The organism is Nocardia sp. NPDC004168 (assembly GCF_040610355.1).
In the GTDB taxonomy this organism is placed as follows: Bacteria; Actinomycetota; Actinomycetes; order Mycobacteriales; family Mycobacteriaceae; genus Nocardia; species Nocardia sichangensis.
In genome coordinates, this window is the sequence record NZ_JBEXME010000008.1 from 118857 (window position 1) to 175213 (window position 56357).

The 56357-nt window shown below is 68.6% G+C and carries 52 protein-coding genes and 1 tRNA gene (1 of these 53 only partly in view); 19 read left to right on the forward strand and 34 right to left on the reverse strand.

The annotated features are described in order from the left end of the window. The first annotated feature begins 183 nt into the window (after positions 1-183). Positions 184-777 carry an ATP-dependent Clp protease proteolytic subunit gene (locus tag ABZW96_RS17625; RefSeq protein ID WP_355075775.1) on the forward strand — a complete coding sequence of 198 codons (594 nt, stop codon included), beginning with the start codon at positions 184-186 and terminating at the stop codon, positions 775-777. Here the strand turns inward: ABZW96_RS17625 and ABZW96_RS17630 are convergent, their stop codons facing one another. After that, positions 778-1164, reverse strand: a complete 387-nt coding sequence (locus ABZW96_RS17630; protein ID WP_355075777.1) for a helix-turn-helix transcriptional regulator — start codon at positions 1162-1164, stop codon at positions 778-780. A 129-nt stretch (positions 1165-1293) separates the two neighbouring features. Between ABZW96_RS17630 and ilvD the strand changes: the two genes are divergently transcribed. Then, complete coding sequence (gene ilvD, locus ABZW96_RS17635; protein WP_355075779.1) at positions 1294-3000, forward strand: dihydroxy-acid dehydratase; 1707 nt, start codon at positions 1294-1296, stop codon at positions 2998-3000. Between the two features lie 312 nt (positions 3001-3312). On the opposite strand, the gene ABZW96_RS17640 is transcribed toward ilvD, so the two are convergent. The 4 genes from ABZW96_RS17640 to ABZW96_RS17655 all read right to left on the reverse strand — a co-directional run bounded on the left by ABZW96_RS17640 (position 3313) and on the right by ABZW96_RS17655 (position 6917). Then, entirely contained in the window at positions 3313-4041 is a 729-nt protein-coding gene (locus ABZW96_RS17640; protein ID WP_355075781.1) for an alpha/beta hydrolase, read from the reverse strand. Between the two features lie 37 nt (positions 4042-4078). Then, positions 4079-5044 (reverse strand): alpha/beta hydrolase, encoded by a 966-nt coding sequence (locus tag ABZW96_RS17645; protein WP_355075783.1) that lies wholly within the window; start codon positions 5042-5044, stop codon positions 4079-4081. Between the two features lie 39 nt (positions 5045-5083). After that, positions 5084-5806, reverse strand: a complete 723-nt coding sequence (locus tag ABZW96_RS17650) for an alpha/beta hydrolase (RefSeq protein ID WP_355075785.1) — start codon at positions 5804-5806, stop codon at positions 5084-5086. Positions 5807-5909: 103 nt separating this feature from the next. Beyond that, positions 5910-6917: a DJ-1/PfpI family protein gene (locus ABZW96_RS17655; RefSeq protein WP_355075786.1), complete on the reverse strand. Its 1008-nt coding sequence runs from the start codon at positions 6915-6917 to the stop codon at positions 5910-5912. Between the two features lie 77 nt (positions 6918-6994). Between ABZW96_RS17655 and ABZW96_RS17660 the strand changes: the two genes are divergently transcribed. After that, a complete protein-coding gene (locus ABZW96_RS17660; protein WP_355075788.1) occupies positions 6995-7606 on the forward strand; it encodes a TetR/AcrR family transcriptional regulator in 612 nt (203 codons plus the stop codon). Positions 7607-7630: 24 nt separating this feature from the next. On the opposite strand, the gene ABZW96_RS17665 is transcribed toward ABZW96_RS17660, so the two are convergent. Next, complete coding sequence (locus ABZW96_RS17665; RefSeq protein ID WP_355075790.1) at positions 7631-8494, reverse strand: helix-turn-helix transcriptional regulator; 864 nt, start codon at positions 8492-8494, stop codon at positions 7631-7633. Between the two features lie 137 nt (positions 8495-8631). Between ABZW96_RS17665 and ABZW96_RS17670 the strand changes: the two genes are divergently transcribed. Next, positions 8632-9555 carry an SDR family NAD(P)-dependent oxidoreductase gene (locus ABZW96_RS17670; RefSeq protein ID WP_355075791.1) on the forward strand — a complete coding sequence of 308 codons (924 nt, stop codon included), beginning with the start codon at positions 8632-8634 and terminating at the stop codon, positions 9553-9555. Between the two features lie 125 nt (positions 9556-9680). Here ABZW96_RS17670 and ABZW96_RS17675 read toward each other — a convergent pair whose 3' ends face one another. After that, entirely contained in the window at positions 9681-10103 is a 423-nt protein-coding gene (locus ABZW96_RS17675) for a hypothetical protein (RefSeq protein WP_355075793.1), read from the reverse strand. A gap of 151 nt (positions 10104-10254) precedes the next feature. Here ABZW96_RS17675 and ABZW96_RS17680 point away from each other — a divergent pair, with 151 nt between their 5' ends. Then, on the forward strand, positions 10255-11193 hold the full coding sequence (locus ABZW96_RS17680) for a hypothetical protein (RefSeq protein ID WP_355075794.1): 939 nt from the start codon (positions 10255-10257) through the stop codon (positions 11191-11193). A gap of 9 nt (positions 11194-11202) precedes the next feature. Here ABZW96_RS17680 and ABZW96_RS17685 read toward each other — a convergent pair whose 3' ends face one another. Both ABZW96_RS17685 and ABZW96_RS17690 read right to left on the reverse strand, forming a co-directional pair. After that, positions 11203-12153, reverse strand: coding sequence for a serine/threonine-protein kinase (locus tag ABZW96_RS17685; RefSeq protein WP_355075796.1), 951 nt, complete (start codon positions 12151-12153; stop codon positions 11203-11205). A gap of 188 nt (positions 12154-12341) precedes the next feature. Beyond that, positions 12342-12758 (reverse strand): hypothetical protein, encoded by a 417-nt coding sequence (locus ABZW96_RS17690; RefSeq protein WP_355075798.1) that lies wholly within the window; start codon positions 12756-12758, stop codon positions 12342-12344. Positions 12759-12988: 230 nt separating this feature from the next. Here ABZW96_RS17690 and ABZW96_RS17695 point away from each other — a divergent pair, with 230 nt between their 5' ends. After that, a complete protein-coding gene (locus ABZW96_RS17695) occupies positions 12989-13144 on the forward strand; it encodes a DUF6011 domain-containing protein (protein ID WP_355075981.1) in 156 nt (51 codons plus the stop codon). A gap of 114 nt (positions 13145-13258) precedes the next feature. On the opposite strand, the gene ABZW96_RS17700 is transcribed toward ABZW96_RS17695, so the two are convergent. The 3 genes from ABZW96_RS17700 to ABZW96_RS17710 are packed head-to-tail and all read right to left on the reverse strand — an operon-like array spanning position 13259 to position 14608. Next, positions 13259-14110 carry a class I SAM-dependent methyltransferase gene (locus tag ABZW96_RS17700; protein WP_355075800.1) on the reverse strand — a complete coding sequence of 284 codons (852 nt, stop codon included), beginning with the start codon at positions 14108-14110 and terminating at the stop codon, positions 13259-13261. A 4-nt stretch (positions 14111-14114) separates the two neighbouring features. Beyond that, entirely contained in the window at positions 14115-14456 is a 342-nt protein-coding gene (locus tag ABZW96_RS17705) for a VOC family protein (RefSeq protein WP_355075801.1), read from the reverse strand. Further along, positions 14453-14608: a CopG family transcriptional regulator gene (locus ABZW96_RS17710; protein ID WP_355075803.1), complete on the reverse strand. Its 156-nt coding sequence runs from the start codon at positions 14606-14608 to the stop codon at positions 14453-14455. Before ABZW96_RS17710 ends, ABZW96_RS17705 begins: the two co-directional genes overlap by 4 nt. Before the next feature lie 148 nt (positions 14609-14756). Here ABZW96_RS17710 and ABZW96_RS17715 point away from each other — a divergent pair, with 148 nt between their 5' ends. The 4 genes from ABZW96_RS17715 to ABZW96_RS17730 all read left to right on the forward strand — a co-directional run bounded on the left by ABZW96_RS17715 (position 14757) and on the right by ABZW96_RS17730 (position 19914). Beyond that, positions 14757-15389, forward strand: coding sequence for a helix-turn-helix domain-containing protein (locus tag ABZW96_RS17715; protein ID WP_355075804.1), 633 nt, complete (start codon positions 14757-14759; stop codon positions 15387-15389). A 285-nt stretch (positions 15390-15674) separates the two neighbouring features. Next, on the forward strand, positions 15675-16916 hold the full coding sequence (locus ABZW96_RS17720; protein ID WP_355075806.1) for a helix-turn-helix domain-containing protein: 1242 nt from the start codon (positions 15675-15677) through the stop codon (positions 16914-16916). Positions 16917-17013: 97 nt separating this feature from the next. After that, positions 17014-18384, forward strand: coding sequence for an AarF/ABC1/UbiB kinase family protein (locus ABZW96_RS17725; RefSeq protein WP_355075808.1), 1371 nt, complete (start codon positions 17014-17016; stop codon positions 18382-18384). 384 nt (positions 18385-18768) lie between these two features. Then, a complete protein-coding gene (locus ABZW96_RS17730) occupies positions 18769-19914 on the forward strand; it encodes an alpha/beta fold hydrolase (protein ID WP_355075809.1) in 1146 nt (381 codons plus the stop codon). A gap of 219 nt (positions 19915-20133) precedes the next feature. Here the strand turns inward: ABZW96_RS17730 and ABZW96_RS17735 are convergent, their stop codons facing one another. After that, positions 20134-20763 (reverse strand): glyoxalase, encoded by a 630-nt coding sequence (locus ABZW96_RS17735; protein ID WP_355075811.1) that lies wholly within the window; start codon positions 20761-20763, stop codon positions 20134-20136. 296 nt (positions 20764-21059) lie between these two features. Between ABZW96_RS17735 and ABZW96_RS17740 the strand changes: the two genes are divergently transcribed. Next, positions 21060-22340, forward strand: coding sequence for a GNAT family N-acetyltransferase (locus tag ABZW96_RS17740; RefSeq protein WP_355075983.1), 1281 nt, complete (start codon positions 21060-21062; stop codon positions 22338-22340). Between the two features lie 88 nt (positions 22341-22428). Here the strand turns inward: ABZW96_RS17740 and ABZW96_RS17745 are convergent, their stop codons facing one another. The 3 genes from ABZW96_RS17745 to ABZW96_RS17755 all read right to left on the reverse strand — a co-directional run bounded on the left by ABZW96_RS17745 (position 22429) and on the right by ABZW96_RS17755 (position 25084). Then, on the reverse strand, positions 22429-23445 hold the full coding sequence (locus ABZW96_RS17745) for an LLM class flavin-dependent oxidoreductase (protein WP_355075813.1): 1017 nt from the start codon (positions 23443-23445) through the stop codon (positions 22429-22431). A gap of 267 nt (positions 23446-23712) precedes the next feature. Continuing rightward, entirely contained in the window at positions 23713-24009 is a 297-nt protein-coding gene (locus tag ABZW96_RS17750) for a putative quinol monooxygenase (RefSeq protein WP_355075815.1), read from the reverse strand. Positions 24010-24034: 25 nt separating this feature from the next. After that, on the reverse strand, positions 24035-25084 hold the full coding sequence (locus tag ABZW96_RS17755) for an aldo/keto reductase (RefSeq protein WP_355075816.1): 1050 nt from the start codon (positions 25082-25084) through the stop codon (positions 24035-24037). 141 nt (positions 25085-25225) lie between these two features. On the opposite strand from ABZW96_RS17755, the gene ABZW96_RS17760 reads away from it, so the two are divergent. Then, entirely contained in the window at positions 25226-26080 is an 855-nt protein-coding gene (locus tag ABZW96_RS17760) for a helix-turn-helix transcriptional regulator (RefSeq protein ID WP_355075818.1), read from the forward strand. Here the strand turns inward: ABZW96_RS17760 and ABZW96_RS17765 are convergent. The 7 genes from ABZW96_RS17765 to ABZW96_RS17795 all read right to left on the reverse strand — a co-directional run bounded on the left by ABZW96_RS17765 (position 26039) and on the right by ABZW96_RS17795 (position 33657). Further along, positions 26039-27286 carry an FAD-dependent monooxygenase gene (locus ABZW96_RS17765; RefSeq protein WP_355075819.1) on the reverse strand — a complete coding sequence of 416 codons (1248 nt, stop codon included), beginning with the start codon at positions 27284-27286 and terminating at the stop codon, positions 26039-26041. The genes ABZW96_RS17760 and ABZW96_RS17765 overlap by 42 nt on opposite strands. Before the next feature lie 591 nt (positions 27287-27877). After that, positions 27878-28960, reverse strand: a complete 1083-nt coding sequence (locus ABZW96_RS17770; protein WP_355075821.1) for an alcohol dehydrogenase catalytic domain-containing protein — start codon at positions 28958-28960, stop codon at positions 27878-27880. Between the two features lie 77 nt (positions 28961-29037). Next, positions 29038-30270: an MFS transporter gene (locus ABZW96_RS17775; RefSeq protein ID WP_355075823.1), complete on the reverse strand. Its 1233-nt coding sequence runs from the start codon at positions 30268-30270 to the stop codon at positions 29038-29040. Positions 30271-30411: 141 nt separating this feature from the next. Further along, entirely contained in the window at positions 30412-31299 is an 888-nt protein-coding gene (locus ABZW96_RS17780; RefSeq protein ID WP_355075824.1) for an intradiol ring-cleavage dioxygenase, read from the reverse strand. Beyond that, positions 31296-32366: a maleylacetate reductase gene (locus tag ABZW96_RS17785; protein ID WP_355075826.1), complete on the reverse strand. Its 1071-nt coding sequence runs from the start codon at positions 32364-32366 to the stop codon at positions 31296-31298. Before ABZW96_RS17785 ends, ABZW96_RS17780 begins: the two co-directional genes overlap by 4 nt. Then, entirely contained in the window at positions 32363-32770 is a 408-nt protein-coding gene (locus tag ABZW96_RS17790; protein ID WP_355075828.1) for a nuclear transport factor 2 family protein, read from the reverse strand. The genes ABZW96_RS17785 and ABZW96_RS17790 overlap by 4 nt, the downstream gene beginning before the upstream one ends. Continuing rightward, complete coding sequence (locus ABZW96_RS17795) at positions 32767-33657, reverse strand: NAD(P)-dependent oxidoreductase (RefSeq protein WP_355075830.1); 891 nt, start codon at positions 33655-33657, stop codon at positions 32767-32769. Before ABZW96_RS17795 ends, ABZW96_RS17790 begins: the two co-directional genes overlap by 4 nt. 469 nt (positions 33658-34126) lie before the next feature. Between ABZW96_RS17795 and ABZW96_RS17800 the strand changes: the two genes are divergently transcribed. Then, complete coding sequence (locus ABZW96_RS17800) at positions 34127-34876, forward strand: XRE family transcriptional regulator (protein WP_355075832.1); 750 nt, start codon at positions 34127-34129, stop codon at positions 34874-34876. Between the two features lie 424 nt (positions 34877-35300). Here ABZW96_RS17800 and ABZW96_RS17805 read toward each other — a convergent pair whose 3' ends face one another. Beyond that, complete coding sequence (locus ABZW96_RS17805) at positions 35301-35930, reverse strand: TetR/AcrR family transcriptional regulator (RefSeq protein ID WP_355075834.1); 630 nt, start codon at positions 35928-35930, stop codon at positions 35301-35303. Positions 35931-35989: 59 nt separating this feature from the next. Next, positions 35990-36874, reverse strand: coding sequence for a hypothetical protein (locus tag ABZW96_RS17810; RefSeq protein WP_355075836.1), 885 nt, complete (start codon positions 36872-36874; stop codon positions 35990-35992). A gap of 294 nt (positions 36875-37168) precedes the next feature. On the opposite strand from ABZW96_RS17810, the gene ABZW96_RS17815 reads away from it, so the two are divergent. Next, positions 37169-37960 (forward strand): hypothetical protein, encoded by a 792-nt coding sequence (locus ABZW96_RS17815; RefSeq protein WP_355075838.1) that lies wholly within the window; start codon positions 37169-37171, stop codon positions 37958-37960. A gap of 709 nt (positions 37961-38669) precedes the next feature. Here ABZW96_RS17815 and ABZW96_RS17820 read toward each other — a convergent pair. Then, positions 38670-38751, reverse strand: a tRNA-Leu gene (locus ABZW96_RS17820). A gap of 386 nt (positions 38752-39137) precedes the next feature. Between ABZW96_RS17820 and ABZW96_RS17825 the strand changes: the two genes are divergently transcribed. After that, complete coding sequence (locus tag ABZW96_RS17825; RefSeq protein WP_355075840.1) at positions 39138-48455, forward strand: fatty acid synthase subunit beta domain-containing protein; 9318 nt, start codon at positions 39138-39140, stop codon at positions 48453-48455. Positions 48456-48531: 76 nt separating this feature from the next. Next, entirely contained in the window at positions 48532-48969 is a 438-nt protein-coding gene (locus ABZW96_RS17830) for a holo-ACP synthase (protein WP_043721202.1), read from the forward strand. A gap of 38 nt (positions 48970-49007) precedes the next feature. Here the strand turns inward: ABZW96_RS17830 and ABZW96_RS17835 are convergent, their stop codons facing one another. After that, entirely contained in the window at positions 49008-49628 is a 621-nt protein-coding gene (locus ABZW96_RS17835; RefSeq protein WP_355075985.1) for a TetR/AcrR family transcriptional regulator, read from the reverse strand. A gap of 298 nt (positions 49629-49926) precedes the next feature. Between ABZW96_RS17835 and ABZW96_RS17840 the strand changes: the two genes are divergently transcribed. Then, positions 49927-51153, forward strand: coding sequence for a hypothetical protein (locus ABZW96_RS17840; protein ID WP_355075842.1), 1227 nt, complete (start codon positions 49927-49929; stop codon positions 51151-51153). Between the two features lie 59 nt (positions 51154-51212). On the opposite strand, the gene bcp is transcribed toward ABZW96_RS17840, so the two are convergent. Then, positions 51213-51686 (reverse strand): thioredoxin-dependent thiol peroxidase, encoded by a 474-nt coding sequence (gene bcp, locus ABZW96_RS17845; protein ID WP_355075844.1) that lies wholly within the window; start codon positions 51684-51686, stop codon positions 51213-51215. 166 nt (positions 51687-51852) lie between these two features. Here bcp and ABZW96_RS17850 point away from each other — a divergent pair, with 166 nt between their 5' ends. Beyond that, the gene (locus ABZW96_RS17850; RefSeq protein WP_067802691.1) at positions 51853-52074 is read left to right on the forward strand and encodes a DUF3618 domain-containing protein; all 222 of its coding nucleotides are present in this window, start codon (positions 51853-51855) and stop codon (positions 52072-52074) included. 63 nt (positions 52075-52137) lie between these two features. Here the strand turns inward: ABZW96_RS17850 and ABZW96_RS17855 are convergent, their stop codons facing one another. Then, positions 52138-52434 (reverse strand): excalibur calcium-binding domain-containing protein, encoded by a 297-nt coding sequence (locus ABZW96_RS17855; RefSeq protein ID WP_355075846.1) that lies wholly within the window; start codon positions 52432-52434, stop codon positions 52138-52140. A gap of 139 nt (positions 52435-52573) precedes the next feature. Next, a complete protein-coding gene (locus ABZW96_RS17860; RefSeq protein ID WP_355075848.1) occupies positions 52574-53551 on the reverse strand; it encodes a pirin family protein in 978 nt (325 codons plus the stop codon). Between the two features lie 70 nt (positions 53552-53621). Here ABZW96_RS17860 and ABZW96_RS17865 point away from each other — a divergent pair, with 70 nt between their 5' ends. Next, positions 53622-54074, forward strand: coding sequence for a MarR family winged helix-turn-helix transcriptional regulator (locus tag ABZW96_RS17865; RefSeq protein ID WP_355075850.1), 453 nt, complete (start codon positions 53622-53624; stop codon positions 54072-54074). Between the two features lie 19 nt (positions 54075-54093). Here ABZW96_RS17865 and ABZW96_RS17870 read toward each other — a convergent pair whose 3' ends face one another. The 4 genes from ABZW96_RS17870 to ABZW96_RS17885 form a co-directional block, all read right to left on the reverse strand. Next, positions 54094-54630 (reverse strand): DUF1992 domain-containing protein, encoded by a 537-nt coding sequence (locus ABZW96_RS17870; RefSeq protein ID WP_355075851.1) that lies wholly within the window; start codon positions 54628-54630, stop codon positions 54094-54096. Between the two features lie 93 nt (positions 54631-54723). Continuing rightward, positions 54724-55038: a hypothetical protein gene (locus tag ABZW96_RS17875; RefSeq protein WP_355075853.1), complete on the reverse strand. Its 315-nt coding sequence runs from the start codon at positions 55036-55038 to the stop codon at positions 54724-54726. 137 nt (positions 55039-55175) lie between these two features. After that, on the reverse strand, positions 55176-55808 hold the full coding sequence (locus ABZW96_RS17880) for a transglycosylase SLT domain-containing protein (RefSeq protein ID WP_355075855.1): 633 nt from the start codon (positions 55806-55808) through the stop codon (positions 55176-55178). 518 nt (positions 55809-56326) lie between these two features. Then, on the reverse strand, positions 56327-56357 hold the end of the coding sequence (locus ABZW96_RS17885; RefSeq protein WP_355075856.1) for a hypothetical protein. The gene runs 170 nt beyond the window's last position; 31 of the gene's 201 nt are visible here — the last part of the coding sequence; the start codon falls outside the window, past its right edge; the stop codon is at positions 56327-56329.

Below are 56357 nucleotides of genomic sequence, written 5' to 3' on the forward strand. Positions count from 1 at the left end.
ACGGGGGCCCGATCATGCCGGAAGCGGGCACAGCATGATCGGTCAGCCCCGGAGGCGGCAGCGCGGCGTGACCACGGAGGGGCCCGATCATGCCGGAAGCGGGCACAGCATGATCGGTCAGCCCCGGAGGCGGCAGCGCGGCGTGACCACGGAGGGGCCCGATCATGCCGGAAAGGACACAGCATGAGCACCTACACCATCCCGAATGTGATCGCGCAGCATCCGCGTGGCGGGGAGCGGATCACCGACATCTACTCCCATCTGCTCGCCGAGCGCATCGTCTACCTCGGCACGCCGATCGACTCCGGGGTCGCCAACGCGCTCATCGCGCAGCTGCTGCACCTGGAATCGGAGAGCCCGGAGCAGGAGATCAACCTCTACATCAACTGCGAGGGCGGCGATCTGTCCTCCATGCTCGCCGTGTACGACACCATGCAGCACATTCGTTCGCCCATACAGACCACCTGCGTCGGCCAGGCGATCGCGGTCGGCGCGGTGCTGCTTGCGGGCGGCGAGCCGGGCCGTCGCGCCATGCTCCCGCACGCCAGGGTGGTGCTGCACCAACCCGCCGCACGTGGACAGGGCGCGATTCCCGACCTGATCCTGCAGGCCGACGAGCTGGTGCGGTTGCGGGCGGAGATCGAGTCGATCCTGTCCCGGCACACCGGGCAGTCGGTGGAGCGACTTCGGCACGACACCGACCGCGACCGGGTCTTCACCGCGTCGGCCGCGATCGAGTACGGCCTGGTCGACCAGGTTCTGGGACGGCGCGACTGATCAGGCCGCCAGCGCCATCAGCGTGGGCCCGGTGCCGGAACGCGGCGCCGACCGCGGCAGGAGGGCGATCCTGCGGCGCGCGCGGAGTTCGTCCGCCACCTGGCCGGTGAGCTCACCCAGCGTGGTGGCGAGCGATCCGGCCAGGGCGGCGATCATCTCGCTCGACGGCTCCTTGCGTCCCCGCTCGACCTCCGACAGATACTGCGGGGAGATACCCGCCCGCCGGGCCGTCTCGACCAGCGTCTCGCCGCGGTCCTGCCGCAGGGTGCGCAACTGTTCGCCGAGCACCTCGCGCCACAAGGGTTCCGGCGGCGTTCGCGAGTCCGGTTGAGGGGTGCGGTCATCGCGTCCACCGGGAATCGAGTGCAGTCTCGGGTGCTCGCTCATGAGCAGAGCGTACGGTTCCGGGCCGCCGGAGTGCCCGGCATTACGCTCAGGGCGGACGAGCGGCGGGTCTTCGCGAATTCGGCGTGGTCGTCGCGGTAATCGGCGCGGAGGCGAGCATGATGGGAAACCGTGCCCGAGAACTCGAAAGTCCCCGATCTGAAACCGCGCAGCCGTGACGTCACCGACGGGCTGGAGAAGACCGCCGCTCGCGGGATGTTGCGCGCGGTCGGCATGGGCGACGACGACTGGGAGAAGCCGCAGATCGGCGTGGCCTCCTCGTGGAACGAGATCACGCCCTGCAATCTGTCTCTGGAGCGACTCGCCCGGGGCTGCAAGGACGGCGTCTTCTCCGGCGGCGGCTTCCCCATGCAGTTCGGCACCATCTCGGTGTCCGACGGCATCTCCATGGGACACGAGGGGATGCACTTCTCCCTGGTCTCACGTGAGGTGATCGCCGACTCCGTCGAGACGGTGATGCAGGCCGAGCGGCTCGACGGTTCGGTGCTGCTGGCCGGCTGTGACAAATCGCTGCCCGGGATGCTGATGGCCGCGGCCCGGCTGAACCTGGCGAGCGTGTTCCTGTACGCGGGGTCGATCCTGCCCGGCATCGCGAAGCTCTCCGACGGCAGCGAGCGCGAAGTGACGATCATCGACGCCTTCGAAGCGGTCGGCGCCTGCGCCCGAGGGTTGATGAGCCGTGACGACGTCGCCGCGATCGAGCGGGCGATCTGTCCCGGCGAAGGCGCATGCGGCGGCATGTACACCGCCAACACCATGGCCAGCGCGGCCGAGGCGCTGGGCATGTCGCTGCCCGGCAGCGCGGCGCCGCCCGCGACCGACCGGCGCCGCGACGGTTACGCCCGCCGCAGCGGCGAGGCCGTGGTCGAGTTGATCCGCCAGGGCATCACCCCGTCGGACATTCTCACCAAACCCGCTTTCGAGAACGCGATCGCGGTCGTCATGGCGTTCGGCGGCTCCACCAATGCCGTGCTGCACCTATTGGCCATCGCGCACGAGGCGAATGTCGACCTGTCGCTGGACGACTTCGCGCGCATCGGTCGCCGTGTGCCGCACCTGGCGGACGTCAAGCCCTTCGGCAACCACGTGATGACCGATGTGGACCGGATCGGCGGCGTGCCGGTCATGATGAAAGCCTTGCTCGATGCCGGGTTGCTGCACGGCGACTGCCTGACCGTGACGGGTCGGACGGTGGCGGAGAACCTGGCCGACATCACCCCGCCGGACCCCGACGGCAAGGTGATCCGCGCGATGGCCGCGCCGATCCATCCGACCGGTGGCATCACCATCCTCTCCGGTTCTCTCGCGCCGGATGGCGCCGTGGTCAAGTCGGCGGGTTTCGACTCCGACGTGTTCACCGGCACGGCACGGGTTTTCGATCGGGAACGGGCCGCGATGGACGCCCTCGAAGACGGCACGATCGCGGCCGGCGACGTGGTCGTCATCCGGTACGAGGGGCCGAAGGGCGGTCCCGGGATGCGCGAGATGCTGGCCATCACCGCGGCCATCAAAGGCGCGGGCCTGGGCAAGGACGTGTTGCTGCTCACCGACGGGCGGTTCTCCGGCGGCACCACGGGCCTGTGCGTCGGGCACGTCGCGCCGGAAGCCGTCGACGGCGGCCCGATCGCCTTCGTGCGTGACGGCGACCCCATTCGGCTCGATGTCGCCGAGGGCACGCTCGACCTGCTGGTCGATGCCGACGAACTCGCCCGCCGCCGCGCCGGCTGGGAACCGTTGCCGCCCCGCTACACCCGCGGCGTCCTGGCCAAGTACACGAAGCTGGTGGGCTCGGCTTCGATCGGTGCCGTCTGCGGCTGACGGATGCTCGATGCCGCGCACGACAGGGCCGAGTATCGAGGCCGCGCAGGCTGAGAACCGTTGCCGCCGATTGCATCGCAATGTCGTATCGAAGTACGCGGAGCTGGTGGCCCGGGCTCGATCAGGGCTGTGCGGCTGAGGAATTCGGTGCAGCGCAAGGCATCCGGTCTAGTACTGCGACCGCGCCTAGCTCTGTGAACTGGTTGTACGGCTCGACGGCTCGCCGCCAGTCGAGCTACGGAGGAGGGGATGGGTCGGGCCCGCGCGGGGGAATCTTACCGCGCGGGCCGCTTTGCGTGACCGCGCTGATCCCTAACCGGCGGCGGCTCGGGCGATCAGCTCACCGACTGCGTCGGGAGCGGACACCGAGACCGCGTGCGAGGCCGAGACCTCGACGATTTCGGCGCTCGCGCGTTCGGCCATGAACCGCTGCGCCTCCACCGGAATGTTCTTGTCCTCGCCGGTGACCAGCGCGAACGACCGGATGTCCTGCCAAGCGGTGGCCGTCGCGGGCTGTTGCAACGCGTCGAGGGCGACCGGTCGCTGGGTCGCGGCCATCAGCTCGGCCGTGGCGGCGGGCACGTCGGCGGCGAACTGCCGGTGGAATTCCGCCTGCCGGATGTAGAGCTCGGTACCGGTGCCCCCGTCGGGAAGCGGATAGGACGCGGCCCGGGTAGTGGGCCCGAGCGTCGATCCGGGGAACTTGTCGGTCAATTGCAGTGCGCTCTCGCCTACATCCGGAATGAACGCGGCGATATAGACGAGCGCTTCGACGTCGCTCCGTCCGGCGGCGGCCACCGTGATGACGCTTCCGCCGTAGGAATGGCCGACCAGAACGCTCGGCCCTTCCACGGAATCGAGTACCGACGCGACATAGGCCGCGTCACTGTCCAGACCGCGCAGTGGATTAGCGGCCGCGATCACGGGATGTCCCTGTGCGCGCAGCCGTTCGATGACCCCGTTCCAGCTGGACGAGTCGGCGAACGCGCCGTGGACCAGCACGATGGTCGGCGTGGAAGGACTGACGGGCTCGGTGCTCACAAGTGTGGTTCCTTCGAATCGGGTGGTCGGGGACCGGTCAGTCGGTGTACAGCGCGGACCGCAACGTCGCGACGGCCTGCGCCACCGCGGCTTTGGCGGCATGGGTGTCGTGCAGCGAGTTGACCATCACGAAGTCGTGGACGATCCCGCCGTAGCGCACCTGGGTGACCGGCACGCCCGCGGCGCGCAACTTGCCCGCGAAAGCCTCGCCCTCGTCGCGCAGCACGTCGGCTTCGGCGGTGATGACCAGCGCGGGCGGCAGCCCGGCCAGTTGCTCGGTGGTCGCCCGCAGCGGTGAGACGGTGATCTGCGCGCGCTCGTCGGCGCTGGTGGTGTACTGATCCCAGAACCACTTCATGCCCTCGCGGGTGAGGAAGTAGCCCTCGGCGAACTGCTGGTAGGAGCCGGTGTCGAAGTTGGCGTCGGTGACCGGGTAGAACAGCACCTGCTGAACGAAGGAGACGTCGCCGCGCTCCTTGGCCATCAGGGTCAGCGCGATGGCCATGTTGCCACCGACCGAGTCACCCGCGATCGCGATCCGGGACGAGTCGAGGCCCTTCGTCGCGCCCTCCGCGGTAACCCACTGCGCCACCCGGTAGGACTGCTCGTTGGCCACGGGATACCGCACATCGGGCGACCGGTCGTATTCGGGGAAGACCACGGCGGCGTGCGTGCCGACGGCCAGGTCGCGAACCAGGCGGTCGTGGGTGTGCGCGTCGCCGAAAACCCATCCCGCGCCGTGGGTGTAGATGATCACCGGCAGCGTTTCGGTGACGCCCTGCGGCTTGACGATCCGAACCCGCACCGAGCCCGTCGGGCCGCCCTCGACCGTGATCCACTCCTCGTCGACCTCGGGCTTGAAGATCGGCGCGTCCTGCACGGAGTCCACCGCCTTGCGCCCCTCCTCGGGCGGGAGCTGGTAGAGGAACGGCGGCTGCGAGGTCGCGTCGACGAACTCCTGCGCCGCCGGTTCGAGCGAGATGCCCAGCGGGTTACCTGACATGATCGTGCCTCTCGTAGAAGTGGTGGAAACTGCGGTTATTCAGGCGGATTGATCGATCGCGCCGGTGATGACGGCCACGACTTCGTCAGGGTGGGTCTGCATCACCAGGTGTGGTCCGTCGATCTCGACCACCGCGCGCATTCCGGCTCGCTGGTAGCCGAAGCGTTCGACGTCGGGGTTGATGGTGCGGTCGGCGCCGGACACGATGCCCCAGGCCGGTTTCGTCTTCCACGCGGCCGCCGAGGCGGGCTCGGTGAACGCGAACGCCGACAGCGGCCGCTGCGAGACCGCGAGGACCGCGGCCTTCGCCGGGTCCAGGCCCGCGGCGAAGACATCGGGGAAGGCGTCGATGGCGACCGAGACGTCCGTGCCGGGCTCGTCACCCTCGATCGGGTACGGCGCGTAGACGAGGTTGGCCGCCAGATCGGAATCCGGGAATCCGCCCTGTAATTGCCCGAGGCTCTCGCCTTCTTCCAGGGCGTAACCGGACACGTAGACCAAGCCCACCACGTTGTCGGCGACGCCTGCCACGGTGATGACGGCGCCGCCGTAGGAGTGGCCGGCCAGCAGGACGGGGCCGTCGATCCGTTCCACGAACGACTTGATGTAGGCCGCGTCCGCCGACAGGCTGCGGTTGAACACCGGGGGAACCACGACGCGATGGCCCTGGTCGAGCAGCCGTGCGGTGACGGGGGACCAGCTCGAGGCGTCGGCGAAGGCGCCGTGCACCAGAACGATGGTCGGACTTGCCGGGGCGGACATCGGTTTCCTTTCTCCAGCGCTCGGTGAGCGGCGCTGTGGCCGACTCAGTCTCGGCCGTAGGCCCCGCCGCGCGCCCCTCCCCACGGGCCACAAAAGCCTCCGTTCAGGACACGGCCTGCTCCAGCGCCGGATCGATCCGGGCGGCCGACCGGAAACGCTGCTGGTACTTGCGCGGGGAAATGCCAACGCGTGCCACGAAGGCCCTGCGCAACGCCTCGCTGGTGCCGTACCCCGCGGCCATGGCGGTCTCCGTCACGCTGTATCCGGCGTGCAGCATGTCCCTGGCCGTGCCGAAGCGGATGAACGCGACGTATTCCGCGGGCGAGCGTTCCAGTTCCGCGCGGAACAGCCGGGTCAGATGCCGGACGCTGACCCGTGCGTGGGCGGCCAGCGTCTGCACCGTATGCGGATAAGCGGGGTCCGCGCAGATCAGATCCACCACCCCGCGCACCAGCGGGCTGCGCGGCGCCGGTCCGGTGAGCGACGCGGAGAACTGTGACTGACCGCCCGCGCGCTGCATGTAGACCACCAGCGCCTGCGCGACGCGCCGCGCGACGTCGGCGCCGTGGTCCTCTTCGACCAGCGCCAGCGCGAGATCGACGCCCGCGGCGACCCCGGCCGAGCTGTACAGATTGCCGTCCCGCACGAAGATCGCGTCCGGGTCCACCTCGATCGACGGATAGCGTCGCGCGAGCTCGGTCGCGAATTTCCAGTGCGTCGTCGCGCGGCGCCCGTCGAACAGGCCCAGATCGGCCAGGACGAACGCACCGCTGCAAATGGACGCCAGCCTGCGGGTGTTGCAGGAAAGATGCCGCGCGGCCGCCAAGACCTCCGGTGTCATGAACTTCCCTGGTGGCAGCTCGCTGCCTGGAATCACCACGGTGTCGAAACGACCCGCGTCGGCCGCCGCGCAGCTCACCTCCACCCGCGCGCCGATCGAGGTCTGCGCGTCCTTGCCGTCGGCCGAGACCAGCACCACCTCGTACCCCGCCACCGACTGATCGGCCTCGACGAACACCTCGGCGGGCCCGACGAAGTCGAGCATCTTCACGCCGTCGAAGACCAGGATGCCCACCCGTTTGCTGGGCGAGGCGGCGAATTTGTTGGACATGTCACCATTATTGTGGAGGCACGGCTCCAGAACAAGCGATGTGCCGCAGTTCGCACGCCGATTGGTACGGTGAGCACATGGGACGGCCGCGACGATTCGACGAGTCGAACCTGCTCGACGCCGCGACCGAGTTGTTCTGGTCGAAGGGTTTCGACAGCACTTCGGTGGAAGACGTCTCGCTCGCGACCGGCGTCGGGAACGGGAGCATCTACGCCGCCTACGGCAGCAAGCGCGGACTGTTCCTGGCCGCGTTCGAACGCTATTGCGAGGGCCGTGCGCGTCTGGTGCGCGATGCCATCGGTACGGCGGGCGGTTCGGCGCGCTCCGCGGTGCGCGCGCTGTATCAAGCGATCATCGAAGACTGCGCGGCGCAACCGGATCGGCGCGGTTGCCTGATGATCAACAGCATCGCGCAGCTCGGCACCCGGATCCCCGAAGTCGCCACCATCGGCAGCCGCACCACCACCGAGATGGAGCGGGGCGTCGCCGACCGGCTGCGGCCCGCGATGCACGACGCGGGAGACGACGACGAAGCCACGCTCTCGGCGGTCAGCGCCGCTGTCGTGGTGGTCGCCCAGGGCCTGATCCAGCTCAGCCGTCAGGGATTTCCCGCACAGCGGCTGCACGAGATCGCCGATGTGTCGAGCGCGGCCTTACCGCGGGAATGGGCCGATCAGCTCGTGCACTGACCCGGGACGTCGATGGCCGTGCGTTCAGGGCAGTGTGCCCGCCGCGCGCCCGTTGGTGACGCGCAGGAGGTCGAGCTTCCCCGCGTCCTCGCTGCCGCCTGCCGCCGTGTAGGTGACCATGCGGAGGTCGGCGCCCGGGACGACGAGGACGTCGCAGTCGAGGGTGATGTCGCCGAGCTCGGGATGCCGGACCGTCTTCCGGTCGCTGGTGTGCTGCGACGCTGTCGCCGTCGTCCACAGCTGGGCGAATGCGGCGGAGGTGTCGCGCAATTCCCGCACGAGACGATCGAGTCCCGCGTCGGCGGGATAGCGGGACACCGCGTCCCTGAGATCGGCCACGATCGACGCCGCGAAGGCGCCGTGCCCGCGGTCGGACCGGAACGGACGCATCGAGGCGCGGGCCGCGCCGGTGCCGAAAACCGCACGGGCGAGGTTGCGCTCGCCGACCGGGACCAGCGCGGGGTCACCATGCAGCCCGCTCCACATGCCGTTCCACCACAGCAGCGTCCAGTCGGCGCCGAACACCCCGATCGGGACGTCGCCGAGGCGGGCGGTGAGCCGTTGGATGCCCGGCGGGACATGCGTGCCGATCGTCCCGTCCCGCGGGGGCAGCAATCCGGCTGCGCGATACAGCTCGTCGCGCTCGGTCCTGGACAGTTGCAGGGCCCGCGCGAGGGCGCCGACCACCTGCGCGGAGGGGTTACGCGCGCGACCCTGCTCCAAGCGCAAGACGTAGTCGACCGAGAGTCCGGCCAGCTGCGCGAGCTCCTCACGGCGCAATCCCGGAGCACGACGGCCGCCGGTCACCGGGAACCCGGCGTCGGCGGGCGCGAGACGATCCCGCCAGGCGTGCAGGAGCGCGCCGAAAGCGGAGCGAGCGGAAGCCATGCGCTCATTCTCGCCGCCGCGCGCCGCATCAGCCTGGGTACTGTCAGTCCTGGTGACGGGCGCGGCACTGGCTGCCGAGGGCCGCGGCGGCGACCATCGAGGCGACCGACGGGCTGTCATCAAGTGAAGGAGCCGCTATGCCCTCGACCATCGTAATGACCGGGGCGAGTCGCGGGATCGGCCGCGTCGCCGCGGAGCGCATCGTGCACGCGGCGCCGCAGGCGCATCTCGTCGTCGCCGCACGCGGGTCCACCGGTGCGCGACTCGCGGCCGAACTCGGCGCGGGCGGGCACCGGGTCTCGCACGTCCCGGTGGACCTCGATTCGCTGGACAGCGTGCGATCGGCCGCGGACGAGATCCGCAGCAGGCTCGACCTGGGCGAGCTGCCGCCGCTGCACGGTTTCGTGGGCAATGCGGGAATCCAGTACACGAACGCGCTCACCGAAGGGCCGGACGGATTCGAGTCCACCTTCACCGTCAACGTGCTCGCCAACCACCTGTTCATCCGCCTGCTCGAGGATCGCTTCCGCACTCCGTCGCGCATCGTGATCACCGTGAGCGACACTCACTTCGGCGACTTCCGGCACAACTTGGGCATGGTGCCAGGCCCGGTCTGGCGGTCCGCGGACGTCCTCGCCCGCCCCGGCGCGTTCTCCGAGCCGGGCACCACCGCCGCCGGGCGCACCGCGTACTCGACGAGCAAACTCGCCGCCATCCACCTCCTGCACGAGTACGCCCGCCGCCTGCCGGACGGCATCGATGCCATCGGCTTCAACCCGGGCTTCGTCCCCGGCACCGACCTCGCTCGCAACGCGGGTCGGGTCTCCCGGTTCGCGATGCGCCGCGTCCTGCCGGTATTGACCCGCACGCCGTTCGCGACCAGCCGCGCTGCCGCCGGGCGCCATCTCGCGGACGTCGTCCTCGGCGCCACCGCCGCGCCGACCGGCTCCTACGTCGACCGCGACCGGGTCGCCCGCTCGTCGGAGGAGTCGTACGATCCGCCGCGCGAAGCCGAACTCTGGGACGCTGTCGAGCGGCTCATCGCGCCTTATGCGGCCTGAGCCGGCGCAACTGTCCCTCCTGATCGGCAGAACCGGCCGGGTGATCGGAGAGAACTCGACGCAGGTCTTCGGAGCCGGGTAGGTCGAACCGCTCCGGATCACCGAGCGTCTCTCCGCGAGTCACCTCACAGGTAGGGGAAGCAATCGATATCGCGGTGCGTCAGGCAGGGTTGCTCGACGGGCCGCAGCCAGCGGGCGGGGACTCGCAGCGGTTCGACCTCGGGCAGGCGCACGGGCCGATCCTCGCCGTCGAACAAGGTCCCGCGCACCCGGAACACACCCATCGGCAGTCCGAGCGCGTCGGCTTGCTCGCTGGTCAGCATCACCGCGATGCGGGAGTTCGCGGTGATCCGCAGCCCTTCGACGGTGGTCGGCTCGCTGGTGTGGTCGATGTCGGTGACGGTGAGCCGGAACCGGCCGCCGCGCAGCCACGACCACGCCCACGTGAGCGAACCCGGCTGGTCGCAGTCGGGGTAGCGACTGCGTGGCAAGCGCTGCGGGACCAACACCATATAGGTGCACCCGACCTCGATATCGCGGGTCCGCATACCTTTCAGGGTGGCCGCAGCACCGGCTCATCGCAAGGAAACCAGCAAATCAGCGCTACACCGGGGCGGACCCGAAGGCGTAGGCGCAACCGGCCGCCGAAACCGCGCCGGAGTCGGGTATGAAAGCCGCCGCACGGGGTAGGCGGCAGGTGTGCGACTGGGTGTGCTGGACATCGGTTCGAATTCCGCGCAGTTTCTGGTGGTGGACGCCTCTCGCGGGGCGCCTCCGTTGCCACTGCGCGCGCTGAAGGAGCCGGTGCTGCTCGGCGAAGACATCGACGCGGCCGGGGTGATCACCGCGGACGGGGCGCAGCGGGTCGCCGACGCCGTCGAACGGGTGCTGTCCGAGGCCACGCGCTACGACGTCGACAGCTTCTACGCGTTCGTCACCGCGGCGATCCGCGACGCGCCGAACCAGCAGGCGGTGCTGGACAAGATCGAGGCCGCCAGCGGCATCCGGCCCCAGTTCCTCAGCGGCGTGCAGGAGGCGCGACTGACGTATCTGGCCGTTCGCCACTGGTTCGGCTGGTGTGCTGGCACGCTGCTCATGCTCGACATCGGCGGCGGCTCCATGGAGATCGCACTCGGCCGCGACGCCGAGCCGAGCCTCGCGCTGTCGCTGCCGCTCGGCGCGGGCAGGCTCACACGGGCGTTCTTCGCCCAGGACCCACCGCGCCGGTCGGAGCTCGAGCTGATGCGCAGGCACATCCGCGACTGCCTCGGACAGGTGCGCGACCGCTTGCTGTGGGAAGGCACCCCACGACACGTGATCGGCAGCTCGAAGACGTTCAAACAGCATGGCAGCGTCCGCAAGCTGGCCGCCATGCCTGCCGAGAAGCGGGCGGCCCTGCGCGGGGTCTCACCGGCACGCGCGAGTCAGATCCTGGCCGGAGCGATGGTGGCGGACGCGACCATGGCGGCACTGGACATCGACTGCCTGGAAGTGAGCCCGTGGGCCTTGCGAGAAGGGGTCGTCCTGGAACACATCTCCACGCGCGTCGACAGTGACCGGACGCTGCCGTTGCACGCGCTCAAGCTGCCGCGGCACGGCCCGGAGTCCCCGGTCAGCGTGCTCCCGCGACGGGTGTGATCAGGGGGATCAGCGGTTGCCGAACACTTTGCCGCCGAATCGTCCGAATGCGGCATTCATCAGTGGCGAGCGGGTGACCGTCACTTTGAGGCGGTTCAGAATGGGGGCGATGGGGCGGGGGTCGACGTCGCGAAGCGCCTCGGTGAGCAGGCGGACGGGTTCGGCGCAGGAGTCGTAGCGGTCACCGGGGGCTTTCGCGAGTGCCCGGTGCAGGATCGCGTCGACCTCGGGCGGGATCCAGCGGTGCTGTGCGGAGAGCGCCGGGGGTGGCTCGCGCAGCTGCGCTTCGGCGGTGGCCATGAGGTTCACGCGAGAGAACGGCGTGTGGCCGGTGAGCAGCTCGACGGCGGAACAGGCCAACGCGTACTGGTCGGTGGCCGGTGACACCGTCTCCGCCCGCAGCAGTTCCGGCGCGGCATACGGCACCGATACGACGACGAACCCGTTGGTGGCCAAAGGCGGTTCCGGCCGATCCAGCCACCGCGCCGAATCGAAATCCGAGATCTTCACCGTCGACTCGTCCGTCCCGACCAGCACGTTCGCCGGTTTCACGTCGAGATGGACCACTCCGTTGGCGTGCGCGAAATCCAATCCCGCCGCGACGTGCGTCAGTACGTGGAGCACCCGCCGCAGGTCCGGGTACCGATGCGGTGAACGCACCAATGTCGAACCCGTCGCGCCCGCCACGTACTCGTGTGCCGACCACAGCCTGCCGTCGGTTTCCCCGTGCGTGTACATCCGCACGATGTCGGGGTGTCGCAACGCCGACAAGATGTCGAACTCGTGCACGAATCGGGCGCGCGCCTCGGGTGACCGACTGTCCTCGGGCCCCAAGATCTTCAAGGACACCGGGCGTGACCACTCCGGATCCTCGGCCAGGTACACGTGGCTGCTGCCACCGTGTCCCAGCGGGGCCCGCACGACGAAGCCCGCGAACTGGTCACCTGGTTCTAGCAGCACCGCCTCACCATAGTGCGACGCCCCCAGCCGCACGCCGGTGTTTGCCTTCGGTGTGCCCAACGGCACTGCGCCCGCGCGGTAAGCGGGATGATGCCCGCCGACGCGCAGCCTGCGGGACGCGAGACTGCTCCCGCCGGCCCGAAGGTCGTGGCACGACACTTCAGGCCGACGGGCAGCACGGCGGTGGGTCAGACGAGGGTGATCTTGAGGGTGTAACCGGCCGCCGAGCCGTCGGCGGAGGTGACGAGGATCTGGTAGTCGTTGCCGTCGGCGACGAGATCGGCGTGCGGTGCCTCGTTGGCGACCTGCGGCCCGATCAGCGGGGCCACCGAGACGCGGGCATTGCCCGCGACGTCGAAGCTCAGGCGCTGCCCCGGCGCGGTGGCGATGGAGTAGCTGTCGGCCTTGCCCTGCCCGACGTTGCCGCTGATCTCGGCGCTGTTCTGGCCGGGAGCGATCTGCAGGCGTTGCACGACGCCGGGAACCGAAGGAATACCGGGCGCGGCCTGGGCGGTCGCCGCCCCTCCGGCCGCGGTGAAGCTGACGACGGCGAGCACCGCGGGCACGGTACCCACCAACGAACGAATCAGTCGAGAAGCGGTCATGGGCACCATCTTTCCTCAGCGCGTGTGCGAGATCTCATGCGGCTGCGGTAAACCGATGGCTACGCCCGGGGATCGCGCGTGATCACCGCACAGACGAAGGCGCCCCAGTGACCGATCACGGATGGAAACACCGGCAATGAACGGGAGATGTCGGTGCCTCATGCCACACTGGCGGTGTAGTCACCTGGCCAGAGGAGAACGAATTGGCCGACATTGATGACCGCCCCGTGGTGCGACTGGTCGCGCATTGCCGTCGCTGTCACGGTTGGCTGCTGTCGCCACAATCGGTCGCACAAGGAATCGGCCCGACCTGTGCGATCCGTGAACGCGCGGAGCTGCGCGCCCAATCTACCCGAGAACTCACTCTTTTCGACGTCGCGGCGTAGCCGGGGTTCGGTGCGTTGTCCGGCCGACCCGAAGATGCTGACCGGGCCGTCCCGCGTCGAGTCCATAGCCGAGCTGTGGCATGGGGAGCGAGACGGCCCGGCGGGCCGATGCGTTCAGGTCGTCGCGATCAGAATCTGTTCCGATTCGGCCGGTCGCAGCCCGTCGGTCCGGTCGGCGAAGTAGCGGCCGGTCAGCTCCGCGGCGGGGACGTGCCGGGTGGCGGCGAATCCCGCGTCTTCGGCCAGCCGCACCATTTCCTCGGGACGGAAGAAACTGATGAACGGCGTGCCGGATCGGCGGGCGCCCTCCTCGGCGAATCCGCGCATGACCTGTTCGTCGGCGTCGACGAGTTCGAGCGGCAGCAGGAAGGTCGTGACCAGAGCGGAGCCCGGCGCGAGCGCCGAAAGTTGCCGCAGAGTAGCGATATTCGCCTCGCGGGTCAGGTACATCGATACACCGGTGGAGGCGACGAGCGCCGGACGGGCGGGGTCGAAACCGGCCTCGAGGAGCCGCTGCCACCACGCGTCCACTTCGAAATCGACCGGAACCAGCCGCAACCACGGCGGGATGTCGAAGCCGAGTTCGCTGAGGCGCTGCCGTTTCCATGCCTGCGGTCCGGGTTGATCGACCTCGAAGACGGTGAACCGCGCGGCCAGCTCCGGTCTGCGCTGGGCGAAGGTGTCCAGTCCCGCGCCGAGTACCACGTACTGATCCACGCCGCGCTCGGCCTGCTCGGCCAGCAGATCCTCTACGAAACGCGCCCGCGACACGATGCCCGCGCGCATCGGCGCGGTGGACCGCGGATCCATGTCCGGGCGGTCCCGCCAGCCGTCCTCGGGCGCGGCCAGGCGTAGGCCGACGCGGTCGTCGAACACGTGCGGTGCCTGGTCGTGCAGCGCGTGCACGGCTCGCCACAGCGCTACCCGGACCGCGGTGCTGTCCGGCGCGATCGTCTCGGGTGTCATCGGCTCACTCCTCTTCCGGGGCCTGCAGGCTCCATACCCGCCCGTCCGGGTCGTGGACGGTCATCTCCCTCGTCCCGTAATGGGTCGGCTCGAAGTCGGTGCGGATCTCGACACCGTCACCCGGACGTACCTCTGGGCTCGCCACCTTCAGCACCAACCGGGTGCTCGTCTGCTGTGTCGGCGGCACCTCGGCCACGAAGACGTATGCTCCCTCGCCGTTGCGGAACTGGCCGGAGTTGTGATCGGTCTCGAAGTCGACCGTGAAGCCCAGCCCTTGCAGGAATTTCGCCATCCGGCCCCAGTTGTGGGTCTCCAGGAACACGGCCTCGATGCCATCGGTGGTCATTGTCGATCCTCTCCTTCGTCGTCGAGGTAGGCGCGCAGCGCGGCGGTGACCAGCGCCGACAACGACATCTCCGACTCGATCGCCCGATACTTGACCTGCTTGATCAGCTCGATCGGCAGGTAGACGTTGAACTGCTTCACTTCCTCGGCCACGAGGCAATGCTAGCAAACTAGCATGCTAAGGGGCAGGGTTCCAGCATCGACCGTCGATCGGGTCATCGAACCCGAGTTCGAGCACGACGCCGGTCGCTGTGGTTAAGATGAGCGACGCTCATTTTCCGTGGACGGGCGGGAGGAAGTCATGCCGCCGAAGGCTGTCGGTCAACGTCGTCGCCCCGCGCAGGCGCGGGCCAAAGCGACCAGGGAGCACATCCTGGACACAGCGGCGCGGCTGTTCGGCGAGCGCGGTATCGCCAATACCTCCACGAACAAGATCGCGGCGGAAGCGGGCGTGAGCATCGGCACGGTCTACCGGTACTTCGCCGATCGCGGTGTCCTGGTCGAAGAACTCCTCGAGCGGTTGCTCGAAACGGTGGAGCGGCGTTTCACCCAGCGTGTCTTCGACTTGTCGGGAAAAACGATGCATCAGGTCGCCGCCGACATCCTGGGCGTGATCACCGAAGAGCTGGTGGCCAATGCGAAGTTGGTGCGCGCGCTCGTCGCAGGCGTGCAGTTCTACAGCAGTGGCATTCCCGAGTTCGAACCGCGGCTGCGCCTGCTGGTGAAAGTGATGCTGATCCAAGTGCTCGGTCCGGGCGACGATCACGAGTACGACGTGATGACCTTCGTCGTGATCAATACCGGTTTCGCGGCTGTTTTGCGCGCGTCCGCCCTGGAGGTCGACGACCCCGCGCGCGCGGAGGCGATCGACATGACAGCGCGGATGATCGGCGCCTGGGCCGAAGCCGAGGCGGCGGCGCGCGCCGCCGTTTGAGCAGCTGTGGCGCTCTGCGCAAAAAAGTGAGCACCTGACCATGTATGTGGTGCGCATGAGCTTCCCAAATCGGGCTTTCCTTCATGATATTTGCTGGTCAGAGCTTATTTTTCCGTTACTTCCCCAGTCGCCGGAAGCGGAGTAGCAGCTGAGTCGGCCTGCGGTTTACCGTTTTTCCACGGACCGAACGGCAGATAGTGCCGCGGACACCGCGAGGTAGTCACGGTCGCCGATCGAGCGCGAACCCGACGCTCCCTCGGTTCCACGGCGACAAGGAGGTCACCAGTGACGATCGAGAGCATCGCCCACGTCGAATCGAACAACGCGCGGCGCGTCACGCCGCATACACCGAAAACCCATCGGGCCGCCGCGAAGGTCGTCGCGCACCTCATCGATTCCGCCGCGTTGCCCGGGGGCACGGCCGAGGCGGAAGCCGCTGCCGTGGTTCGGATGTGCCTGGAGTGGGCCGTCCAGCGATTGAACGGGCAGGAATCGACCGGACGAACCGACATTCTGCAGACAGCGGCGGCGGGATGGGCCAGGAAGGGGATCCCGATCGACGGCATCCTCCATGCGATCCACGCCGGGTTCAAATTCGGATTGGGCATGCTGTTCGCCGACGAAGACGGCCGCGCCGACCTCATCGCGGGCGCCGCCGTCACGCTCGAACTCTTGAACCTGATCACCGCGACGGTCAGTAAAGCGTATGTGCGAGAGTGCAAAGCCGTGGCGGCCGAGGACCACGCCGCGACGCACACCTTGACTTCGGCGCTGCTCGGCGGGCACGCGTCCTCGATGATGGCTCGCGAATGCGGAATACCGGTCGCCGACGAGTATTTCGTGCTCGCGGTCGCGGTGCCCGCGCATCCCGACGAAAGCCTGCCCCAGCTCGACAGCCGAGTCGTCGCCCGGCGTAAGCTGCGCCGCCTGCAGTCCGGCCTCGCCGACCTGTTCGACGGCCGGGCGCTGTCGCTGCTGTCGGTCGACGGAGGAACGATCCTCATTCCCACCACCCAGCTCAACGCCCTCGATCTCGACAGCGTGGTCGACAAGCTGTCCGCGGCGGCGCGGGTGCCGGTCACCGCCACCGTCGTGACCGCCGGTCCCCGGCAGGTCTCCGTCGCCGCTGCCCAAGCCCATGAGTTGCTCGACACCGTAGAGCAACTCGGACGCGAACCCGGGTTGTACAGATTCACCGAACTGGCGCTGCAATATCAGCTCACCCGGCCCGGCATCGGCCGCGATGTGCTCGGCACCCGGGTCGCGCCGCTGATGGAACATCCGGACCTGTTGGAGACGCTGCGGATCCACATCGACAACGACCTCAACCGCCAGCGCACAGCGCGGCAACTCCATGTGCATCCGAACACCGTCGATTACCGGCTGCGCCGAATCGCGCAGCTCACCGGACTCGATCCCGCCGACGCCAGGGGACTGTGGTACCTGCGTTCAGCGCTGATCGTCTGGACCGACGACGGCACCCGGCGGCTCCCCGCCGATGCCAGGCGAATGGCCGACTCGCGGTAGTCCGCAGGCCGCCTCGCCCCCTCGACAATCCGCGATGGAGGTGCGAAGAATATCCGGACGCGCGACGCACGCGCGGATGCTCATGGAGGTGCGTGCCGTGGCCGATCGAGTGCCCGGAGGACGTCTGGTCAGGAGCGGTCGGTTGGGCAGACTGGCCACAGGCCAAGCCGTGCGTGGGGTCGGAGCCCGGTTGTCGATGATCGGCCGGACCGAAGAGGCCCGGCGCGTACTCGCCGAACGTTCCACACTCGCGACCGCGCAGCAGGTTGTCACGGTGCTCGGCAGCATGAAAGGCGCGGCGATGAAGCTGGGCCAGATGCTGTCGGTCCTCGATGTCGACCTCGTTCCGGAATCGCATCGCGAGCTCTTTCGGACCAAGCTGGCCGAACTCCGCGATCAGGCGCCGGCCGTGCCGTTCGCGGAGATGCTGAAAGTCATCGAGGACGATCTCGGGCCGCCTGCGCGCGTATTCGCCGACTTCGACGAGACACCGATCGCCGCGGCATCGATCGGCCAGGTCTATCGGGCACGACTGCACGACGGGCGCACCGTCGCGGTCAAGGTGCAATATCCCGGCGTCGATCGAGCCGTCCACGCGGACATGCGCAATCTCGAGATGCTCAGCAAGCTGTGGAAGTCCATGTTGCCCAGCGCCGCCGACAATGCCGTGCTGGACGAGATCTCGCGCAATATCGGTAACGAACTCGACTATCCGCGGGAAGCCAGGACCCAGCATCGGGTCGCGATGCGTTATCGGGGGCATCCTTTCATCACGGTGCCCGACAGTATCGAAGAGTACTGCGCGCGAAGAGTTCTCGTAACCGAGTTCGTCGAAGGCGGCACTTTTCAGCAGATCCGGACGCTGCCCGACACCGAGCGTGACCGGCTCGGTGAGTTGATCTACCGCTTCTATATCAGTTCGCTGTTCTGCGACAACGAATTCTGCGGTGATCCGCATCCGGGAAATATTCTATTGGCGGCCGACGGCAGGCTCGCGTTCGTCGATTTCGGACTCTACGACCGGATGGACCCCCTGCATGTCGACTTCGAACGCGCATGTCTGCGTGCGGCCGGGGAGCACCGCGCCCGAGACCTCTACGAGGCCTGGGTCGGGCGCGGCATCATCGACCCGGATGTGGGGGTCACTGCGGAGGAATGCTTGGAATACGTATGGGCCGCGACGGGATGGCATTTGCTCGACGAGCGAATAACGATCACCCCCGAGGTCGCGACCGGTGCGGTGATTCTGGCTGTCGACCCTCGTGCCGCCCAGTTCAAAGGCATGCGGCAGCAGTTGCTTCCGCCCGAGCACGTGTTCTCGCGACGCGCGGATCTGTTCACCTTCGCCGTGCTCGGTCAGTTGCGGGCCACCAACAATTGGCATCGGCTCGCGCGTGAGTGGCTCTATCACGAGGACCCCGTCACCGAGATCGGGCAGGCCATCGCGAAATGGCGGGCCGGTTTGTGACGCCGTTCGAGTTTCCGGACCCCGCAATCCACTGATGCGCTGAATCCGGTGACCGACTCCGACGCCTTGCGTTTCGGATTTCGGTCCGGAAATGGGACTGCGTGACGGCGGTACCTCGTCGGCGGCCCATGCCATGTGGTGGATCTCGGTTTCTCTCGTTCTGTGGCCGCTCATATAGGTAGCCGCAACTTCGCAGTGAGCCGCCCAGAATCCGTTGCTGACCAGCATCTTTCGCCGAATTCCGTCCTATCGTTGCTGCCGTTCGACATTGCGAGGCGCGCCTGCCGGCAAGGACAACCATGCCGAAATACGGAAAGGCATTCGATGAGATCAAGCGTCAGTCGGCGAATATTGCGCACCGCCGTATTCACCGTAACCGCGACCATGACGATGGGGTTGAGCGTGCTGACCGTGCACGCGGCCCCGGAGACGGGTCCGACGGAGCAGCAGTTGGCCGATTACATCGCGGCGGGCCGTAAGGCAGCGCCGGTTGCGGATTCGGGGAGCGCGGGGTCGGGGTCGGCGTGTACGTCGGGGAGTGGTGCGGGTTCCGGGAATGGATCCGGTGACTGCTACGGGGGTTCGGGAAGTAGTTCCGGGTCGTCGGGTGGCTATGCCAGTGACACCGTGGGATTCGGTCCGCCGATGACGTCGTGGTTGGCGGCGTTCGGGTACGGATTGACTCATCCGGATGTAGCGCCGCCGGGAGCGAACGACTGGAACTGCAAGCCGACGGCGGAGCATCCGCGTCCGGTGGTGTTGGTGCACGGGACGTGGATGAACGCCTACAACGGATTCGCGTTCATGGGGCAGCCGATCAAGGATGCGGGGTTCTGCACGTTCACGTTCAACTATGGACGGTCGAATCTGTTGGAGGGCGGCGGTCTGGGGTCGGTGTTGCCGGGGGTGATGGGCACCGGTTACATCCAGGATTCGGCCAAGCAGTTGGCGGTCTTCGTGGATCGCGTGCTGGCGGCGACGGGGGCCTCGGAGGTGGATCTCGTGGCGCATTCCCAGGGTGGGTCGATGTCGAACTGGTACACGAAGTTCGAAGGCGGCGCGGCGAAGGTGAAGAACTTGGTCACTTTCGGTGCGACGCATCATGGGACGAGTCTCGACGGGATCGGCGCGCTGGGGCGGGCGATCAACAACTTCGGAATCGACGTGCTGGGTTTCATCGAGATTTTCGTGGGGCATGCGGGAATTCAGCAGACGATCGGTTCCGACTTCGTCAACAAGCTGAACGAACACGGTGACACGATCGCGGGGGTGGACTACACCGTGGTCGGTACCCGGTATGACGAGATCACCAATCCGTATGACCTGACGTTCCTGAAGGCGGCGCCGGGGGTGTCGGTGCAGAACATCACGTTGCAGGACGGGTGTGAGCAGGATGTGTCGGATCATCTGACGATGATGTATTCGCCGCGAGCGTTGTCGATCGCGTTGCGGGCATTGGACCCGGTGGGTCATCCGAATCTGGAGTGCACGTTCAACCCGTGGCTGCTGGGCGGGGGAGGCTCGCTGTAATCACCGAATTCTCGAGCGTGCGCCGTAGGCGGCGGTTCTAGTGGACTCCGACGCCGCGTTCCGGCGCACATTCGCCGCGAAGTCTCGGTCATCGACGCGTTGCCCCGATCGATGATCCACACCGCGGCGAGTGCCCATCGAGCGACCTGGATCCTCGCTCGATGGGCACACCCATGCGGTCAGTGAGCATGTCCGGCGAGCACCGGCCGACCGACCGGCTCAGACCGCCGCCTCCCAGGCGAACCCGTCCGGGTCCACGAAAGGGCCGATATTGCCGCGGATGGCGATCCGGTGCGATCCGGTGCCTTCCGGTGCGATGCCGGCGTCCTTGGCAGCGGCACGGCGCCCGTAGAGCGCCAGTTTGACCGACGCGGCCGGGGTGGCGAACTCCACGTACTTGCTGCCGAAGCTCTTCGCCACAGCCAGGCCGTGGTCGATGTAGAACTGCTTGGTCGCCTTGACGTCGTCGACCCCGAGGAGCACGACGAAATCATCGACTTCCCGGGTGGCCGGGCCGGTGTCCTTCTTCGATGACGTCGCCACCTTCCAGAGCGCGCCGTCCGGCGCCTGGACGACACCGCCGTAGCCCCAGAAGCTCTCCTTGACGGGCTTGAGCGTCGTCGCACCTGCGTCGACAGCGGTACCGACGAGGCTGTCGACGGTGCTCGGCTGAGACACCACCAGCGACAGCACATAGCCGCGGAAACCGCTGGTCGGAGCGTCGGAGGCGCGGAAGCGCAACTTGCCGCCGAGTCCGAACGCGGCGGCGTAGAAAGCCTCGGCAGCGCCCGGATCGGGCACCTCGAGCACGACGGAATCGATTGCGGCCTGATCAGTGGTGAGGTTCATGGCACCAACGCTAGGCGGCGCGCGGCGAGCGCCGCTTCTCGATTCCTGACCGGTCGGTTCCGGCGGCCCGAGATCCCGCCCGAGACCGTCCGGCGGATGTGCCACAGCTACCTGGCGGCCGCGGTGATCAGCCGCTGAATCCCTCGTCGGACCCGAGGCGGCCGTCGGGGGGCGCAAGGCGCGCCTGGTCGCCAGCTGCGGCGGGGCGCAGGGATCGGCTTGCTCACGTACGCCATGGGTGTTTACTGAAGGAGCGGTTCGGTTCGCCCACCCTTCGATGGCGGTTCGAGGTGCGTATGCCGGTATGGCGGATTCGCGAGTTTCGTGACGCTGATCTGGATCAGGCGATCCAGATCTGGGAGCAGAGCCGTATGGACACCGCGGGTGAGCCGGTGTTCGCGTTGGCGGAGGTGCTTGCGTCCGCGCGGGCGGGGCAGCCGGCGGTGGTGGCCGAGGTCGGCGAAGAGATGGTGGGTATGGCCGTCGCGCAGGTCCAAGGTGAGCGGGCGTGGGTGTTGCTGGTGGCGCTCGGTGCGCAGTGGCGGCGGCGCGGTATCGGCAGTGCGTTGCTGACCGAACTGGAGAGGCGGCTGCGGGCGGATGGGGTGCGGCGGATCTGCACGCTCGTTCCCGAGGGCGCCACCGGGTCGGTCGCGTTCGAGAATTCCGGCTATCTGCGCAGGACGGGTTTGGTCTTCTACGAGCTGGTCGAACCGTTGGCGCCCGCGCAGTCCAGTCTGCTGAGCGAGCTGGGCGGTCGGCTGTTGCCACCGGGGTTGTGGGAGTCGATGGCGGGCATGGACCGAGAGAAAGAGGTCATCGAGCGGCGGATCGTGTTGCCGTTGGCGCGCCCGGATGTCGCGGAACGTTATCGGGTCAGGCCACCCAAGAGCGTGATCTTGTTCGGACCGCCGGGTACCGGGAAGACCAGTTTCGCGAAAGCGGTCGCTTCACGGCTGGGTTGGCCGTTCGTGGAGTTGTTCCCGTCTCGGCTGGCCGCGACGGCCAGCGGTGGTCTCGCGGCCTCGCTGCGTGAGGTGTTCGCGGATTTGAGCGACCTCGATGAACTGCTGTTGTTCATCGATGAGGTCGAGGAGATCGCCGGTGCGCGCGAGGGGACGGCGACCAGCCCGGCGCACGGGGTGACGAACGAGTTGCTGAAGCTGATCCCGGTTTTCCGGGAGGACTACAGCCGGTTGCTGATCTGCGCGACCAACTCGGTCCGGTCTCTGGATTCGGCATTCCTGCGGCCGGGCCGCTTCGACTACGTGATACCGGTCGGCCCGCCCGACGAGCCTGCCCGCAAGGCGATCTGGCGGCGCTACCTGGGTCCGGCAGCCGAGACCATCGATCTCGCACGCCTGGTCCGCGCGACAGTCCACTTCACTCCCGCGGACATCGAGTTCGCCGCGCGCGCCGGTGCGCAGTCGGCGTTCGAACGCGCGGTCCGCGAGGAAACGAGCGAACCCGCCGACGTCGAGGACTATCTGGCCGCCGTCGCCAACACTCGCCTGACGCTGACACCGGAAATCCTGACAGCGTTCGAGCAGGACCAGGCCAACTACACCCGACTATGAGATTCGGCCACATTTGAGGCGTGCTTGCGGAGATTCAGGACTCGATACCGAGGAGTGGGCCGCAGCCTGTGGTGGACGCCTTCGCCGATCACCTCTCCGAGGCCCGCCGAAGGGAGTGCGACTCCATCAACAGTTCATAAGATCTGCGGCGGTCGCTCGGGTCGTACAGGTCGGTCTTGATCAACAACTCGTCGGCACCGGTGGCATCGACCAGCGCTTGCAACTGCGGTAGCACCGTGGCGGCGCACCCGACGAACACACCGGTCAGCTTGTCATCGGTGTTCCGAATATCCATATACCCGTGTGCTTCAGCGGTTTGCGGGCTGGGCAGTTGTATCGGTCGGCCCTGCCGTCGCCGGGCGACCTTCATTCTCAGCGATCCGGCCAGCCACTGGGCTTGCTCGTCGCTGTCGGCGACGATAACCGCCACACTGATGACGATGCGCGGAGCCGGGCACAGCGATGACGGCTGAAACGTTTGCAAGTAGCTTCGGACCGCATCAATCGTGCTCGAGGGTTTCAGATGGTGGGCGGCGGCGAACGGGAGCGCGAGGCTCCCAGCGATTCGGGCGGTATGGTCGCCGCTGCCGAGCATCCAGATTTCAGGCCTATTGCCCACGGCAGGCACAGCCGCCACGCGGCCACCGGCTCTATCCACCTCGAACAGCGCGAGCAGCGCTCGAACCTGATCTTCGAACGATTCGGCCGTGCGGTCGTGCTCGCTGCGTACGAGGTCGGTGATCTCGCGAGGTCCGCCGAGGGCTCGTCCGAGTCCGAGATCGATTCGCCCCGGGTGGAAAGCTTCCAAGGTGCCGAACTGTTCGGCGACCACGATCGGAGCGTGATTCGGCAACATCACCCCGCCGGCGCCGACCCGAATCCGCCGCGTCACCGAGGCCACGCGTTCGACAACGACTGCCGGTGCCGCGCAGGCCACACCCGCCATCCCGTGGTGCTCGGGCACCCAGTACCGGTAGTAGCCGAGATCGTCGACGAGCTGTGCCAGCTCAACGCTATTGCGCAGCGCCATCCTCGCGTTCGATCCCTGCGTGACAGGAGCCGTGTCCAGAACCGAGATACGAACCTCACGACGGTGTTCGACCATTCAGAGCACCTTTCCGCAGCGATATCCCGCGCTTGCTCAGCTCCCGCCGGCCGTTGAGCATCCGTCGTGCTCGATGCCGCGACGGTATCCGCGCTGACGCTGTGGATATCGTCGCACTGCCTCGTGCAGTCGCACCGGGCCGCAGCGTCCGCTCCCACGAATGCGGGTTCTCGGAGAGGCCAGCGCTCGCGGTAGTTCCTCCCGGTCAGGAACCCCGAACTCGCGTATGGAATCGCGGTCGGGGTTCCGTCGCGGGCTCTCGACAGTTCACCCGATAGGGGCGGCGACGAGTGTGCGGAGGGTCATCGGCTCGGCGAGCACGAGTTCGAGCACCTGCTCCACATGTCGGAAGTGCGCTGTCGTGAAGTGGTCGGCGAGAGACTGAGCGCTGGTCCACTCCTCGACGATCACCATCCGGCCGACGTGGTTCGGGTCGAGGTAGGGCCGGTAGGCCAGGCAGCCTGGCTCCTCCAGCGAAGGCTCGATCATCGCTTCCAGCGCGGTGCGAAGCCGATCCTCCTGTCCTGGCGCGGCCAGGCACTCGGCGATGACGGTGAGCGACATGTGATCTCCTGTGCGGTAGAGGTTCTCACGGCTGAGTGGGACCGGCGCCCGCGCCGGAGGCGGTGATCGCCCCGGCGATCTCGGCCAGGTCCGACGGCGTCAACGCCACCGAGTCCGCGCCGATCCAGCCGTCGACCTGGTCGGACTTGCGCGCACCGACGATGGCTCCGGTGATACCGGGCCAGGCAAGCACCCAGGCGATGGCCACCTCGGCGACGGTCACGCCGTGTCGTGCGGCGATGGGGCGCAGCGCGTCCGCCAACTGGAGGTTGGCGGTCAGGCCGGTGGTGAAGTCGTGGTGGGCGGTCCGCCAGTCCTCTGCGGGCAGACCGGCCACACGCTCGGCGGAAAAGGCCCCGGTCAGTAGGCCGGACTGCAACGGTGAGTAGACGATCACGCCGGTTTCGTGGGCGTGTGCCCAAGCGATCTCGGCGGCGGACGACCGGTTGATCGCCGAGAACGGCGGCTGGATGACGTCGACGTGAGCGATCCGCTCGGCGGCCTCGAGCAGGTCGGGCGTGTGGTTGGACAATCCGATCGCCCGAACCTTGCCCTCGGCCTTCAGGTCGGCCATGACCTGCCAGTACTCCTCCAAGGGGGTGGCGTTGGGCGACACCGCCCCGAAGCCGCCGCCGGCGTACTCCAGCGATTCGCCGGTGTCGGGATAATGCACCTGGTACAGGTCGATGTGGTCGACCCCCAGCCGCCGCAGGGAGTCTTCGACCTCGCGGCGCACGCTCGCGGGTTTCATGATCCGCCGAGGCGCGGCCGATGGGTTCTCCGGGTCCCAGACCAGGCCGACCTTGGTGAAGATGTACGGGCGGTCGGCCTGCGGCAGGCCGGAGATGGCCTTGCCGACCAGTTCCTCCGAATGGCCCAGGCCGTACACGGCGGCGGTATCGATCCAGTTGACGCCCGCGTCGAGCGCGTGGCGGATCGCGGCGACCGATTCGGCGTCGTCCGTGGCGCCCCAGCTGAAGGTCCAGCCCGATCCTGAAACGGCCCACGAACCGAAGCCGAGCCGGGTGATGTCCATACCGGTGGTGCCGAGGGGGACGGCGGTCAGGGTGGTCATTGCGCAGTGCTCTTTTCTTGTCGGCGTTCGTTTTCGGTGCCTCCAACCTTGGCGGCCGCGTCCCGGGCTACCCAGTGCCAGCTGGAGCCTGGGCACCGCATGACCAGGCTCGCGTCCGGCAGGCGCGGGGATACTGGCCGCATGCCATTGGACAGACGGGCGGAACTAGGCGAATTCCTGCGCTCCCGGCGGGCCCGCTTGCGGCCCGAGGAACTCGGCCTGCCGGACTACGGCGGTCGCCGCCGCGTTCCCGGGCTGCGCCGGGAGGAACTCGCGCAGCTCGCCGGGGTGAGCGTCGACCACTACGTGCGGCTGGAACAGGGGCGCACCCTGCACTTTTCCGAAGCGGTACTGGATGCGGTCGCCCGGGCGCTGCGCCTGAACGATGTCGAGCGGCAACACCTCTACCGGCTCGCACGACCTTGGTCGGAAGGCGACCGCGCGGATGCGCCGCAGCGGGTCCGGCCGGGGTTGCGGCGGCTGCTGGACTCGGCCGCCGACGTGCCCGCGTACATCGTCGGCCGCAACACCGATGTCCTGGCCTGGAACCGACTCGCCGCCGCGCTGATCACGGACTTCGGCGCACTGCCACCCGCACAGCGGAACCTGGCCCGCCTCGTCTTCCTGGACGAAGGCATGCGCAGCCTCTACGCCGACTGGCCGGAGAAGACCCGCGACGTGGCCGCCTACCTCCGACTCGACGCCGGGCGGCACCCGGACGACCCGGAAACGGCGGCGTTGCTCGACGAGCTTGCCGCGAGCAGCGCGGAATTCCGGAAAGCGTGGGCAGAGCACCACATCAAGGACAAGACCCACGGCCGGTACGTCTACCGGCACCCGGTGGTCGGCGAACTGGACCTCGGCTTCGAAACCCTGCGCTTCCCGGACGATCCGGACCAAGCGCTGATCGCGCACACCGTCGAAGACGGGTCGGCCTCGCAAACCGCCTTGCGGTTACTGGCGAGCTGGGCTGAGGAAACGCGGCCGGTGAGTTGAGACCACTCTTGCCATCGCGAGTTCCCCTCGTCGAGCAGCGCGCCACCACCGCCGTCCGGAGTCGATGGCACGCCGGATCTTGCGCACAGTGGGTATCTGTGTGAGCAGGTGTTGCTGATATCGCCACGGCATTTGTGGCCCGTGCCGAGCCGCCATCGCATAGGCGAGTTGCACGGGGCTGCGGTCGAGATACCGGTCAGCGTGTTCGAACCAGATCATGCTGGTGCGGGCGGCCGCCTGGATCGGGCGTAGCGCAGCGCGGCGCTGCGCATCGTAGTTCTCCAGCGCGTCGGTGAGCTCGGCATGCTCGTACAGGTTCTGTGCGAGCACGACGGCGTCGACAATTGCCAACCGGGTGCCGGAACCGATGGTGAAGTGCGTCGTGTGCGCTGCGTCGCCGAGCAGCACCACGTTGTCGTGATACCAGATCTTGTTGGTCACCTCGAGAAAGCGGCTCCACCTCGCCGCTTCGCCTCGTGTGGTGCTGAGCAAGGAGTGATCGTCGAGAGTGCGCGCGAATATGTTCTCCAAAACGCGCAAGTTCTCCAGATTGTCCTGTGAATCGAATCCCAGTCCACGCCAAGTCTGCGGTTGGCACTCGACGATGCAGGTGCTGACTTTCCCGGCAATCGACGGGTAGGCATGGAACCAGATCCATCCGGCCGAGGTGTGTTCGAAGGCGAAGGTGAATCGGGTGAAGACCTTGTCCGTACCGAGCCAGACATATCGATTCTCGCCGAGTGTGACGGACGTGCCGAAACGATCGTCAACCAGCCGCCGTACCCGGCTGTTCGCGCCGTCGGAGGCGACGATGAGATCGGTGTCGCCGAAGCCGGACAGATCGTGCACCTCTCGCCCATGCCGGACATCGACGCCCAGGTCGCTCGCCCGCCGGGAAAGTACGTCGAGCAATGCCGCGCGCCCCATGCTGAACCCGTAGCCCCCGAAATACGCGGCTCGGTCGTCACGCACATGAATTTCTTGCTCACGCCATAGGACTGACCCGGCCCGCACCGCCTGGGCGCTGTCGGGGTCATTCCGATACAGAATGTCGAGCAGGTCGTCCCAATACACGACGCCCCAGCCATAGGTGGACCCAGCGGGATCGCGGTCGATCACCGTGATGTCATGAGCCGGGTCGCGCCGCTTCATCGAAATCGCGAAGTACAGTCCGGCCGGCCCGCCACCGACGCACACGATCTTCATTTCGTCACCAGCTCCAGCCCGGTCGGTCGAACTCGGCTTCAGATGAGCCCTGCTCGATGCGACCGAGCCCGGCACGCTGTACGTGTCCGGGCTCGGTCACCGGCGCTAGAAGCTGCCCCAGCCACCCCAGCCGGGGTTCCACCACCCCCAGCCACCGTTACCCCAGCCACCGCCCCAACCCCAACCGCCGCGGCCCCAGCCGCCACCGCCCCACCCCCAGCCGCCGCGGCCCCAGCCGCCGCCGCCCCAACCCCAGCCGCCGCCGTGACCCCAACCAGGGCTGTCGACGAGCTGGGTCGCAGACGTGGGCGTCGTTGCGCGGGCGGTAGGCGCTTGCGCCGCGGCTGCGACGACCGGAACTGCGGCAACTGCGGCTATACCGGCGGCGGCCGCTAACCGGGCGAACTTTGTATGTGAATTCTTTCTGTCGAACATGATAGGGCTCCAGGGACAGTCCCGACCTGCCCGAATTGTACGCGTTTTCGCGGAATTGTAGAAGTTTCCGTGTTGCCCAATTTATAATGCTCGCCGCATTCCCTACCGTTTCCTGATCCGAGGATGCCCGCGTGCCCTGTGGAGGGGATGGAATCGTCAGTAAGTCCGGTGTATTCGGTGGCCGGGATCGATGAGGATCTTGCCTTCGATCCGGCCGGCGGCCAGCTGGTCCAGTGCGTCGCCCAGCTCGGCGAGCGCTATCGGGGGTCGGGCGAATTCGTTGCCCAGTTCCGGGGTGGCGGTGAGGATGTCCAATGCCGCCGGAAGGTCGGTGTCGCAGATGTGGGCCAAGGTCGTGTCGAGGGTGATCTCGCGGAAGATCATCGAGTGCAGGTCGAGTGTGGGATGTTGTTTCGGGATGCCGACGGCTTGGACTCGACCGCCGTCGGCGACCATGTCGAGGGCGGCGGCCAGTTGGCCCGGCGCGCCACTGGCTTCGATCACCACATCGGGCTTGCGGCCGCCGAGCGCGTCGCGGACGTCGGCGCTCAGCGCTGAGGAGGGCGGCAGGGTACGGGCGGCGCCGAGCCGTCTGGCGCGTTCGAGGCGGGCGCCGGGGAAGTCGATGACGGTGATGTCGTAGTCGCCGAGATGTTTCAGGCCGGCCAGGACGAACGAGCCGATCGCTCCGGCGCCGATGACCACGACATGGTCGCCGTCGCGTACCCCGGCTCGGCGGGCGGCGTGGATGCCGACGGCCAAGGGCTGCGCGAGTGCGGCGTGGTCGAGGGGGAGGCCGGGCGGCAGTCGGCGCAATGTTCGCACCGGAACGGCGACGTATTCGGCCATGCCACCGTCGAGGTCGAGCCCGAGGGTCTGGTATCGCGCGCACCGGTTGGTGCGGCCTTCGTGGCAGCGTCGGCAGGTGCCGCACCAGATCCCGGCTCCGCTGGCCACGAGTGTGCCGGAGGCGAGGTCTGTTCCGGTGTCGACTTCCACGATCTCGCCGACGAATTCGTGCCCGGGGATGATCGGGCCGAGGTGGCGGCTGTGGGGGTGACGGTGGTGGACGGGAAAGATCTTCGGCCCGGCTGTCCACTCGGCGGCGTCGGTTCCGCAGATGCCCGAGCGCAGCACACGCACCAGCGCTTCGGTCGCACCCGGGGTGGGGATGGCGACGTGTCGCAGACGGATATCGCGGGCGCCGTGGTAGACGGCGGCTTGCATCGTCGATGGCACAGAAGGTCCTCTAGGTCGGGGCGTGTTGCCGGACAGCGCCGTCGGGCCGGTCGTATGACGAGCGGCCCGACGGTGTTTCATACGGTGACGGGTGCGTCGTCGCGAGGGTCGGTCATCGGTCGGATGACGACGGTGTCGTCGGTGGCGCCGGAACGGGGCAGCAGCAGGGCGACGACGGCGGCGAGTCCGAAGAAGCAGGCACACAGGATGAGTCCGCCGCTGAAACCGATGTCGGCGGCCAGTCCGGCCAAGGCGAACGGCGCGAGCGCGGAAATGCCGCGGCCGACGTTGAAGCAGAATCCGGCTCCGGTGGCGCGGGCTCGCGTGGGGAACAGTTCACCGAGGTAGGAGCCGAACAGGCCGAAGAAGGCGGTGAACGCGCCGAACAGCGGTCCCAGCCACAGCAGACTGGTTTGGTGGGTGGTCACCGCGTAGATCGGCAGTGTCAGCGAGACCCCGGCCAGGGTCAGGATGATGGTCCGGTGGCGGCCGATGTGGTCTGCGAGGAACCCGAATCCGTTGTAACCGGCGAACATTCCCAGGTTCAGGATCGTCACGAAGACCGCGACCGAACTCGAGGGCAGGTCGCGTTCGGTCGTGAGGTAGGTGGGCAGCCAGGTCGTCGCGCCCCAGTAGCCGAACAGCGCGAGGGCCGCCATCAGGGTGCCGAGCAGGGTCGTGCGGCGCAGGCCGGGGCCGAGGACATCGCGCACGGAGACGACCTCGCCGGCGTCGGCGGCCTTGTGCACCGCCCAACCCGCGGATTCGGTGAAGAAGATCAGGACCACGACGACGGGGAGTGCGACCGCGGCGCCCGCCACGAGGAACATCAGTCGCCAGTCCGGCAGGAACCAGCCGGAGATGGTGGCGGCCATCGCGCCACCGGCGGGGAAGGCGCTGATGACGAAGGCGGCGGCGCGGCCTCTGCTGTGTTCGGGCCAGGTCTCCACGACGTAGGCCGAGACCACGCTCCACACCGCGCCCAGGCCGATGCCGGCGAGGAACCGCAGCAGCAGGACGGTCTCGAAGTTCGGGGCGACGGCGATCACGGCGGTGAAGACACCGAAGGTGACCAGCGACGCGATCAGTGCCTTCTTACGTCCGAAGTTGTCGGCGACGTAACCGCCCAGGACGCTGCTGACGCCGATGCCTATCAAGGTGGCGGTGGCCAGCAGTCCGCCCTGGGTGACCGATAGCCCCATGTCCTTGCGGATGGTTGGCAGGGCCATGGACAGCAGCACTATCTCGAGCGCGTCGAACAGGTAGGCGAGAAAACACCCGCCGAGCACGATCCAACGACTACGTCGCATCGCGACACCTCCAAAGTGGCCTGCCGCGGACATGACTGCGCGGCAGGGAAAATCGTGTTCGCAGGGAATGAAGCCCGCCCTGCCGGGCAGATCCGGGATCCGCGTGCGCGGACGGCGCGGTGTGCGGCCCGCGATAGCCGGCTAGGAGCCGTCGTGGGCGGCCAGGACGAGGTCGAAGTCGATGCTCGTCCAGCCGCGTTCGGAACGGGTGCCATCGGGCGTGGGGTCGACGGCATCGTGGCTCACGACGTCGACCACAAGGTTCTGCTTCACCCCGAACACCGCGTCACTGTCCAGGTACGGGTCGCCGGCGACGAAGATGTGGGTGATCAGGGTCCGGTATCCGGGTGCGGTGACCATGAAGTGCAGGTGGGCGGGCCGCATGGGGCCGCGGGCAGTGGCCGCGAGCAGGTCGCCGACCGGGCCGTCGTGCGGGATCGGATACGGCGCGGGGAGAATCGAGCGGAAACGGTATTCGCCGTCGTGGCCGGACCGCAGCCAACCGCGACCCGCCGAGCGGCCGTCGGGATACTGGACGTCGTAGAAGCCGTCTTCGTCGGCCTCCCACACCTCGATGCGCGCACCCTCGATGGGGACGCCGGTGACCGAGCGCACCTGGCCGGACACATAGCAGGGGATTCCGGCCGCACCGCGGGCGATGTCACCGCCGAGCGGCACTTCAGGGGCTGTGTCGACGAAGAACGGGCCGAAGACTGTGGATTCGGTGGCTCCGGGTTCGCGCGGTTCGTTGATGGCGATGGTCAGCATCGACAGGCCGAGCACGTCGGAGAGCAAGATGAACTCCTGGCGGCGCTGGTCGGTGATGTGCCCGGCGCGGGTCAGGAAGCCGATGGCGACCTCCCACTCGCGTTCGCTGAGCCGCACGTCGCGGGCGAAGGCGTGCAGGTGCTCCACAAGGCTGTGCATGATCTCGCGCAGGCGGGGATCGGGGGTGGCGTCGAAGCTGGCCAGCACCTCCTCGGTGACGGCTTCCTCGCGGTCGGTGGTCAGGGTTCGGTCGATGCTCATGTGGTGTGCCTCGAAGGGTCGGATCCCGACCATGCGGCGTGCAGCAGGGCACGGAGGCCGGCAGGAGTGACGGGAGTGGGGTTGTCGGCGGGTGCGATCGCGAGGATGTCGTCGCCGACCGCGGCAATGTCGAGTTCGGTGACGCCGAGTTCGCATAATCCTTTGGGAATTTCGAGCTTCTCGCCGAGTTCGCGCAACGCGGTCACCGCGTCGGGGCGGGCGAGCGCGTTGGCGATCCGGTCTCCGGCCTGCGGCGCGTTGGGCAGGTTGTAGGCCAGCACGTACGGCAGGACGATGGCGTGTGTCTGCGCGTGGGGCAGATCGAACGCGCCACCCAGGACGTGGCAGATCTTGTGGTGCAGACCGGATCCGGCGACGGCGAACGCCGATCCTGCGAGGTAGGCGCCGAGCAGCAGTTCACCGCGTGCCGCGAGATCCGAGGGCGCGGCGTGGATGGTGGGTAATCCGTTGACCAGATGGCGAATACCGGCTTCGGCGACAGCACTCGAGATCGGGTTGCGCTGCGGCGCCCAGAACGCTTCGACGCAGTGGGCCATCGCGTTGAGACCGCTGGCGACCGAGAGGTCCACCGGGAGCGAAACAGTCAGTTCGGGGTCGTAGATCACGGTGCGGGGCAGGACCCGTTGATCGGTGCCGGTGGTCTTGCGGCCTCGATCGGTCAGCCCCCACACCGGCGTGACTTCCGAGCCCGCGTAGGTGGTGGGCACCGCGAGGATCGGCAGCCCGGTGGTCAGGGCGACGGCCTTGGCGGTTCCGGTGGTCGACCCGCCGCCGACCGACAGCACGAGATCGGCATGTTCGGCGGCGGCGCGGGCGCGTTCGGCGACCTCGGTGGGCACGTGCGGACGCACGTCGGTGAATGTCGCGATCACCCTGTCGGCGAACGGCGCGCACAACCGCGCCCCGATCACACCTTCCTGGCCGGTGCCGATGAGCAGGATCCGTTTCGCGCCGAGACGGTCGATCTCGCCGAGCAGCTGGGTGCGCGCTGCGCCCGCACCGAAGACGACGCGGCCGGGCAACCCGTCGTAGGTGAAACTCGTCATCGGCGTTCACCCGCCGGGATGACGGTGGGCTGGAATGCGAGCAACAGCCATTCGTCGTTCTCGTACACCCAGACCGCGAGTACTCGGTTGGCCAGCGTCTTGCGGACGCCGGCGGCGGTGATCTCGGCGTGCATCTCACCGACGACGATCGCGGTGTCCGCGGCGACGACGACCCGTGTGACCGGGTGGTCGATGCGGTGGTAGCGGTAGTGACCGGTGCGGAGTTTCTCGAGGTAGCTGTCGCGGGTGTCGACCTCGGCGTTGGAATGGGTGTAGACGAGGTCGGGGTGGGCCAGCGCGGCGAAACGGTCGAACTCGCCGGTGAGGACCGCGGCGTAGCGCCGATCCTCGAGCCCCCGGATGGCGGTCTCGATGCTGGCAGCGGTCATGGTTGCGCCGGTCATGGGCGCGCTCCTGTCTGTTCGAGTTCGGCAGCGGTCGTGTGGTTCGGTTTCTCCGCGCGATCGCGCAGGGCGGTGAGTACTCGGGCCATGTCGGCCTCGGCGAGGCCGGCGTCCACGGCTTTGTCGAGGACGGACAGCGCCGCTTCGGAGCCGGGCAGGTCGAGCCCGTGTCGGTGGGCGAGGTCCAGGGCCAGACCGAGGTCTTTGCGGATGAGGGAGACCGGGGCCGCGACGGCGGTGGACTCCGGTGTGAGATACGTCTGGCGTTTGTAGCCGACGTACGGGGCTCCGGCGGCGCTGCCGCTCAGGATGTCGTAGAAGACACCGAGGTCGAGATCGGCGGCCTCGGCGATCAGCAGGCCTTCGGCGACAGCCTGGTTGAGCCCGGCCAGCACCGCGTTGACGGCGAGTTTGGCCGCCGAGCCCGCACCGACCGGGCCCGCGTGGAACTGCGCCGCGGTCATCGCGGCCAGTACCGGGCGGGCACGCTCGAACTGGTCGGCCGACGCGCCGACCATCGTGGTGATGGACGCGGTCTCGGCCATGGAGACGCTGCCCGAGACCGGCGCGTCGATGAGCTGGAGGTGGGGCAGTTCGCCGAGTGCGCGCACGGCTTCGGGGCCGATGGTGCCCATCACGATGTGCAGGTGACCGGGCCGCGCGGCGCGCAGCACTTCGCTCACCACGGTGAAGGTGGAGGGACCGTCTGGCAGCATGCTGATCGACAGCGAGGCGGCGGTGAGGTCCTGCGCGGAGGCGACCGCGGTCGCTCCCTGCGGAGTCAGTCCGGGAACGGGGTCGTAGGCGAGGACGGAGTGGCCCGCCCGGACCAGATGCGTCGCCATCGGATGTCCCATACGGCCCAGGCCGGCGAATCCGATCAGCATGACCGCCTCCCTCGTTCGGACATCGCGTGTCGCGCGAGCGGTGGCACGGCTGCCGTGGGGTGACGCGCTGCGAGGAAAGACATGGGTCTCCTTCGTCATCGGTGACCGGAATGGACGCACTCGTGAGAGTGACGTTCAGTATCATGGAACAAAATTCCACATAGTGTCAAGTAACACCAAACATGATGATTGATAGAAGGTAGCTATTCGATCGGAGGATTTCCGCCATGTCGGACACTGGAAAGGACTTCTCGTCACTACGTAAACTGTTGTGCCGAAGCCAATTAGAGGCTTCAGTGGCCATGTTCGACGCGACTCGGTCCAGGACGGCGCAGACGCGGATGCCTCAGCGGCGATGTTGCCGGACTGTGATGCCAGGCCGAACGCCGATCGCGCTGGCATGCGAACGACCCGCATAGTGTTCACTGTGAATGAATGATCGAGGGCGTCCGGATGAAAGGGTGAGCCGATGGAGGACAGGATCGGATCGGCGTTGCGGCAGGCTCGCCTCGAGCAGAAACTGAGTCTGCGCGGCTTGGCGGCCGCCGCAGGCATCTCGGCCAGCCAGCTCTCCCAGATCGAGACCGGCAAATCCCAGCCCTCGGTGAGCACTCTCTATGCCCTGGTGACCCACCTCGGCGTCTCACTCGACGAGTTGCTGGGGATCGGACAGACGCGCCCGGACGCCGACCGCGCCGCAGAACCCCGCCGCCAGTCCACGGGGGTCGTGCAGCGGGCCGCCGACAATCCGGTGTTGGAGATGGCAAACGGGGTCCGGTGGGAACGGCTGGCGGTCGATCCGCGCGCCGACGTCGACGCACTGCTGGTGACCTATCAGCCGGGTGCGGCCAGTTCCGTCGACCGGACGATGATGCGCCACCAGGGAACCGAGTACGCCTACCTGCTCGCGGGTGAGTTGACGCTGCTGCTCGACTTCGACCGGCATCGTGTCGCCGCAGGCGACTCGCTGTGCTTCGACTCCACCAGGCCGCACATGTACGTCAATCAGGGGGCCGAACCGGCGACGGGAGTGTGGTTCGTCTCCGGTCGCCACAATCCCGGTCCCTCGCGGACCTGGGTCGCCGAACAACTCGGCGAGGCCGGAGCGCAGGCGTCCCCGCGGGTCACCAACGCCGTCGACGTGCTGAGCCTGCTCGGAGCGGTCGGCGCGCCGCCCGGCGAACGCGACACGGAGGTCGCGCCGCACGGGGACGCCTGAGCAACCCTCGCTCAGGCGAATCCGAGCAGGCAAGGGCCTTCTCGGTGGCCGGGATCGGTCCGATGCCCATGATGGCGGACGGAATTGCCGCCGTCACCGCGGAGTTCTTGCCGCCCATGGTGATTCGATCACGGGCGAGGTGGTCGTGCAGAGCCGCGCCTTCGCCTCGGACGCCCCATCGGATGTCGGTGGCGTAGAACTCGCTGCGGCTCACAGATTCCAGGCCGCCGGCCACGATGGGGTCGCGGTCACCGAAGCGCAGGTGCATGCACACGTCGAGCACGGCCTGCGAACTGATCCGCAGTGTCGATCCACCTGTTGACCCGGGCGCGATGACACCGAGGCCTACGTCCAGCGGGCCGATCCGCCCGATCGCGGGCGCCTCCCCGTTCGGGTTGAGCGCAGTCGCCGAATACGCGGACCGTCAGCGGGACACCCCGTGCAGGATGAGCGTGTGCTCGATGCAGCGCGCGATGAATTCGTCGTCGAGCGCACCATCGACCACCAGAAGACGGAAATATATGGGGGCGGAAAGGGTTTCGAGTACTTCGCGGGGATCTACGTCCGACGGCAGCTCGCCGCGGTCGACGGCCCTGCCGATGACGTGCGCGGTTCGGTCGAAGCGGTCGACCCAGAAGCGTCGGCGCGCCTCGGCGACCTCGGGATCGGCCGACAGCGCGATGGTCGTGCCGAGCAGCCGCGCGATGCCGGGTCGCGAGACCAGGTGGGAGATCTGTTCGGCGAGTTGCCGGAGATCGCCGCGCAACGTCCCGGTATCGGGTGCGGGGTTGCCCGCCGCCGCCAATTCGGTGACGGTCTCGGCGATCAGGGCCGTGCGCGTGCCCCATCGCCGGTAGATCGTCGTTTCCGCGACTCCTGCCCTGGCGGCGACATCGCCGATGGTCAGCCCCTCGATCCCGTGTTCGGCTACCTGCTCCAGGGTGGCGGTCAGTACCGCGTCGCGCACGCGCGCCGACCGTCCCCCGGTCCGCTTGCGCGGGGCCGGGGGCGGTGACGATTCGTCGATGCTCGCGTCGCGTCCGCGCTGATCCATGCCCCTGTTCTACTCGATGCGCACCCGACGATGGGCGGACCGGGCCGCGAACGGCTCGGTCAGCGCAGGTAGGCGGTAATCCAGTTGCCGAACTCGTAGGCCAGATGCCACTCGTGTTCGGCGATGTACAGGCCCGGAACGGCCGCCGGAAAGGCCACCGCGAGACGGCTGCGGAAGCCGCCGCCGGGCTCGTCGCGGAACTGGTGCCGCACGCCCCCGACGACAGTGCCATCGGCGAGTGCGGCGGTTCCGGCGACGGCGAGCGGATAGGCCGGGTCAGCGGAAACGGGAACTCCGGTCGAGTCGGCGTAGTCGACGAAGAAGCGGCTGGCCAGGACCGCTCCACCGGTCACCTCGACGACTTCCTGACGTCCGTCCGCCAGGGTGGCGATGATGTAGTGGTCAGGGCACGCGTCGGTCCAGATCGCGCGCGCGTCGGTCGTGCGTGCGAGGCCGAACCATTGGACGAAACCCGCGGCGCTGCCTCGGTCGCTGACGATCTCGGTAGTCGAGATCGCCCATTGCCCGCCCGAGGCGGCGAGCGCGGTCCGCGTGGCCGCCTCGGAGGCGGCGAGTTCGGCGGCGAGCAGTTCCCGCAGTCCGTCCGAGCCGATCAGGGCGCGCGCCTTCGACAGGGCCGATCGCGCGGCGGCGATGTCGTCCACGGCGACGGCGAACCGACCGAGCAGGGAATCGAGCTCACCCCGCAACAGTCCGGCGAAGTCGGTCGACAGTCGCGCCGCCGCCACCGACAGTCGTCGACGCTCCCATTCCACGACCCCGGACGGCTCGACCGGCGCACCGCCGATGAAGGTCCGCAGCCCGGTTCCGAAGGCCGGGGACCCTGGATTCGCCCCCGCCGCGCCGCAGGCCAGGTACATCGCGGTCGCCGCGGTCGCGGCCGCTCCTGCGGTCCGGTTCATGAAGTTTCGCCTGGTCAGCATTGACCGATTCCTCTCGCCTGCCGCCCTGTTCGCGCGCGTCGACGACGTGCTCGAACGGGGATGAAATGTTAATGCAAGATGGACTTGCGTTAAGGTAGCATGGGTGACTCGGGTCACTCTGTCAACAGTTCCGGGACATTAAAGCTAGGAAAGCTTGCGTTTGTTAGGGGGTGGGATTACGTTGACGCTGGTCTGCTCGGCGTTAGCCACCGCGCTTCCCGAGCGGGCGGACGTTGGTTCATCCCCCGCCGACGGGAAGTGGTCGGGACGGAAACGGAGAGGAAGGCGAGGCTCATGGGCGAGTCCATCGCGATTCGGACGTATATCGGCGGCGAGCAAGTCTCGCGGGAACAAGTACGAGCATGGGAAGCCCGCCGGGCCGCGGTGGTGTTGACCAAGCTCGCCCGTCGTCTGGGAGCGCGAGCCTTCGCCGAACTCGCGCCGGGAAAGCGTTTGGACGACCTGCTCGGCGCTCCGCTCGACGCGCAACGATCCGCGTTGACCTCGATGAAGACCCGCCTGGGTCACGCGGGCGTGTACGCCGCCCTCAGGCGTGACCTCGAGATCTCCGAGCGGATGACGCGCACCGGCGTCGCGCTCAGCCGGGGCCGCACCGAGCACGCCGTCACCCGCCTCGAGGTCCCCGGTTACAGCGCCGAACGATTCGCCGCCTGGTTCTCCGACCTCACCGCCACCAACGCCGAGACCGATATGGTCGACGCCTGCCCCGACCACTACCTCCTGCGCGGCCTCCCCGACGGCCGCCAGGAAGTCGTCGAAACCACCGGCGGGTCAATCCTTGCCACCCGATTTCTCGTCGACTACGGCAGAACCGAAGCGCTCACCATCCCCGCCGACCCCCGCTACCCCCAGCAGATCGCGGGCCGGGCCCTGCTCGACGACGGCCTCGTGATCGGCGGTGTACGACACCAATTCCTCGACCGCCGCGGAACGATGGAAGCGCTGCTGACCGTGCAGTTCCCGGCGAGTCTGCCCGCCCGGTTCATCCGCGAGCACCGATGGCACCTGGCGGTGGAATTCGGCAACTGGATCACCGCCGCCGCGCCCACAGCCTGCACGTCGTGAGCCGACTTCGGCTTGACGCCGATCCCTCCGCGGGCATGCAAATTGGAACATGCAGCGCTGCAACGCAGTACTGTCCGCAACTTCGGCGCCCGTGTTGATGTGAGGCGGCCCGGCAACGGAGTCATCGGCGCAGTCTCCCTCCTGTGGCAGACCTGAACAGCCCGACAGCGACGCGATCCGCGGGGAAGATGCCCATCTGGTTCAACACCAGGCGTGCCGCGGCGAGCGTTTCTGCGCTGACTGCCGGTGTGGTCATCGGCGCACCTGCTCGAGCAGTCGCCGGCTGGCCACGCACAACTCATCGAGAGCGCGGGTGGGTCAGCAGCCTTCCGGCATCGAGCCGAGTCGGTTCCAGGCGAATGCTCGGCCGCCGGTCGAGGGCGGCGGCGGGGTGCTTGTCGAGGATGCGGCCTCAGTCTCCGGGTGTGCAGATTCCGTGGACGACATCGCCGTCGGCGGTACGAACCACGCGGTTCGTGACCTGCGGTCGGTGAACACGTTCCTGCAACGGCGACTGTGGCGGGATGACCGGCGCGATCACGGCTGACCACCACCGCCAGCAAACTTTTCGCAGAAGGCAAATGTGTCGCGATCCGGCACATGTGGCATGGATCGCAGCAGGTCAGAGCGTGTTCAGCTGGTCGACTCCGTGTGCGCGAGTGCGCTCCCACGCGCGGCTCGGGGAGGTGTCACGACTGACGGGATTCTGTGCGCGAGAGGGGACTTGAACCCCTACGTCCGTGGACACCAGAACCTAAATCTGGCGCGTCTGCCAATTTCGCCACTCGCGCTTGATGGTACGACCGTCCAAACTCTACCGGGCCAATCGGTCATCGCGAAGCATTGGGTTGGCGTGGCGTACTCGTCAGTAACCTCACCTGGGATTATAACGATTTGGCAAACCTCAATGTGAGGGGCACTCATGTTTCGTACGTGTTGGTAACCCGATGGACCAGCGTGTTCAAACATGAGGCGGAGTCATGTTTACGACTATTCTGGTACGTACGTACTCAAATACTCTCTAGTAGTGGGCGCGCCCAGGGGTAAACGTGAGGATTTCCTCATGATTCTGTGTCATCCTCGCCCGTATCAGGCCGATCAACCGCGATCACTCGTGAACCGGTAGGGACCGGCGTGTCGCCGAGGCATGTCGCATGGAGAAGGAAGTCGAAGCGTCTTGACGATCAACGAGAGCACCAAGACCGAAGCCGGACAGAGCACGAAGGTGGCTGCCGCCGCCGGGAAGGCCGCGTCGGGCGGGGCGCGGTCGCCGCTGTTGGATCGTCTGCTCGGCGGCGTGTCGTACGCGCTCGCCTTCGGTGGGCAGGGTGCGCAGTGGCTGAGCGAGCTGGAGGAGATCGCGCGCGACAGTGCGCTGGAGCCGGAGCTGACCGCGCTGGTCAACGAGGCGGCGGCGCTGTTGGAGCCGGTCGCGGCGCAGTTGCTGGTGGTTCGTCCGGTCGGCTTCGACCCGATCGGCTGGATGCTGGAGAACGAACTCGCCGACGGTGACGAGGGCGAGATCTCCGCGGCCCCGTCCGACGCTGTACTGCGCTCGGCGGCGGTGTCCATGCCCGGTGTGCTGCTGACCCAGGTGGCGGCCGTGCGGGCGCTGCGGCTGCAAGGCTTGGATCCGGCCGAGCACGCGCCGGTCGCGATCGTCGGGCATTCGCAGGGTCTGCTCGCCGCCGCCGCGGTCGAAGCCGGTGGCGCCCGCGACGCGGAGCTGCTCGCGGTAGCCCAGATGATCGGCGCGGCAGCGGGTTTGGTCGCGCGGCGGCGCGGGCTGATGCCGGTGGGCGAGCGCTCGCCGATGGTCGCGGTGTCCAATGTCGATCCCGAGCAGCTCGGCGCCGTGGTGGCCGAGGTGTGTGACGGATCCGATCCCGCTGCGGCCGTGGTGGTCTCGATCCGCAACGGACGTCGGCGCGCGGTGCTGTCCGGGCCGCCCGCGCAGCTGGAGCGGGTGCGGCAGCGGTGCGCGCAGATCCACGACGAGCAGGCGCGCGAGCGCGACGCGAAGGTGCGCGGCGGCTCGGTGTTCGCTCCGGTCTTCGAGGACGTGGCCGTCGACGTGGCGTTCCACCACCCGGCGCTGGCCGACACCGTCGACCTGGTGAGCAGCTGGGCCGACCAGTGCGGCCTGGACAAGGAGCTGGCGGGCGAGCTGGCGCGGCAGATCCTGGTCGATCCGATCGACTGGGTGGCCGTCGTCGAGGGCGTGATCTCCGCGGGCGCGGAGTGGATCCTTGACCTGGGCCCGGGCGACCTGCTCTCCCGCGTCACGGGGGGCACGCTGAAGGGCACCGGCCTCGGCATCATCGCGGCCGCTACCCGCGCCGGACAGCGCAGCCTGCTCACCCCCGGTGCCGCGCCGGAGCCCGCGGCCCCGTGGTCGGCGTTCGCGCCGCGGCCGGTGCGGCTGCCCAACGGGCGCATCGTGGTCGAGACGGCCTTCACCAAGCTGACCGGGCGCTCGCCGATCCTGCTCGCGGGCATGACTCCGACCACGGTCGACGCGAAGATCGTCGCGGCCGCGGCGAACGCGGGCCACTGGGCGGAGCTGGCCGGCGGCGGGCAGGTGACCGAGCAGATCTTCGCCGACCGGGTGGCCGAGCTGCGGACGCTGCTGCACCCGGGGCGCTCGGTGCAGTTCAACTCCTTGTTCCTCGACCCCTACCTGTGGAAGCTGCAGCTGGGCGGAAAGCGACTGGTGCAGCGGGCCCGCACGGCAGGCGCCCCGTTCGACGGCGTCATCGTGACGGCGGGCATTCCCGAGCTGGAGGAAGCTGTCGCGCTGATCCAGGAACTCACCGAGGTCGGGATCAGCCATGTCGCGTTCAAGCCGGGCACGGTCGCCCAGATCCGGGCCGTGCTGCGCATCGCCGACGAGGTCCCGGACTACCCGGTGATCATGCACATCGAGGGCGGCAAGGCCGGTGGTCACCACTCCTGGGAGGACCTGGACGACCTGCTGCTGGACACCTACTCCGAGCTGCGCAACCGCGCCAACGTCGTGGTGTGCGTCGGCGGTGGCATCGGAACCCCCGAGCGCGCGACGGAGTACCTCACCGGCCAGTGGGCGGTCCGGCACGGCTACCCGGTGATGCCGCTGGACGGCGTGCTGGTCGGTACGGCGGCCATGGCCACGCTGGAAGCCACCACCGCGCCGGAGGTCAAGCAACTGCTCGTGGACACTCCCGGCACGCCCGACTGGGTCGGTGCGGGCACCGCGTCCGGCGGCATGGCCTCGGGCCGCAGCCAGCTGGGCGCCGACATCCACGAGATCGACAACGCCGCGTCGCGCACCGGCCGACTGCTGGACGAGGTCGCGGGCGACGCGGAGGCGGTCGCGGCGCGTCGCGACGAGATCATCGCGGCGCTGAACGCCACCGCCAAGCCGTACTTCGGCGACCTGGCCACCATGACCTACCAGGACTGGCTGGAGCGCTACGTCGAGCTCGCGGTCGGGCTGGACCGGCGCAAGGACTTCGACTGCGGCAGCGACCTGGGCGACGCGATCGCCGAGGCGACGCGTTCGGTGTGGTTGGACATCACCTGGCGGGACCGGTTCGCGGAGATGGTGCGCCGCACCGAATCCCGGCTGCACCCGGCCGACCGCGGCGAGATCCCCACGCTGTTCGCGAGTGACGACGACTTCGAGAACCCGGTCGCGGCGCTGTGCGCCTTGAAGGACGCCTACCCCGCCACGGCGCAGACGCTGCTGCACCCGGCCGACGTCCCGTTCTTCATCGCGTTGTGCAAGACCCCGGGCAAGCCGGTGAACTTCGTGCCCGTCGTGGACGGCGACGTGCGTCGCTGGTGGCGCTCGGATTCACTGTGGCAGGCGCACGATCCGCGCTACTCGGCCGATCAGGTGTGCGTCATCCCCGGCACGGTCGCGGTCGCGGGCATTACCCGGGTCGACGAGCCGGTCGGCGAACTGCTCGACCGCTTCGAACAGGACACGGCGTACTCCCTGGTGCGCGCGGGCGTGGCGCCAACCCCGGTGGACGCGCGTCGCACGGCGGGCGTCACGAGCGGCCCGATCGACGCCGTGCTGGCCGCCCCGGACGTGCAGTGGGCCGGACGCACCGCGATCAGCCCGGTGCACCGGCTCGGTGACCTGTCCGAGTGGGTCGTCGACGGCAAGGGTGCGGTGCATCCGCCCACCGGCGCGACGCTGGTCGAGACCGCAGGCGCCGAGCCGGAGAACGCCTACGTGGAGCTGACCGTCCCGCTGCTGGCTGGCAACGCGGTGCGCATCCGGATCACCGTGCCGACCTCGGTCTACAACGGCGGCGCCCCGGTCGTCACCGAGGCCGACGCCGACGAGGCCATGGCCGCGCTGCTCGCGGTCGCCGCGGGCCAGGATCTGCCCGAGGTCAAGGGCAAGGTCGCCCACGTGAATCTGGCCTGGACGCCGGATCTGATCGCCGATCACGCCGGGGTCACCGGCTCCGGCCTGCCCGCCACGCTGAGCACGCTCGGCCGCACCGTGCCGGACGTGCTGGTCGGCGCGTGCTGGCCCGCCGTGTTCGCGGTGCTCGGCGCGACCCGCACCGCGAAGGGCGAGAGCGTCATCGAGGGCATGCTCGACCTGGTGCACCTGGACCACCAAGTGCACCTCGCCGGTGCGCTGCCCGCCGAGACCAGTGTGCTGGCGGTGCGCGCGGAGGCCGGTGAGACCGTCGATACCGACCTGGGCCGGGTCGTCGAGGTGCACGTGCGGATCACCGCCATGCTGGACAAGCCCGAGACCGGGATGTCGATGCCGGTGCTGGCCACCCTCACCGAGCGGTTCGCGATCCGCGGGCGCAACGGCGCGGGCGAACTGGCCGATCCGCCGCGCGCGGCTGGCACGGTGTCCGACGCGGCCACCGACACCCCGCGCAGGCGTCGCCGCGACGTCACGATCGTGGCTCCGCGCACCATGCACGCCTTCGCCGCCGTCTCCGGCGACCACAACCCGATCCACACCAGCGATGCCGCGGCGAAGCTCGCCGGGCTCGGCAGCCCGATCGTGCACGGCATGTGGCTGTCGGCGGCCGCGCAGCACGTCGTGTCGGCGGTCGATCCCACGAGTTCGGTACCCGCGCGGACGGTGACCGCGTGGACCACCCGGTTCCTCGGCATGGTCCGTCCCGGGGCGCAGATCGATGTGCGCGTCGAGCGGGTAGCGCTCGACGCGGGCAGCGAGGTCGTCGAGGTCTCCTGCCGCACCGAAGGCGAGCTGGTGATGACCGCGACCGGTCGCACCGTGGCGCCGAAGACCGTCTACGCCTTCCCCGGACAGGGCATCCAGCGCAAGGGGATGGGGCTGGACGCCCGCTCCCGGTCGAAGGCGGCCAAGGAGATCTGGGACCGCGCGGACAAGCACACCCGTGCGGCGCTCGGCTTCTCGATTCTCGCCGTGGTGCGCGACAACCCGACCTACCTGAAGGCGCGCGGCGTCGAACACCGCCACCCGGACGGCGTGCTGCACCTGACCCAGTTCACCCAGGTCGCCATGGCGACCCTCGGCGTCGCCCAGGTGGCGGAACTGCGCGAGTCCGGTGCGTTCGTCGAGGGCGCGCTGCTCGCGGGCCACTCGGTGGGCGAGTACAACGCGCTCGCCGCCGTCGCCGGAGTGCTGCCGCTGGAGGCGGTGCTCGAGGTCGTGTTCCAGCGCGGTTCCGCGATGCACGAGCTGGTGCCGCGGGATGCGCAGGGACGCAGCGACTATCGGATGGCTGCGATCCGGCCCTCACAGATCGGATTGCCCGACGCGGAGGTCGTCGGCTTCGTCAAGGAAGTCGGCGATCGGGTCGGGGAGTTCCTCGAGGTGGTCAACCTGAACCTGCGCGGTTCGCAGTACGCGATCGCGGGCACGGTGGCCGGGCTGGACGCGCTGGAGCAGGAGATCGACCGTCGTCGCGCCGAATTCGGCGGCAAGCGGGCGTTCATCCTGGTCCCCGGCATCGACGTGCCGTTCCACTCGACGGTGCTGCGCAAGGGCGTTCCGGAGTTCCGGCAGAAGCTCGAGCAGCTGCTGCCGGTGGATCTGCGCCCGGAGACCTTGATCGGCCGCTACATCCCGAACCTGGTGCCGAGGCTTTTCACACTCGAGCGGGCGTTCGTGCAGGAGATCGCGGACCTGGTGCCGTCCGAACCGCTCGCGGAGGTGCTGGCCGACTTCGACAGCTGGGCCGCCCGGCCGACCGAGTTGTGCCGCGTGGTGCTGATCGAGTTGCTCGCGTGGCAGTTCGCCAGCCCGGTGCGCTGGATCGAGACCCAGGACCTGCTGTTCACCGACCCCGCACAGGGCGGCCTCGGCATCGAGCGGTTCATCGAGATCGGTCTCGGCGCGACGCCGACGGTGGCCAACCTGGCCAGCCAGACGTTGAAGCTCCCCGCTTTCGGCGGAGCCAAGGTGGAAGTGCTCAACATCGAGCGCGAGGCGGCGATCGTCTACGCGACCGACACCGATCCCGCCCCGGTCGACGAGCCGGTGGAGGAGCCTGCCGCCGCAGCGGCTCCGGCAGCGGCCGTCGCCGCCGCACCCGTGGCCGCGCCCGCCCCGAGTTCGGGCGGCCCGCGTCCGGACGACATCGCGTTCACCGCCGCCGACGCCACGCGCGTGCTGATCGCGCTGTGGACCAAGTTGCGGCTGGACCAGATCGGCCCGGTGGACACCATCGAGGGCCTGTGCGACGGCGTTTCCTCCCGGCGTAACCAGCTGCTGGTCGACCTCGGCTCCGAGCTCTCGCTCGGCGCGATCGACGGCGCGGCCGACGCCGACATGGGTGCGCTGTCCGCGACGGTGGAGCGGCTCGCCCGTACCTACCGTCCGTTCGGCACGGTGCTCACCGACGCCATCGGCGACCATCTGCGCAAGGTGTTCGGGCCGTCCGGCAAGCGTCCGGCCGCCATCGCGGACCGGGTCAAGAAGGTCTGGGAACTCGGTGACGGGTGGGCCAGCCACGTGACCGCCGAGGTGTCGCTGGGCACCAGGGAAGGCGCCAGCGTGCGAGGTGGCGACCTGGGCGGCCTGGTCTCCGGCGCGCTGGGCGACGCCGCATCGGTCGACGCGGCCATCGATGCCGCCGTGCAGGCCGTCGCGGCCCGTCGCGGTGTCGCGGTGTCGCTGCCCTCGGCGGGCGGCGGTGGCGGTGCGACCGTCGACGCCGCCGCGCTGGGCGAGTTCACCGAGCAGATCACCGGACGCGACGGCGTGCTCGCCACGGCCGCGCGCGTCGTACTGGAACAGCTCGGACTGTCCGAGCGCGTCTCCGCGCCGGAAGCGACCGACAACTCCCTGGTCGATCTGGTGTCGGCCGAACTGGGTTCGGACTGGCCGCGTCTGGTGGCGCCCGCGTTCGACGCCCGCAAGGCGGTGCTGCTGGACGACCGGTGGGCCACGGCGCGCGAGGACTTGGCTCGGCTGTGGCTCGCCGACGACGCAGGCAGCGCGAACGGACCGGTCACCGGGTTCATCGGTGCGGGGGAAGCCGTTGCGGCGCAGGCGAACTGGTGGCGGCAGCGGGCGATGCACGAAGCGCGCTCGGTGCTGGCCGGCTTGTACGAGCGCATCGCCGAGGCGGCGCTGAGCACGGAGGAGCCCGGGCTGTGGTCCTCCGACATCGCGGTGATCACCGGCGCCAGCAAGGGATCCATCGCGGCGGCGACGACCGGCAGGCTGCTCAGCGGTGGCGCCACGGTCGTGGTCACCACCTCGTCGCTGAACGACGAACGCCTCGCCTTCTACCGGAAGCTCTACCGCGACAACGCCCGGCACGGCGCGGCTCTGTGGGTGGTGCCCGCCAACATGGCGTCCTACCAGGACGTCGACGCCCTGATCGACTGGATCGGCACCGAGCAGGTCGACAGCGCGGGCGGCGCGAAGATCAAGGTCAAGGACGCGATGACGCCCACGCTGCTGCTGCCGTTCGCGGCGCCGCGAGTGGCCGGTGACCTCGCGGACGCGGGCGCGCGCGCCGAAATGGAGATGCGCGTGCTGCTCTGGTCGGTCGAACGGCTGATCGGCGGGCTGTCCAAGCTGGGCGCTGATCACGACGTGGACGCGAAACTGCACGTGGTGCTGCCGGGTTCGCCCAACCGCGGCATGTTCGGCGGCGACGGCGCCTACGGCGAGTCGAAGGCGGCGCTGGACGCGGTGGTCGCCAAGTGGCGGGCCGAGAAGTCGTGGTCGACCCGGGTCACCCTGGTGCACGCGCTGATCGGCTGGGTGCGCGGCACCGGCCTGATGGGCCACAACGACCCGATGGTCGAGGCGGTCGAGAAGGCGGGTGTGCAGACCTGGTCCACCGCGGAGATGGCCGACGAGTTGCTCAAGTGGTGCACCTCGCGGGCCCGCCAGGTGACCGCGACCGGCCCGCAGCAGATCGACCTGACCGGTGGGTTGGCCAGGGCCAAGCTGGACCTGCCCGCGCTGGCCAAGCAGGCCGCGGAGCAGGCGGAGGCGGAGACCGACGCGGACGCGGGTCGCACGATCGCCGCGCTGCCGGCGCCGCCGACCGTGACCTCCGCGCTGCCGGTGCCCGAGTGGGGCGAGGTGACGGTGGATCCGGCCGACATGGTGGTCATCGTCGGCGCGGGCGAGCTGGGCCCGTACGGCTCGGCGCGCACCCGCTTCGAGATGGAGGTCTCCGACGAACTGTCGGCGGCGGGCGTGCTGGAACTGGCTTGGACCACCGGCATGGTCACCTGGGAGAACGACCCGAAGCCGGGCTGGTACGACGCCGCGTCCGGTGACTACGTCCCCGAGCACGAGCTGGCCGAGCGTTACCACGACGCCGTGGTCGCCCGTTGCGGTGTGCGCCGCTACGAGGACGACGGCGCCATGACCGACAATTCGGCCCCACTGATGACCTCGGTCTTCCTCGACCAGGACCTGTCGTTCACGGTGGGCGGCGAGGCCGAGGCGCGTGCCTTCCACGCCGCCGATCCGGAGCACACGGTGATCACACCGGTCGCGGACTCCGGCGACTGGACGGTGACGCGCCGAGCGGGCACGGAGATCCGCGTGCCGCGCCGGGCCAAGCTCTCGCGCACCGTCGGCGGCCAGATCCCGACCGGCTGGGACCCGACCATCTGGGGCATCTCGCCCGATATGGCCGCTTCGGTGGACCGGGTCGCGCTGTGGAACATCGTCTGCACGGTCGACGCGTTCATCGGCTCCGGGTTCAGCCCCGCTGAACTCATGAGCTGGGTGCACCCCTCGCTGGTCGCCAACACGCAGGGCACCGGCATGGGCGGCATGTCCTCGATGCGCTCCCTGTACATCGACAACCTGCTCGGTGAGTCGCGGCCGAACGACATCCTGCAGGAGGCGCTGCCGAACGTGGCGCTGGCGCACGTGGTGCAGTCCTACGTCGGCAGCTACGGCGCGATGGTGCACCCGGTGGCGGCCTGCGCGACCGCCGCGGTGTCGGTCGAGGAGGGCGTCGACAAGATCCGGCTGGGCAAGGCCGATCTGGTCGTGGCAGGCGGCTACGACGATCTCGGCATCGAAGGCATCGTCGGCTTCGGTGACATGTCGGCCACCGCGGATTCCGCGGCCATGAGCGCCAAGGGCATCAGCGACCGGTACTTCTCCCGCGCCAACGATCGCCGCCGCGGCGGGTTCATCGAATCGCAGGGCGGCGGCACGGTCCTGCTGGCGCGCGGCAGCGTCGCGCTGGAGATGGGCCTGCCGGTGCTGGGCGTGGTGGCCTACGCGCAGTCCTTCGCCGACGGCGTGCACACGTCCATCCCGGCTCCGGGCCTGGGCGCGCTGGGCGCCGGTCGTGGCGGGACGGAATCCCGGCTGGCGACCGAACTGCGCAAGCTCGGCGTCACCCCGGACGAGATCGCGGTGGTGTCCAAGCACGACACCTCGACGGCCGCCAACGACCCGAACGAGTCGGAACTGCACGAGCGGCTCGCGACGGCCATCGGGCGCTCGGACGGCGCTCCCCTGTTCGTCGTCTCGCAGAAGACCCTCACCGGGCACGCGAAGGGCGGGGCGGCCGCATTCCAGCTCATCGGCCTGTGCCAGGTGCTGGAGCAGGGCGTCATCCCGCCGAACCGCAGCCTCGACTGCGTCGACGAGAAGATGCTGGCCTTCCCGCACCTGGTGTGGCTGCGCGAACCGCTGCGGCTGGGCGGGCGCCTTCCGCTGAAGGCGGGTCTGGTCACCTCGCTCGGCTTCGGCCACGTGAACGGTCTGCTGGCGATCGTGCACCCGGAGGCGTTCATCCAGGCCATCGAGCCGGGACGGCGCGAGGAGTACCAGCGCACGGCGCAGGAGCGTCAGCTGACCGGCCGCCAGCGGTTCGTGGAGGCGATGTGCGGCGGCGCGCCGCTGTACGAACGTCCCGCGGATCGCAGGCTCGGCGGGGAGGGCACCCCGTCCCAGCGGGCGCGTCAGCTGGAGGCCGACGTGCTGCTCTCGCCGGAGGCGCGCCTGGATCAGGACGGCGCCTACCGCGCGAAGGGCATCGGATGCGCGTAACCGGAAGCGCGGCGGGGCAACTCGCCGCGCCGGGTCCGTGCGCGGGCTCGCCGAGGACGTCGTAGGCTGGCCGCCTATGACGATCCTCGGTATCGGCTTGGACTTGGTGACCATCTCCGAGTTCGCCGAACAGCTCGAACGCGCCGGAACGACGATGCTCCGGGAAAGTTTCACCGCGGGTGAGCGGCGCTACTGCCAGAGCAAAGGGACCGACCCGGCGCGCAGCTACGCGGCGCGGTGGGCGGCGAAAGAGGCGGTGCTCAAAGCATGGGCGTCGTCGCGGTTCGCCCGCCGCCCGCAGATCGGGGACAACCCCTATCCGCTGATCGAGGTGGTCAACGACGCGTGGGGCAGGCCGAGCATCAAGCTGCACGGCCTGGCCGCCGAATTCCTGCCCCGGGTAAGGGTTCACCTGTCGCTGACCCACGACGGCGACACCGCCGCCGCGATGGTGGTGCTGGAGGACCCGGGCGAGCTGGCCGACCTCATCGAAGGCCGCGACAGCGCCGGTTGAGTCGCGCGGTTGGTCCCGGTTCCGGCCGGGACCACCACTTATTTTTGGCCGCCGGTCCGCGATTCCTTCTCCGCGACCAGCAGGTAGGCGACCATCAGCCGCTTGAGTTCGGCGACCGCTTCGGCGCTGCTCTGCTCGTCCTGCACGGAGAAGTTGAGCATCGAATAGACCACGTGCACCAGCACTTCCGCCATCATGGTGCGCCGTGCCCGCGGGGTGCGCGGCGTGAGCGGCCGCAGCATCTGCGACACGACCTCGGCGAACTGCTTCTCGTGGATCGCCCCGGTGGCCCGGGTGGACGGCGTGGACTGCATGGCCAGCCACACCTCCCGCCGGGACGGGTCGGTCATCCAGAGGTTGGCCAGGTGGTCGACGAACTGGTTCATGTGCCGCAACCAGTCCAGCGAGGGAATCTCGCCGTGGAAGTCGGCCAGCTCCTGGGAAACGGCAACCAGATCTTGGCGATTCAGCTCACAGACGATGACGTACTTGTTGGCGAAGAACTGGTACAGCGTGCCGATCGGCACCTCCGCCCTGGCCGCCACCTCCTCGCAGGTGAACGACTCGAACCCGACCTCGACGAGCAGCTCCCTGGACGCCTGGAGTAAGGCGTCGAACTTTCGTTTGCTGCGTTCCTGCGTCGGCCGGCGTCGCGGCATGAGCTCCTGTGGGTCGTCCTGCAGCTCCAACGCAGGGTCCAGACGGTGCTTCACCCTGGCCTCCGCGCGTACTTCCACGCATCCAGGCTAACGGTAGGGACAAGCGTGCGATACGCGCATCCGCCGTTCGCGTCCAGCTGACTTGATTTCCGCTACCCATCCGTAACCGATGCGGCATCGAACATATACCGAGCGCGCGTGCATCGCGACGTGTGTTCCGAGCAGGGGAATCCATGGGGCTCATGGCTTTCGGCAAGCCCGTGAGCTCGGTCAATGCACAGAGGGGAAGGCGTGATCAGTGGTAGCTGAATCTGTGGTGACTCTCGGCGTTTCGACCGAACGCGGTGCCGTGCACGCGGTAGCGCTCGCCGACGGCAGGAAGCTGGCCGATCGGGTGCTGCTGCGCCGGATCGAGCGAACGGACGGCGACAGCAAGGCGGACGTGGCCGAGGCGGTCGAGACCGCGCTGGACGCCCTGGCCGCCGGGCTGGGCTCGGAGCGGGAAGTCGGTGGCGTAGCCGTCGCCTATCGGGACGCCGCGGAGCGGCGCGCCATCGTGACCCGGCTGGCGGCAGGCCCGTGGCACAGCGCCTCGCTGGTCTCGGTGAAATCGGCCCACCTGAGCGTGGCGAGCATGATGACGTGGCTCGACGCCTACGACAACCTGCTGGTGTGCGAGGTGGTGCCCGGGTACCACGCGTTCACCCTGGTCGACCGGGGCCGCCGCCGGGTGCTCGCCGCCGTGGGGCAGGCGGGCCGGGCGACGCCCCGGTCGCTGGGCATCGGCGTCACGGCGGCGTGGGATCAGCTGGACGCGGCCGGCGCGCGGCCGGACGCGGTGGCGCTGATCGGCTCGGCGGGCGCGGGCTCCGCGGTGCTGAGGGCGGTCGAGAAATTCGGGGCTCCGGTGATCCCCTGCACCGTAGGCGCTTTCGCGTCCGCCGCGGGCGCGGCGTTGAGCGCCCGGCTGGAGCAGGACAGCTACGTCGGGCCGGTGAGCGAGTCGAGTCGGGCGCGCGGCGGCGTCGCGGTGTTCGCCGCGGCCGGTGTGCTGGCCAGCGGAATGGTCGTCGGCGGGAGCTATCTGCTGAACGATTCCGCGCAGCCGACACCGACCGTCGTGGCGGACGCCCGGATCGAGGGCGCAGGCGCGACGCATCCGGTAGAGCCGGTCCGTCCCGCGGACACCGAGGCGGACGAGTCCTTCGACGGGCCGCGGGGCGGCGACGCCACCACGACCGGAGTGTGGCTTCCGGACCAGCGCGGGGGGCTCGCCCCGCGGCATCGTCCGTTGCCGTTGGTCGCCGCAGACGCGACAACCAGGCCGGAGACGGAAACCCCGGAGCCGCTCCTGCCGGGGACCGGGGTCCCGACCGATCGCAAGGTGGGCGCACCCGACGCCGCGTTGCTGTTCCCCGGTGAGGCCCCACCACCCGCCGTGTTCACCCCGGAAGCCGCGGACTGGTGGGACGAGCACCTTCGCCTGATGGCGCAGTGGGCAGCCCAGCAGGTGTGGCAGGTCTGATCCGATCCACCCGACTTCGGCCCGGCGCCCCTGCGGCGCCGGGCTTTTCGTTGCCCGCGCTACACCGACAGATCGCGGCGCAACTTGGCGACGTGGCCGGTGGCGCGGACGTTGTACTGCGCGACGGCGATCTTGCCCGCTTCGTCCACCAGGAAGGTCGAGCGGATTACGCCGACGACCGTCTTGCCGTACATGGTCTTCTCTCCGTACGCGCCCCACGCGGTGAGCACGGCGCGATCGGGATCCGACAGCAGCGGGAAGGTCAGCCGTTCCGCGTCGCGGAACTTGGCCAGCTTGGCGGGCTTGTCCGGTGAGATGCCGACGACGTCGATGCCCGCGCCGTCCAGGTCGGCCAGGTTGTCGCGGAAGTCGCAGGCTTGCTTGGTGCAGCCGGGCGTGCTCGCGGCGGGGTAGAAGTACACGATCACCTTGCGACCGCGGTAGTCCGACAGCGAGACGTCCTTGCCGTCGGCGTCGGGAAGCGTGAAGTCGGGGGCGGTGTCGCCCGGGGAGAGTCGTTGGTTGGTGGTCACCTTCTGCACGGTATCCGAAGGTCCCGACCGGAGATCCTCGCGCGGCCGGATAGCGGCGCGTGGCGGCGGATAGACTCGTCCGCGAGCCCCGGGTGCTCCGCGAACGGCCGAGCGTGCGGCCCGATTCGTGCACCGGGTGCGGCAATCGACAACAGGAGGGTGGAACGTGGCAAGGGATACCGAGCGGATCGAGCAGGAGATCGAGGCCGCCCGCACTCGGCTGGCGAGCACGCTCGACGAACTCGCGGTACGCGCGGACCCGCATCGGATCGCGGACGACACCAAGCAGATCGTGGTCTCGAAGCTGAACGAGCCGAAGGTGAAATACAGCCTGATCGGCGCCGCCGCGGTCGTCGTCGGGCTGGTGCTGCTCAAGATCTTCCGCTGAGCTGGAAAAACGACGACACCCGGTGTGGCGATGCCCACCGGGTGTCGTCGTTTCGCGGTCGGTTCAGACCGTCGGGCAGGCGAAGCCGTCGCCGTCGGGATCCAGGTGCGGGCCGTAGCCCGGTTCGCCGCGGAACAGCGGCGCGTGTCCCGCGGCGCGGGCGTCGTCGCAGTTGGCGTAGGCGCCACCGGCCGAACCGGTCTGCGACAGACCGGCCGAGCCGGTCGCGGCGGAGCCGGTGTCGACGGCCGAGGAGCCGGTTCCGGCGGATCCGGACGGAGGGGCGGCTAGGGCGGCAGGAGCCGCGAGAAAGGTCAATCCCGCGATGGCCGCGCTGACGGAGAGCCGGCGAACGTTCATGTATTCCTCTATGTATGTGGTTGCTGCGGTGGATGGGCGTCCGACCGGACGCCGCATCCACTGTTGTGACGGGCCGCTCTCTTGTCAACCTCGCGGGGACGGAACTAGGGGATTAGGGGATCGCACCCAGTGCCGTGGCTCAGGGGGCCGTCCCGATGCCGCGGATGTGTTCCGCTGGGATGTTTCCCATGCGTCCGGCCTGGTAGTCCTCCATCGCTTCGATGATCTCCGCGCGAGTGTTCATCACGAACGGCCCGTACTGCACCACCGGTTCGCGGATCGGCTGTCCGCCGAGCAGCAGGACTTCGAGCGCTCCGGTCCGATTGTCTTGGCGCGCATCGGCGGTCACGCTGATCGCGTCTCCGCGGCCGAAGACCGCGAGCTGCCCCTCGTTCAGCGGCCTGCGCTCCGCGCCAACCGTGCCGCTGCCGGATAGCACGTACGCCATCGCCGTGAACTCTTGCGGCCAAGGTGTTTCGAGGATCCCGCCGGGCGTGATCGACGCGTGGGCGTAGGCGATCGGGGTGTATGTCGAACCGGGGCCGGTGAATCCGCCGACCTCTCCGGCGATGAGCCGCACCAGCGCGCCGCCGTCGTGCGAACTCACCAGCGTCAGTTCGCGAGCGCGCAGGTCCTGGTAGCGCGGCGTGGCGAACTTGAGCGCGCGCGGCAGGTTCACCCACAGCTGGATGCCGTGGAACCAGCCGCCGGAGGCGACCATCTCCTCCGGCGGGACCTCGTCATGCAGGATGCCGGAGCCCGCGGTCATCCACTGGGTGTCGCCTTCGCCGATGACGCCGCCGCCGCCCTGCGAGTCGTGGTGCACCATGGTGCCGTCGAGCATGTAGGTGACCGTCTCGAAGCCGCGGTGCGGATGCCACGGTGCACCCTTCGCCTCGTGCGGTTCGTAGGCGACCGGACCCATCTGGTCGAGCAGGATGAAGGGATCGGCCGTGCGCAGATCCATGCTGGGGAACGGCCTGCGCACCTCGAATCCCGCGCCTTCGCGCTGTTTGTGCGCGGTGACCACGCTCCGGACCGGCCGTTGGCGCAGGGTCGCGTCCGGGCGGGGGAGGCGTGGCAGGACCATGATGTCGGGAACGGTGACGGCGGGCATGGGGACCTCCTCGGGAGTTGGTGTCCATGTCAACCAACGGTGACTACACTTCATTCCCATGGTCCGGTGGTTGAGTGACGACGAGCAGGCGACGTGGCAGGCCTACGTGCGGCTGCGCCAGCGTTTGGACGGGGCGATTTCCGCCGGGCTGGCCGAGGACGGCCTGTCCCTGGCGGACTACGAGCTGATGGTGGCGTTGTCGGCAGCCGCCAACGGGTGTCTGCGCGCCAAAGAGCTGGCCACCGAGGTGTGCTGGGAGAAGAGCCGGCTGTCCAAGCATCTGGCCAGGATGGACGCGCGCGGACTGGTCGAGCGGCGCCCCGCCGAGGAGGATGCCCGCGGCATCATCGTGCAGCTCACGCCGCAAGGGCGGGTGGCGCTGGAGCGGGCCGCGCCCAACCATGTCGATCTGGTCCGTCGCGTCTTCGTCGAGCTGATGACGCCGGGTGAGGCGCGTGCGCTGCGCGCGCTGGCGGACAAGGTGGTCACCGAGGTCGAGCAGGTGACCGAACTCGGCGCCTGATCGCCGTTCGTTCCCGCCGCTATCCGGCTTCGGTGTCGTGCCGCCGCCATCGACGCCACCACTGGCGGCGTGGACGCGGCGCGATGCGGCCGGCCTGCGCTCCGGCGGGGCCGGTGGCTTCGAGGCTGGGTTGCGCGCGTTTCGGCCCAGCGACCTCGCGTGCGCGCCTCCATTGCTCGACGATCTCGTCCGCGTTCACCGGAGCGATCGGCACGAACGGTCCTTGCGGCATCCGCAGCCACTCCACGATGCGTTTGTTGAGTTCGCTCACGGCGGCTCGCACCTCCCGCTCGCCGGTCGCATCACGCACGGTCTCGGGCAAGTGCTCGATATCGCGTCGCAGCAACAGCGACGGGGGCAGCAGCGCGTCACCGCTGACTCCTTCGCGACGCAGATATGCGCGCAGCCACCAGTCCTCGTCGGGAGCCGTGCCCACTCCGGGAATCGGTTTGCCGGTACCGGGCAGATTGTCGAATTCGCCGCGCTCGGCCGCCTCGCGGATCTGCTTGTCGATCCACGATTCGAAGGTCTGCTTCGGCGGCTTGCGCTCGGTCATCGTGGCGGCTGAGTCGGCGGGTGCATGACGCTAGTCTACGGAAGTCTGTAGTAGACGCAGAAAACGTTGAATCGCAAAGACTTTCGCCGAAACTCAGAACCACGGCGTGATCGGCGGCTTCACCCAGAGCAGTTTCTCGTCGGTGTGCTCGCGCCGGGCAGCGGGATGCCGCGGATGTCGGGCGGCCCAGTCGTCCTTCTCCGTCAGCAGCCGTGCCACCGCGGTCCAGGTCTCGTCGGTGCTCGGCGGATTCGTTCCGGCGGCCCTGGCCAGTTTGCGCCGTACCGGCGCGGGCATCGCGAGCACCTCGGAGCCGGTGATGCCACGGGGCCAGAGGTAACTCGCCAGCCGGCGTGCTTTCTCGGCGCGGCTCTTGGCCGCCGCGTCGTTGTGTGCGTAGTCGGTCACGGCAAGGTCCAAGGGGTCGCGGGTATGTGGACCATTATTGCCGAGCCGCAGATACGCCTGCCCGACCGCGCGGACACGGCCGGAAAGTGCCGCAGCCTCCCCACCCGATGGATGGGGAGGCTGCGTGACGGTGTGGATCAGTACGCGCTGTTGACGTTGTCCATCGAGCCGTAGCGGTGCGCCGCGTAGTTGCAGGCGGCGGCGATGTTGGCGACCGGGTCCCAGATGTCGAAGGGCGTGCCGGCGACGTGGTAGGCGGCGAAGGTGGGGTCGATCACCTGGAGCAGGCCCTTGGACGGGATGCCCATGGCGGCGTTGGAGTCCCACAGGTTGATGGCCTGGGGGTTGCCCGTCGACTCGCGCATGATGTTGCGGTAGATGCCGTTGTAGGTGCCGGGGATGCCGTTCGCCGACATGATGTCGAGCGCCTGGCGGATCCAGCCGTCCAGGTTGTCCGCGTAGACCGGCGGGGCCGGGGCGGGCATCGGGGCCGGGACCGGGGCCGCCTCCGGAGCGGGCGCGGGGGCGGGGGCGGGCGCGGGTGCGGGCATCGGCGCGGGGATCGCCTCGGCCGCCGGTGCGGCGATCGGAGCGGCGGCGGCCTCGGGCTGCTGCTCGGCCACCATGGCGATGCGAGACGGGACGCTGTTGTCGGCAACGGACGCCGCGGAGCAGGCGGCCACGGCGACGACACCCGCGGCGGCGAAGGCGACGGTGACGGTTTCGCGGAGCGAGGGGCGGCGAAGGGTGGAAAGGCGTCTGTCAGGCATTGCGAATCGGTTCCTTGATCGGGGACTTACTCGATCCGGCCGCAGTTGGGCAGCACGGATCCTGCGGCGTACGCTCGTGTGCGTTCGCCGAAACGGCCATGTGCTTTTGTGTGGTTTTGTTGTGGGGGACGCTGATGTCCCCGGAACGCGACGCTTCTGCGTGCGGCACCGGATCGCCCTCGGTGGGCTCGGCCGCTTGTCGCGCGAGACCCGCATCCTCGATGCGGTGAGACGGGCGGAAGTATGGGATTGCGGGTCCGTTGCCGGATTCCGCTCCGCCGATCACGTGGCGGGCAGGGTGCCTGCCGTGTGATCGTTACCGAATCGGTGTCTACAACTCCTCGGGCTGACCAAACTTCAGGTCGCTTTGTGACCTGATTGCAGAATGGTCACGCATGGTTAACGGACGGTGAACTGATCATGAACGGCAGGCGCTGACGATCTTGGAAAGCCCAAGACGCGGTTGTCGAATCGTTATCCAAGCTGGGAGTTTGCCGTTAAACCTCTTGTGCCGTAGGTCACAGAAATTTTCGGGCGCACAGGTGGATT

What these genes read in the sequence shown, in the direction of transcription:
- ABZW96_RS17625 (WP_355075775.1), top strand. Translation starts at nt 184, where the DNA reads ATGAGCACCTACACCATCCCGAATGTGATCGCGCAGCATCCGCGTGGC.
- ABZW96_RS17630 (WP_355075777.1), bottom strand. Translation starts at nt 1,164, where the DNA reads ATGAGCGAGCACCCGAGACTGCACTCGATTCCCGGTGGACGCGATGAC.
- ABZW96_RS17645 (WP_355075783.1), bottom strand. Translation starts at nt 5,044, where the DNA reads ATGTCAGGTAACCCGCTGGGCATCTCGCTCGAACCGGCGGCGCAGGAG.
- ABZW96_RS17650 (WP_355075785.1), bottom strand. Translation starts at nt 5,806, where the DNA reads ATGTCCGCCCCGGCAAGTCCGACCATCGTTCTGGTGCACGGCGCCTTC.
- ABZW96_RS17655 (WP_355075786.1), bottom strand. Translation starts at nt 6,917, where the DNA reads ATGTCCAACAAATTCGCCGCCTCGCCCAGCAAACGGGTGGGCATCCTG.
- ABZW96_RS17660 (WP_355075788.1), top strand. Translation starts at nt 6,995, where the DNA reads ATGGGACGGCCGCGACGATTCGACGAGTCGAACCTGCTCGACGCCGCG.
- ABZW96_RS17665 (WP_355075790.1), bottom strand. Translation starts at nt 8,494, where the DNA reads ATGGCTTCCGCTCGCTCCGCTTTCGGCGCGCTCCTGCACGCCTGGCGG.
- ABZW96_RS17670 (WP_355075791.1), top strand. Translation starts at nt 8,632, where the DNA reads ATGCCCTCGACCATCGTAATGACCGGGGCGAGTCGCGGGATCGGCCGC.
- ABZW96_RS17675 (WP_355075793.1), bottom strand. Translation starts at nt 10,103, where the DNA reads ATGCGGACCCGCGATATCGAGGTCGGGTGCACCTATATGGTGTTGGTC.
- ABZW96_RS17690 (WP_355075798.1), bottom strand. Translation starts at nt 12,758, where the DNA reads ATGACCGCTTCTCGACTGATTCGTTCGTTGGTGGGTACCGTGCCCGCG.
- ABZW96_RS17700 (WP_355075800.1), bottom strand. Translation starts at nt 14,110, where the DNA reads ATGACACCCGAGACGATCGCGCCGGACAGCACCGCGGTCCGGGTAGCG.
- ABZW96_RS17705 (WP_355075801.1), bottom strand. Translation starts at nt 14,456, where the DNA reads ATGACCACCGATGGCATCGAGGCCGTGTTCCTGGAGACCCACAACTGG.
- ABZW96_RS17715 (WP_355075804.1), top strand. Translation starts at nt 14,757, where the DNA reads ATGCCGCCGAAGGCTGTCGGTCAACGTCGTCGCCCCGCGCAGGCGCGG.
- ABZW96_RS17730 (WP_355075809.1), top strand. Translation starts at nt 18,769, where the DNA reads ATGACGATGGGGTTGAGCGTGCTGACCGTGCACGCGGCCCCGGAGACG.
- ABZW96_RS17735 (WP_355075811.1), bottom strand. Translation starts at nt 20,763, where the DNA reads ATGAACCTCACCACTGATCAGGCCGCAATCGATTCCGTCGTGCTCGAG.
- ABZW96_RS17740 (WP_355075983.1), top strand. Translation starts at nt 21,060, where the DNA reads ATGCCGGTATGGCGGATTCGCGAGTTTCGTGACGCTGATCTGGATCAG.
- ABZW96_RS17745 (WP_355075813.1), bottom strand. Translation starts at nt 23,445, where the DNA reads ATGGTCGAACACCGTCGTGAGGTTCGTATCTCGGTTCTGGACACGGCT.
- ABZW96_RS17750 (WP_355075815.1), bottom strand. Translation starts at nt 24,009, where the DNA reads ATGTCGCTCACCGTCATCGCCGAGTGCCTGGCCGCGCCAGGACAGGAG.
- ABZW96_RS17755 (WP_355075816.1), bottom strand. Translation starts at nt 25,084, where the DNA reads ATGACCACCCTGACCGCCGTCCCCCTCGGCACCACCGGTATGGACATC.
- ABZW96_RS17760 (WP_355075818.1), top strand. Translation starts at nt 25,226, where the DNA reads ATGCCATTGGACAGACGGGCGGAACTAGGCGAATTCCTGCGCTCCCGG.
- ABZW96_RS17765 (WP_355075819.1), bottom strand. Translation starts at nt 27,286, where the DNA reads ATGAAGATCGTGTGCGTCGGTGGCGGGCCGGCCGGACTGTACTTCGCG.
- ABZW96_RS17775 (WP_355075823.1), bottom strand. Translation starts at nt 30,270, where the DNA reads ATGCGACGTAGTCGTTGGATCGTGCTCGGCGGGTGTTTTCTCGCCTAC.
- ABZW96_RS17780 (WP_355075824.1), bottom strand. Translation starts at nt 31,299, where the DNA reads ATGAGCATCGACCGAACCCTGACCACCGACCGCGAGGAAGCCGTCACC.
- ABZW96_RS17785 (WP_355075826.1), bottom strand. Translation starts at nt 32,366, where the DNA reads ATGACGAGTTTCACCTACGACGGGTTGCCCGGCCGCGTCGTCTTCGGT.
- ABZW96_RS17790 (WP_355075828.1), bottom strand. Translation starts at nt 32,770, where the DNA reads ATGACCGGCGCAACCATGACCGCTGCCAGCATCGAGACCGCCATCCGG.
- ABZW96_RS17795 (WP_355075830.1), bottom strand. Translation starts at nt 33,657, where the DNA reads ATGCTGATCGGATTCGCCGGCCTGGGCCGTATGGGACATCCGATGGCG.
- ABZW96_RS17800 (WP_355075832.1), top strand. Translation starts at nt 34,127, where the DNA reads ATGGAGGACAGGATCGGATCGGCGTTGCGGCAGGCTCGCCTCGAGCAG.
- ABZW96_RS17805 (WP_355075834.1), bottom strand. Translation starts at nt 35,930, where the DNA reads ATGGATCAGCGCGGACGCGACGCGAGCATCGACGAATCGTCACCGCCC.
- ABZW96_RS17810 (WP_355075836.1), bottom strand. Translation starts at nt 36,874, where the DNA reads ATGCTGACCAGGCGAAACTTCATGAACCGGACCGCAGGAGCGGCCGCG.
- ABZW96_RS17815 (WP_355075838.1), top strand. Translation starts at nt 37,169, where the DNA reads ATGGGCGAGTCCATCGCGATTCGGACGTATATCGGCGGCGAGCAAGTC.
- ABZW96_RS17830 (WP_043721202.1), top strand. Translation starts at nt 48,532, where the DNA reads ATGACGATCCTCGGTATCGGCTTGGACTTGGTGACCATCTCCGAGTTC.
- ABZW96_RS17835 (WP_355075985.1), bottom strand. Translation starts at nt 49,628, where the DNA reads ATGCCGCGACGCCGGCCGACGCAGGAACGCAGCAAACGAAAGTTCGAC.
- ABZW96_RS17855 (WP_355075846.1), bottom strand. Translation starts at nt 52,434, where the DNA reads ATGAACGTTCGCCGGCTCTCCGTCAGCGCGGCCATCGCGGGATTGACC.
- ABZW96_RS17860 (WP_355075848.1), bottom strand. Translation starts at nt 53,551, where the DNA reads ATGCCCGCCGTCACCGTTCCCGACATCATGGTCCTGCCACGCCTCCCC.
- ABZW96_RS17870 (WP_355075851.1), bottom strand. Translation starts at nt 54,630, where the DNA reads ATGACCGAGCGCAAGCCGCCGAAGCAGACCTTCGAATCGTGGATCGAC.
- ABZW96_RS17880 (WP_355075855.1), bottom strand. Translation starts at nt 55,808, where the DNA reads ATGCCTGACAGACGCCTTTCCACCCTTCGCCGCCCCTCGCTCCGCGAA.